Origin of the sequence: Flavobacterium zubiriense, assembly GCF_041729725.1 — a bacterium.
In the GTDB taxonomy this organism is placed as follows: domain Bacteria; phylum Bacteroidota; class Bacteroidia; order Flavobacteriales; family Flavobacteriaceae; genus Flavobacterium; species Flavobacterium zubiriense.
Genome location: NZ_JBCFQL010000008.1, coordinates 57672 through 115342, shown reverse-complemented (window position 1 = coordinate 115342; position 57671 = coordinate 57672). Strand labels below are relative to the sequence as shown.

The 57671-nt window shown below is 32.2% G+C and carries 53 protein-coding genes (1 of these 53 only partly in view); 21 read left to right on the top strand and 32 right to left on the bottom strand.

Annotated elements, in window-relative coordinates; all coding sequences use genetic code 11:
- The 3 genes from AAGV28_RS08855 to uvrA form a co-directional block, all read left to right on the top strand.
- Positions 1-655, top strand: partial view of a chloride channel protein gene (locus AAGV28_RS08855; RefSeq protein WP_373406459.1) — the final stretch only. 1130 nt of this gene lie to the left of the window's left edge; the window shows 655 of its 1785 coding nt (coding positions 1131-1785); its start codon lies off the left edge, out of view; the stop codon is at positions 653-655.
- A gap of 67 nt (positions 656-722) precedes the next feature.
- Positions 723-1676: a Fic family protein gene (locus tag AAGV28_RS08850; RefSeq protein WP_373406458.1), complete on the top strand. Its 954-nt coding sequence runs from the start codon at positions 723-725 to the stop codon at positions 1674-1676.
- Between the two features lie 101 nt (positions 1677-1777).
- A complete protein-coding gene (uvrA, locus tag AAGV28_RS08845; RefSeq protein ID WP_373406457.1) occupies positions 1778-4609 on the top strand; it encodes an excinuclease ABC subunit UvrA in 2832 nt (943 codons plus the stop codon).
- Between the two features lie 248 nt (positions 4610-4857).
- Here uvrA and AAGV28_RS08840 read toward each other — a convergent pair whose 3' ends face one another.
- Positions 4858-6078 (bottom strand): IS4 family transposase, encoded by a 1221-nt coding sequence (locus AAGV28_RS08840; RefSeq protein WP_373406456.1) that lies wholly within the window; start codon positions 6076-6078, stop codon positions 4858-4860.
- A gap of 109 nt (positions 6079-6187) precedes the next feature.
- Between AAGV28_RS08840 and AAGV28_RS08835 the strand changes: the two genes are divergently transcribed.
- From AAGV28_RS08835 to AAGV28_RS08815, 5 genes are all read left to right on the top strand, one after another.
- Entirely contained in the window at positions 6188-6610 is a 423-nt protein-coding gene (locus AAGV28_RS08835) for an endonuclease domain-containing protein (protein ID WP_373406455.1), read from the top strand.
- Between the two features lie 95 nt (positions 6611-6705).
- Positions 6706-7200 (top strand): MepB family protein, encoded by a 495-nt coding sequence (locus AAGV28_RS08830; protein ID WP_373406454.1) that lies wholly within the window; start codon positions 6706-6708, stop codon positions 7198-7200.
- A 154-nt stretch (positions 7201-7354) separates the two neighbouring features.
- On the top strand, positions 7355-8083 hold the full coding sequence (locus AAGV28_RS08825; RefSeq protein ID WP_373406453.1) for an LOG family protein: 729 nt from the start codon (positions 7355-7357) through the stop codon (positions 8081-8083).
- Between the two features lie 87 nt (positions 8084-8170).
- The gene (locus AAGV28_RS08820; RefSeq protein WP_373406452.1) at positions 8171-10999 is read left to right on the top strand and encodes a gluzincin family metallopeptidase; all 2829 of its coding nucleotides are present in this window, start codon (positions 8171-8173) and stop codon (positions 10997-10999) included.
- A gap of 184 nt (positions 11000-11183) precedes the next feature.
- On the top strand, positions 11184-13592 hold the full coding sequence (locus AAGV28_RS08815) for an alpha-ketoacid dehydrogenase subunit alpha/beta (RefSeq protein ID WP_373406451.1): 2409 nt from the start codon (positions 11184-11186) through the stop codon (positions 13590-13592).
- A gap of 89 nt (positions 13593-13681) precedes the next feature.
- Here AAGV28_RS08815 and AAGV28_RS08810 read toward each other — a convergent pair whose 3' ends face one another.
- The 17 genes from AAGV28_RS08810 to rpsF all read right to left on the bottom strand — a co-directional run bounded on the left by AAGV28_RS08810 (position 13682) and on the right by rpsF (position 29635).
- The gene (locus AAGV28_RS08810; protein WP_373406450.1) at positions 13682-14386 is read right to left on the bottom strand and encodes a response regulator transcription factor; all 705 of its coding nucleotides are present in this window, start codon (positions 14384-14386) and stop codon (positions 13682-13684) included.
- Positions 14387-14389: 3 nt separating this feature from the next.
- Positions 14390-15976, bottom strand: coding sequence for a sensor histidine kinase (locus AAGV28_RS08805; RefSeq protein WP_373406449.1), 1587 nt, complete (start codon positions 15974-15976; stop codon positions 14390-14392).
- A gap of 68 nt (positions 15977-16044) precedes the next feature.
- Positions 16045-16632 (bottom strand): dephospho-CoA kinase, encoded by a 588-nt coding sequence (gene coaE / locus AAGV28_RS08800; protein WP_373406448.1) that lies wholly within the window; start codon positions 16630-16632, stop codon positions 16045-16047.
- Between the two features lie 2 nt (positions 16633-16634).
- Complete coding sequence (locus AAGV28_RS08795) at positions 16635-17633, bottom strand: glycosyltransferase family 2 protein (RefSeq protein ID WP_373406447.1); 999 nt, start codon at positions 17631-17633, stop codon at positions 16635-16637.
- 153 nt (positions 17634-17786) lie between these two features.
- The gene (fabV, locus tag AAGV28_RS08790) at positions 17787-18977 is read right to left on the bottom strand and encodes an enoyl-ACP reductase FabV (protein ID WP_373406446.1); all 1191 of its coding nucleotides are present in this window, start codon (positions 18975-18977) and stop codon (positions 17787-17789) included.
- A 98-nt stretch (positions 18978-19075) separates the two neighbouring features.
- The gene (gene recN, locus AAGV28_RS08785) at positions 19076-20728 is read right to left on the bottom strand and encodes a DNA repair protein RecN (RefSeq protein ID WP_373406445.1); all 1653 of its coding nucleotides are present in this window, start codon (positions 20726-20728) and stop codon (positions 19076-19078) included.
- A 53-nt stretch (positions 20729-20781) separates the two neighbouring features.
- Entirely contained in the window at positions 20782-21666 is an 885-nt protein-coding gene (gene porD, locus AAGV28_RS08780) for a type IX secretion system protein PorD (protein ID WP_373406444.1), read from the bottom strand.
- On the bottom strand, positions 21659-22870 hold the full coding sequence (gene coaBC / locus AAGV28_RS08775; protein ID WP_373406443.1) for a bifunctional phosphopantothenoylcysteine decarboxylase/phosphopantothenate--cysteine ligase CoaBC: 1212 nt from the start codon (positions 22868-22870) through the stop codon (positions 21659-21661). Before coaBC ends, porD begins: the two co-directional genes overlap by 8 nt.
- A 6-nt stretch (positions 22871-22876) precedes the next feature.
- A complete protein-coding gene (locus AAGV28_RS08770) occupies positions 22877-23194 on the bottom strand; it encodes a DNA-directed RNA polymerase subunit omega (protein ID WP_373391503.1) in 318 nt (105 codons plus the stop codon).
- Positions 23195-23203: 9 nt separating this feature from the next.
- Positions 23204-23998, bottom strand: coding sequence for an outer membrane protein assembly factor BamD (locus AAGV28_RS08765; protein ID WP_373406442.1), 795 nt, complete (start codon positions 23996-23998; stop codon positions 23204-23206).
- 135 nt (positions 23999-24133) lie between these two features.
- Entirely contained in the window at positions 24134-25015 is an 882-nt protein-coding gene (dapA, locus tag AAGV28_RS08760; RefSeq protein ID WP_373406441.1) for a 4-hydroxy-tetrahydrodipicolinate synthase, read from the bottom strand.
- A 9-nt stretch (positions 25016-25024) separates the two neighbouring features.
- Complete coding sequence (locus tag AAGV28_RS08755) at positions 25025-25543, bottom strand: DUF6913 domain-containing protein (protein WP_373406440.1); 519 nt, start codon at positions 25541-25543, stop codon at positions 25025-25027.
- A gap of 148 nt (positions 25544-25691) precedes the next feature.
- A complete protein-coding gene (ligA, locus tag AAGV28_RS08750; protein WP_373406536.1) occupies positions 25692-27698 on the bottom strand; it encodes an NAD-dependent DNA ligase LigA in 2007 nt (668 codons plus the stop codon).
- A gap of 156 nt (positions 27699-27854) precedes the next feature.
- The gene (locus tag AAGV28_RS08745; protein ID WP_373406439.1) at positions 27855-28328 is read right to left on the bottom strand and encodes a DUF6495 family protein; all 474 of its coding nucleotides are present in this window, start codon (positions 28326-28328) and stop codon (positions 27855-27857) included.
- A gap of 158 nt (positions 28329-28486) precedes the next feature.
- Complete coding sequence (gene rplI / locus AAGV28_RS08740; RefSeq protein WP_373406438.1) at positions 28487-28930, bottom strand: 50S ribosomal protein L9; 444 nt, start codon at positions 28928-28930, stop codon at positions 28487-28489.
- A gap of 61 nt (positions 28931-28991) precedes the next feature.
- The gene (gene rpsR, locus AAGV28_RS08735; RefSeq protein WP_066077030.1) at positions 28992-29288 is read right to left on the bottom strand and encodes a 30S ribosomal protein S18; all 297 of its coding nucleotides are present in this window, start codon (positions 29286-29288) and stop codon (positions 28992-28994) included.
- Positions 29289-29293: 5 nt separating this feature from the next.
- Positions 29294-29635 carry a 30S ribosomal protein S6 gene (gene rpsF / locus AAGV28_RS08730; RefSeq protein ID WP_072944700.1) on the bottom strand — a complete coding sequence of 114 codons (342 nt, stop codon included), beginning with the start codon at positions 29633-29635 and terminating at the stop codon, positions 29294-29296.
- A gap of 166 nt (positions 29636-29801) precedes the next feature.
- Between rpsF and AAGV28_RS08725 the strand changes: the two genes are divergently transcribed.
- Positions 29802-30497: a LytR/AlgR family response regulator transcription factor gene (locus AAGV28_RS08725; RefSeq protein ID WP_373406437.1), complete on the top strand. Its 696-nt coding sequence runs from the start codon at positions 29802-29804 to the stop codon at positions 30495-30497.
- A 3-nt stretch (positions 30498-30500) separates the two neighbouring features.
- Here AAGV28_RS08725 and priA read toward each other — a convergent pair whose 3' ends face one another.
- The 4 genes from priA to nadC all read right to left on the bottom strand — a co-directional run bounded on the left by priA (position 30501) and on the right by nadC (position 35338).
- Positions 30501-32954 carry a replication restart helicase PriA gene (gene priA, locus AAGV28_RS08720; RefSeq protein WP_373406436.1) on the bottom strand — a complete coding sequence of 818 codons (2454 nt, stop codon included), beginning with the start codon at positions 32952-32954 and terminating at the stop codon, positions 30501-30503.
- Between the two features lie 47 nt (positions 32955-33001).
- Positions 33002-33433, bottom strand: coding sequence for a DUF2147 domain-containing protein (locus tag AAGV28_RS08715; protein WP_373406435.1), 432 nt, complete (start codon positions 33431-33433; stop codon positions 33002-33004).
- An 88-nt stretch (positions 33434-33521) separates the two neighbouring features.
- Positions 33522-34454, bottom strand: a complete 933-nt coding sequence (locus tag AAGV28_RS08710; RefSeq protein ID WP_373406434.1) for a YihY/virulence factor BrkB family protein — start codon at positions 34452-34454, stop codon at positions 33522-33524.
- A 23-nt stretch (positions 34455-34477) separates the two neighbouring features.
- A complete protein-coding gene (gene nadC, locus AAGV28_RS08705; protein WP_373406433.1) occupies positions 34478-35338 on the bottom strand; it encodes a carboxylating nicotinate-nucleotide diphosphorylase in 861 nt (286 codons plus the stop codon).
- A gap of 158 nt (positions 35339-35496) precedes the next feature.
- Between nadC and AAGV28_RS08700 the strand changes: the two genes are divergently transcribed.
- On the top strand, positions 35497-35952 hold the full coding sequence (locus AAGV28_RS08700) for a hypothetical protein (RefSeq protein ID WP_373406432.1): 456 nt from the start codon (positions 35497-35499) through the stop codon (positions 35950-35952).
- Positions 35953-36300: 348 nt separating this feature from the next.
- Here the strand turns inward: AAGV28_RS08700 and AAGV28_RS08695 are convergent, their stop codons facing one another.
- A complete protein-coding gene (locus AAGV28_RS08695; RefSeq protein ID WP_373406431.1) occupies positions 36301-37299 on the bottom strand; it encodes a metal-dependent hydrolase in 999 nt (332 codons plus the stop codon).
- Between the two features lie 104 nt (positions 37300-37403).
- Between AAGV28_RS08695 and rlmH the strand changes: the two genes are divergently transcribed.
- A complete protein-coding gene (gene rlmH, locus AAGV28_RS08690) occupies positions 37404-37877 on the top strand; it encodes a 23S rRNA (pseudouridine(1915)-N(3))-methyltransferase RlmH (protein ID WP_373406430.1) in 474 nt (157 codons plus the stop codon).
- A gap of 25 nt (positions 37878-37902) precedes the next feature.
- Here the strand turns inward: rlmH and AAGV28_RS08685 are convergent, their stop codons facing one another.
- Positions 37903-38538, bottom strand: coding sequence for a hypothetical protein (locus AAGV28_RS08685; RefSeq protein WP_373406429.1), 636 nt, complete (start codon positions 38536-38538; stop codon positions 37903-37905).
- A 2-nt stretch (positions 38539-38540) separates the two neighbouring features.
- Positions 38541-39365: a dihydropteroate synthase gene (gene folP, locus AAGV28_RS08680; protein WP_373406428.1), complete on the bottom strand. Its 825-nt coding sequence runs from the start codon at positions 39363-39365 to the stop codon at positions 38541-38543.
- An 82-nt stretch (positions 39366-39447) separates the two neighbouring features.
- Here folP and AAGV28_RS08675 point away from each other — a divergent pair, with 82 nt between their 5' ends.
- The 6 genes from AAGV28_RS08675 to AAGV28_RS08650 all read left to right on the top strand — a co-directional run bounded on the left by AAGV28_RS08675 (position 39448) and on the right by AAGV28_RS08650 (position 43940).
- Positions 39448-39996: a DUF1599 domain-containing protein gene (locus tag AAGV28_RS08675; protein WP_373406427.1), complete on the top strand. Its 549-nt coding sequence runs from the start codon at positions 39448-39450 to the stop codon at positions 39994-39996.
- Between the two features lie 5 nt (positions 39997-40001).
- A complete protein-coding gene (locus AAGV28_RS08670) occupies positions 40002-41105 on the top strand; it encodes a BT_3928 family protein (RefSeq protein WP_373406426.1) in 1104 nt (367 codons plus the stop codon).
- Between the two features lie 260 nt (positions 41106-41365).
- Positions 41366-41881, top strand: a complete 516-nt coding sequence (locus tag AAGV28_RS08665; protein WP_373406425.1) for a TlpA family protein disulfide reductase — start codon at positions 41366-41368, stop codon at positions 41879-41881.
- 44 nt (positions 41882-41925) lie between these two features.
- Positions 41926-42678 carry a triose-phosphate isomerase gene (gene tpiA, locus AAGV28_RS08660; RefSeq protein WP_373406424.1) on the top strand — a complete coding sequence of 251 codons (753 nt, stop codon included), beginning with the start codon at positions 41926-41928 and terminating at the stop codon, positions 42676-42678.
- Positions 42679-42786: 108 nt separating this feature from the next.
- Positions 42787-43620, top strand: a complete 834-nt coding sequence (gene prmA / locus AAGV28_RS08655) for a 50S ribosomal protein L11 methyltransferase (RefSeq protein WP_373406423.1) — start codon at positions 42787-42789, stop codon at positions 43618-43620.
- 44 nt (positions 43621-43664) lie between these two features.
- Positions 43665-43940, top strand: a complete 276-nt coding sequence (locus AAGV28_RS08650) for an ATP-dependent Clp protease adaptor ClpS (RefSeq protein ID WP_373391525.1) — start codon at positions 43665-43667, stop codon at positions 43938-43940.
- Between the two features lie 140 nt (positions 43941-44080).
- Here AAGV28_RS08650 and AAGV28_RS08645 read toward each other — a convergent pair whose 3' ends face one another.
- Together AAGV28_RS08645 and AAGV28_RS08640 are read right to left on the bottom strand one after the other, a co-directional pair.
- Complete coding sequence (locus AAGV28_RS08645; RefSeq protein ID WP_373406422.1) at positions 44081-44494, bottom strand: DUF6691 family protein; 414 nt, start codon at positions 44492-44494, stop codon at positions 44081-44083.
- Positions 44495-44704: 210 nt separating this feature from the next.
- Positions 44705-45262, bottom strand: coding sequence for a YeeE/YedE family protein (locus AAGV28_RS08640; protein WP_373406421.1), 558 nt, complete (start codon positions 45260-45262; stop codon positions 44705-44707).
- A 285-nt stretch (positions 45263-45547) separates the two neighbouring features.
- On the opposite strand from AAGV28_RS08640, the gene AAGV28_RS08635 reads away from it, so the two are divergent.
- From AAGV28_RS08635 to AAGV28_RS08625, 3 genes are all read left to right on the top strand, one after another.
- The gene (locus tag AAGV28_RS08635) at positions 45548-45967 is read left to right on the top strand and encodes a 2-dehydro-3-deoxyphosphooctonate aldolase (protein ID WP_373406420.1); all 420 of its coding nucleotides are present in this window, start codon (positions 45548-45550) and stop codon (positions 45965-45967) included.
- A gap of 124 nt (positions 45968-46091) precedes the next feature.
- Entirely contained in the window at positions 46092-46910 is an 819-nt protein-coding gene (kdsA, locus tag AAGV28_RS08630; RefSeq protein WP_373406419.1) for a 3-deoxy-8-phosphooctulonate synthase, read from the top strand.
- Positions 46911-47251: 341 nt separating this feature from the next.
- Positions 47252-48352: a PAS domain-containing sensor histidine kinase gene (locus AAGV28_RS08625; protein ID WP_373406418.1), complete on the top strand. Its 1101-nt coding sequence runs from the start codon at positions 47252-47254 to the stop codon at positions 48350-48352.
- A 70-nt stretch (positions 48353-48422) separates the two neighbouring features.
- On the opposite strand, the gene AAGV28_RS08620 is transcribed toward AAGV28_RS08625, so the two are convergent.
- From AAGV28_RS08620 to AAGV28_RS08600, 5 genes are all read right to left on the bottom strand, one after another.
- Positions 48423-49607 (bottom strand): acetate/propionate family kinase, encoded by a 1185-nt coding sequence (locus AAGV28_RS08620; RefSeq protein ID WP_373406417.1) that lies wholly within the window; start codon positions 49605-49607, stop codon positions 48423-48425.
- A gap of 85 nt (positions 49608-49692) precedes the next feature.
- On the bottom strand, positions 49693-51786 hold the full coding sequence (gene pta / locus AAGV28_RS08615) for a phosphate acetyltransferase (protein WP_373406416.1): 2094 nt from the start codon (positions 51784-51786) through the stop codon (positions 49693-49695).
- Positions 51787-51997: 211 nt separating this feature from the next.
- A complete protein-coding gene (gene corA, locus AAGV28_RS08610) occupies positions 51998-53068 on the bottom strand; it encodes a magnesium/cobalt transporter CorA (protein WP_373406415.1) in 1071 nt (356 codons plus the stop codon).
- Between the two features lie 216 nt (positions 53069-53284).
- A complete protein-coding gene (locus AAGV28_RS08605) occupies positions 53285-54904 on the bottom strand; it encodes an ABC-F family ATP-binding cassette domain-containing protein (RefSeq protein WP_373406414.1) in 1620 nt (539 codons plus the stop codon).
- 317 nt (positions 54905-55221) lie between these two features.
- On the bottom strand, positions 55222-55647 hold the full coding sequence (locus AAGV28_RS08600) for a lipocalin-like domain-containing protein (protein ID WP_373406413.1): 426 nt from the start codon (positions 55645-55647) through the stop codon (positions 55222-55224).
- Between the two features lie 519 nt (positions 55648-56166).
- Between AAGV28_RS08600 and AAGV28_RS08595 the strand changes: the two genes are divergently transcribed.
- Positions 56167-57636: an MFS transporter gene (locus AAGV28_RS08595; RefSeq protein WP_373406412.1), complete on the top strand. Its 1470-nt coding sequence runs from the start codon at positions 56167-56169 to the stop codon at positions 57634-57636.
- Positions 57637-57671 lie beyond the last annotated feature (35 nt).

The following is a 57671-nucleotide window of genomic DNA, read 5'->3' as shown; positions in this document are numbered from 1 at the left end:
ATCCCATTTACCTGTGAGTAATTTTACGATGATTGGTATGGCAGGAATCTTAAGCGGATTATTTCATGCGCCGTTAACCGCTATTTTCCTTATTGCCGAAATTACAGGCGGTTACAGCCTGATGGTTCCGTTAATGATTGTGGCTTCTATTAGTTTCGCAATTTCAAAACAATTTGAAAAACATTCCATGGACGTAAAAAATCTGGCTCAAAAAGGACACGTTTTTACAAATAATAAAGATACCAATGTGCTTTCGACCTTAAATACCAACACGATTATTCATACCGATTTTTTAACACTTTCACCCAACGAAAATCTTGAAAAATTGGTCGATTTAATTTCGCATTCCAATCAATCTGTTTTTGCGGTGGTTGACAAAGAACAACATTTATTAGGTGTAGTTCATTTTAATGATATACGTGAAATCATTTTTAATAAATATCGTGTAAAATATACTTTGGTTAAAGATATTATGACACCACCAGCCGATGTTATTTATCCATTTCATAGCATGGAAGTGGTTATGAATAAATTTGAAAAAACAAAACGAACCTTCCTACCCGTTATCAAGGACGAAAAGTATTTTGGTTTTATCTCTAAATCAGAAGCATTAGAAGCTTATCGTGCCAAATTGAAATCGATGACTATCGAATAAAACAATTCTTAATATCGGATAGAGTAAAAATAGAATATATCCGATATTTATTTATATCTTTGTGGTTATGTGGAACATAGATGTAACATACAGAGACGAATTACAAACAACCTTTGAGAGATTGTATGAAAAAAAGCAAGTTTTGCAAACCAGCAGACCTTTGCCAAACATCGCTTTGAATAAAATCAAAGAAAGTCTTTCTATCGAATGGACTTATAATTCTAATAGTATCGAAGGAAACACTTTGAGTTTACGAGAAACCCAAATGGTACTTCAAGAAGGAATTACCGTAAAAGGAAAATCGTTGCGGGAACATTTTGAAACACATAATCACGATAAGGCCATCGATTATTTGTTTTCGATCGTAAATGATGATTATGTTTTGCGAAGTATTGATATTCTTTCCATACACGGACTGGTTTTACGCTCTATCGAAGATGATTTTGCAGGTCGTTTACGTAATGGAGGTGTTCGCATTACAGGTGCTAATTTTGTTCCACCTAATGCTAATAAAGTTTCAGATTTACTGGATGAGTTAATTGAGTTTATCAATACAAATCCATTAGGATTAAATGATATAGAACTGGCGTCTGTTTTTCATCATAAACTAGTTTGGATTCATCCTTTTTTTGATGGAAATGGTCGTACGGTTCGATTAGCCATGAATTTATTATTGATGCGTTGTGGTTTTCCGCCAGCTATCATCCTAAAAAATGACCGCAAGAAATACTACGATGCACTTAATCAGGCTAATGCAGGAAACTATCAAAAACTCACGCTGTTGATGTGTCAGGCTTTAGAGCGCACTCTTAATATTTACATCAATGCCCTTCCTGGAAATGATTCTGAATATATTGAAATTTCTAATTTAGTTCAGGAACCTAACATGCCTTATGGTCAGGAATACATCAGTCTTCTAGCCAGACAGGGTAAAATTGATGCTTACAAAGAAGGTCGCAATTGGCTCACCACTCGTGAAGCCGTCGAAAATTATATGGCAACCAGAAAACGAAAACGCTAACGAAATGGTTAGCGTTTTTTATTTTCTTTTTAACACAATCTTCTAAACTGTTGTATCGAAAGAACAAACCAAAATGGTAACTTTGCTTTTTTGCTAAAATTATGTTAGAAAAAGACAATACTATTGAAGTTCTTGGTGCACGCGTTCACAATCTAAAAAATATAGACATTTCGATTCCGAGGGAAAAACTAGTGGTTATTACTGGTCTTTCTGGCTCCGGAAAATCCTCTTTGGCATTCGACACTATTTATGCCGAAGGGCAACGTCGATATGTGGAAACTTTTTCGGCTTATGCCCGTCAATTTCTAGGAGGTTTAGAGCGTCCTGATGTGGATAAAATTGATGGACTTTCGCCTGTTATCGCCATTGAACAGAAAACAACCAGCAAAAGTCCGCGTTCTACCGTGGGAACGATAACCGAAATTTACGATTTCTTGCGATTGCTTTATGCCCGTGGCGCCGATGCCTACAGCTACAATACGGGAGAAAAAATGGTTTCGTATTCGGATGAACAAATCAAAGATTTGATTATTCAGGATTTCACCAATAAACGCATCAATATTCTCGCTCCGGTAATTAAAGCCAGAAAAGGTCATTATGGCGAATTATTTCAGCAAATTACTAAACAAGGTTTCCTGAAAGTACGTGTCAATGGAGCTATTCTGGACATTACACCTGGAATGAAATTAGACCGTTATAAAACCCATGATATTGAAATTGTGGTAGATCGAATGCAGATTGAAGATACTGCAGACAATCAAAAACGATTATCCGAAAGCATTAATACGGCTATGCATCATGGCGAAAACGTATTGATGATTTTAGATCAGGATACAAAAGAAGTACGCTATTTCAGTAGAAATTTAATGTGTCCTTCTACTGGAATATCCTACCAAAACCCAGAACCAAATTTATTCTCGTTCAACTCGCCAAAAGGTGCTTGCGAACATTGTAACGGATTGGGAACGGTGAACGAAATCAATGTCAAGAAAATTATTCCGAATCCTAAATTATCCATCAAAGCGGGTGGTTTTGCACCATTAGGCGAATATAAATCGTCCTGGATTTTCAAGCAATTGGAAATCATTGGAGAAAAATATGGTTTTAAAATTACTGATGCCATAGAGAAAATTCCAGCCGAAGCGATGGAAATGATTTTAAATGGTGGTAAAGAAAAGTTCACCATCAACTCCAAAGATTTGGGCGTTGCCCGGGATTACAAAATCGATTTTGAAGGGATTTCGCATTTCATCAAAAACCAACACGACGAAAGTGGCTCCACCACTATCAAGCGTTGGGCAAAGGAATTCATGGACGAAATAAAGTGTCCAGTTTGTGAAGGTTCCCGATTGAAGAAAGAAGCCCTTTTCTTTAAAATCAATGAGAAAAACATTAGCGAACTTTGCAATTTAGATATTTCGGATTTAACGGCTTGGTTTCAAGATCTGGACAGTCATTTATCTGATAAACAACGGCGCATCGCTACCGAAGTGATCAAAGAAATCAAAGATCGATTGAACTTTTTGATGAATGTTGGTTTGGATTATTTGGCTTTAAGCCGAAGCTCAAAATCACTCTCTGGTGGTGAAGCACAACGTATAAGGTTGGCGACACAAATTGGTTCTCAGCTTGTTGGTGTACTTTATATTTTGGACGAACCAAGTATTGGTTTACACCAAAGAGATAACGAAAAACTAATTCATTCCTTGGAGCAATTACGTGATATTGGTAACTCGGTAATTGTGGTAGAACACGACAAGGACATGATTGAACAAGCCGATTATGTAATTGATATTGGGCCAAAAGCAGGGAAATATGGCGGAGAAATAATCAGTAAAGGAACACCTGCTGAAACCCTGAAATCCAATACTATTACAGCGCAGTACCTCAATGGAAAGATGAAGTTCGAAATTCCGAAAAAACGTCGTGAAGGCAATGGAAAATCCTTAAAATTAAGTGGAGCTACAGGAAATAATCTAAAGAATGTTTCGATAGAAATTCCGCTTGGAAAAATGATTTGTGTTACTGGAGTTTCAGGAAGTGGAAAATCGACTTTAATCAACGAAACGTTGTACCCAATTTTAAATGCCTACTATTTCAACGGCGTAAAAAAACCACAGCCCTACAAAAAAATTGAAGGTTTAGAACATATCGATAAAGTAATTGATATTGACCAAAGCCCTATTGGAAGAACGCCTCGTTCGAATCCAGCGACTTATACCGAAGTATTTACCGAAATCAGAAATCTTTTTACCATGACTTCCGAGAGTATGATTCGTGGTTACAAAGCCGGTCGTTTTAGTTTTAATGTAAAAGGCGGTCGTTGCGAAACTTGTCAGGGTTCTGGAGTGCGAACGATAGAAATGAACTTTTTACCCGATGTTTATGTCGAATGCGAAAGCTGTCAGGGCAAGCGTTTTAATCGCGAAACCCTTGAAATTCGATACAAAGGAAAATCCATTTCGGATGTATTAGACATGACGATTGACGAAGCCGTTCCGTTTTTTGAAAATATTCCAAAAATTTATAGAAAAGTAAAAACCCTGCAAGATGTTGGTTTGGGTTATATCACATTAGGGCAACAAAGCACAACCCTTTCTGGTGGTGAGGCGCAACGCATCAAATTGGCGGGTGAATTATCTAAAAAAGATACCGGAAATACTTTTTATATTCTCGACGAACCTACTACAGGATTGCATTTTGAAGACATCAGAGTATTTATGGAAGTGATTAATAAACTGGTTGACAAAGGAAATACTATATTAATTATCGAACACAATATGGATGTTATTAAACTTGCAGATTACATTATCGACATAGGTCCGGAAGGCGGAAAAGGCGGTGGAACTGTAGTTGCTAAAGGAACTCCCGAAGAAATCATGAACAACAAAAAAAGTTATACGGCTAAGTTTTTGAAGAAAGAATTGGTTTAATTCCCCTCCTTTGGAGGGGTGTCCGCTTAGCGGACGGGGTGGTTTTTCGTTACAATTAAAATTTTCTTTAAATTCAACAAAAAAATCACTCCAAAACATTGTTGTCCGATAAATAATTTCAGACTGTTAGATTTTGTATATTTTTAGGTGCTTAACGAGATTCTATCTTGCTTTAGCTTGTTTTTTAGTATTGTCATTAGAATTCAATAAATGAAAAAATATAATTTTCAATTTAATTTATCAAATTTTCATCCTGTGGCTAAATAGTCATCGAATAGTCCTAATTGCCCATTGATTTTTGGATCTAATTCCCAATCTTTTTCTGGACTTTCTAAAAATTTAGTTAGATGAATATAGTTGAATAAATGAATTCTACAAAAACTGACTAAATTAGAGAAAGACCATTGTCTTTTCAAACTTTTCTTTATCACTCCCATCAGAAGATTTACTATCAAGACACAATAAATTTGGATTTTGATAGCGTTCTCGTTGTCTCCTAAAAAATATTTTAGTGGAAAATTTTGTTTAATCTGTTTAAACAACAATTCTATCTGCCATCGGATTTTATAAAGCGCAGCTATTGTGTCTGCTCTAAATTCAAATAAATTGCTAATAAACTCGAAAGTTCTTTTATGTTCCCTGTCATAATATTTTATTTTTCTTAATTTCAATTTGCCTTTTGTACTTTCTTTATCAATTTCAACTTCAATAATTTCGTCCGACAATACACCACTATGAATCTTTTCTAGAATGGTGTTTTTTTGAGTTACTTCATATTTTGCATTCTCTTTTATTCGAGTTACAAAGCCTGTTTTTTGCTGGGTAAAATACTCAAAAGCCTTATAATCATTATATCCTTTATCAAAAATATAGACGGTATCTTCATCACATTTTAGTTTTTCTAAAAACTGATGGTCGTGAGTTGTAGCAGCTGTAAACCATACTAAATTAGGAACTTTTTCATCTGCATTTATCACACTGTGTGATTTAATTCCACCCTTACTTTTCCCGTTACTTGGCTTCCTTCCAACGCATTTTAAAATGTCTTTAAACAAGCTAATGGTTGTACTGTCAACAATTTTTACTTGCTTCCCTAATGCTATTTCAACTCGACTGTCCGATAAAACAAAGCTATATTTCTCCAATAGCTTGTTGTAGATTTCTTCGAAAAACTCCACTTTCCTAGTCTTGTTTGCATCGGATAAAGTGCTTTTTTTAGGAAGATGATTTATTCTCACCGTCTCTTCTTTTCCTGATAATCCTAGCATTCCAGAAGTAACTTCACGCAAAGAATTACACTTTTCCAAACAACAAAAAACCATACTAAATAAATGATCTTGACTTTTAAAGTGTTTTACATACCTGTCAGAATTATGTTTATCAACGGCTTTTGAAATCATAGAATCATCTAGTAAAGAAATCAACTGTCCGAAAACAGATTTAGTCGAAAAATACTTATTTTTACCCATCGTTATTTGAATTTTGCAACTCTAAATTACGATGTTTTTTAAGAAGCCATTAATTTGGCTTCTTTTTTATCGGACAACAATGACTCCAAAAGATAAAAAATCAATTTGCATGGAAAATGATAGAGAAATAACAGCTTATATCAATGGTCATCCCATATATAGAAACTTTATTGAAAGCTTACCATACAATATAAAACTAAAATGCCGAGCCCGAGCATTACGCAAAGCAGGTGTATTATCTGAAGTTATTTTTTGGTTACAAGTTCACAAAGGAGCCTTTTGGAAAATTGATTTTGACAGACAAAGAATCATCGGTAATTATATTGTTGATTTTTATGTAAAAACTTTGGGATTAATAATTGAAATTGATGGTTCAAGCCATAACGATAAAGAAGCATACGACCAAAAAAGAGAAGATTATCTCATTTCATTAGGATTAAGGGTATATAAAATTTCTGATTCAAGAATAAAACATGATTTGAATAATGTAATGATGGAATTAGAGAAATATATTATTGAAGAATTTGGATGAAATACAATTTCATTAACTAATAGACCACCCCACCCTTCGGGCACCCCTCCAACGGAGGGGAAGAACAAAAAACAATTGTCATTAAAAACTACTTTATGATTGCTATTCCTGATTTTCTACACAAAACCAACACGCTTGTTTTTAACAAATTAAGTCTAGAAACTAAAAGTATTTATTTAGAAAAAGAAAGTGCCGATTATAATGCTTGCCAACTAGTGCTTAATGACAAAAAAATTCTTTTTAGAACAGCTAAAACCACACCAACAAAAATAGGTCAATTTGTTACTTTATGGAAAAGAACAGCAAACGGTCCTATTGCTCCTTTTGCAATTGAAGATGGTTTTGACTTGGTAATTATCAATACTGAAACTGAAAATTATTTTGGACAATTTGTATTTCCAACTGCTATACTTCTCGAAAAAGCTGTTTTTTCAACTGTTTTAAAAGAAGGCAAACGTGCTATTCGTGTTTATCCGCCTTGGGTTAAGACAACCAGTAAACAAGCTCAAAAAACACAACAATGGCAATTGGAGTATTTTATCGAAATTCCTTTCGAAAAAGATAAAATTCAAAAATTATATCAGTTATAAAGCCATAAACAGTTATCAAAAAAAGCATAAATTTTAAGACTTCTCTCTTTTTAATCGTATAAAAAAAGTTATATTAGCTATTAGCATTTTTTTTAAATTACTAAAAAGCAACAGTAATTATCAGGTTACTGATTATCAATTAACTACTTTAAATATGAGATTAGAAGATTTTGACAATGACGAAGAAAAAATAATCCAAGACCGCTTAAAACAAAAAACATGGAATGAAATAAGAACCAATGATAGTTGGGCGATTTTCAAAATCATGTCGGAATTTGTGAATGGGTATGAAAATATGGGGCGTATTGGGCCTTGTGTTTCTATCTTTGGATCTGCTAGAACAAAACCTGAGGACAGATACTATCAATTAGCAGAAAAAATTGCTTTTAAAATAAGTAAAGCAGGTTACGGCGTTATTACCGGCGGTGGACCTGGAATTATGGAAGCAGGAAATAAAGGAGCGCATTTAGGCGGAGGAACTTCTGTAGGATTAAACATCGAGCTGCCTTTTGAACAACATTTCAATCCCTATATTGACCACGACAAAAACTTAAATTTCGACTATTTCTTTGTTAGAAAAGTTATGTTTGTAAAATACTCGCAGGGTTTTGTGGTTATGCCTGGAGGTTTTGGAACACTGGACGAAATGTTTGAAGCAATCACATTAATTCAAACCAAAAAAATTGCTCGTTTTCCTATTATTTTAGTGGGAAGCAGTTACTGGTCAGGATTATTAGACTGGATAAAAACCGTTTTAGTTGAACAAGAAAAAACGATAAGTCCTGATGATTTAAAATTAATTAAGATTGTAGACAACGAAGATGAGGTTGTAGATGTTTTAGACAATTTCTACAAGAAATATACTTTAAAACCCAATTTTTAAGGAGCGGTTTACAATTTTTTTAATTTTTAATGTCTGCTTTAAAATAAAAAAATGTAAATTGAAATACTTTAAAAACCAAAACAAACATTGAATACTATCATTAAAATTTCTGTTTTTTATGTTGTGCTTTTGGCTTCAATAAATAGTAGTATTGCACAACATCGCAATCAACTTTTTGTGGAAGTTGATACAAAAACCCATGTATTAACAATCAAACAGGAAATTGATTTTTTAAACAATTCAACTGATAGTATTTCGGAAATTGTTTTAAATGACTGGAACAATGCCTATTCTGATGTAAAAACGCCCTTAGCTCTTCGGTTTTCAGACGAATTTTATCGTGGATTTCATTTAGCAAAAGAAGAAGAAAGAGGGAAAACTTCGAATATTACAATTTTTAATAATGAGCAGTTCGTTCATTCTTGGAAAAGAGTTGAGAAACAGCAAGATCTTATTATTGTAAAATTGAATAAAAAATTAGCTCCAAATGAAAAAATTCATTTAAAATTAGCTTATAATGTAAAAATTCCGAGTAGTAAATTTACTAAAATTGGCTATGATGACTTGGGAAATATCAATTTGGAAGATTGGTTTTTATGCCCCGCACGCTATGAAAATCATACTTTTGTTAAACACAGTAATGAAAATTTAAATGATATTGCTAATGCTATTTCTGATTTTAATATTGAACTTAAATTAACCAACGGTTTTGTTCTTACTACTGATTTAAACACAATCGAACAAAGCAGTAATAAAGATTACACTTTCTATAAATTAGACGGAAAAAACAGAGTTAATTTTAGTCTTTTTATAGAACCAAAATCTAGTTTTACAAGTTTTAAAAATGATAGTTTTGAAGTAATAACTAATTTAGATGGCGACAAAGTAGCTCCTGAGGATCAAGCTAAAGCAATTGACGCTGTGGTTCGTTTTGTAAAAAAATTAGTTGGTGATTATCCATTTAAAAAAATAGTAATTTCACAAACCGATTATGAAAAAAATCCTTTTTACGGACTAAACCAGTTGCCTTCTATAATTAGACCTTTTTCAAACGAATTTACTTTTGAAATAAAATTCTTAAAAACTTACCTTACTGTTTTTCTCAACAACAGTCTTTTTATCAATAATAGAAATGAAAGCTGGATTCATAACGGAATCCAAGTCTATACCATGATGAAATATATTGAAGAAAATCACCCTGGAACTAAAATGTTAGGTAATGCAGCTTCTTTTAAACTGTTAAAAAGCTTTCATCTGACCAACTTAGATTTTAATGAACAATACAGCTATTTTTATATGTTGATGGCTAGAAAAAATCTGGATCAGCCATTAGGAGCACCAAAGAATACACTCATTAAATTCAATGAACAAATTGCTAGTAAATATCGTGCTGGTTTAAGTTTACGTTTTTTAAATAGTTACTTAGAAAACCATGCCGTTACAAAAGGTATTAACGAATTTTACACTAAAAATCAAGGAAAACATATAACAGCACTAGATTTTGAAAACGAATTAAAACAACAAACGCCTAAAAATATTGAATGGTTTTTCAACTCTACAATCAATTCTAGAGATTTAATAGATTATAAATTTAATAAGGTTACAAAAACCAATGATAGTATTCAATTTTCAGTAAAACGCAAAACAGATGTTAACGTTCCAGTACCTGTTTACGGAATTAACAAAGGAAAAATTGTTTATAAAAAGTGGATTGAACCAACTCAAGATAGCGTTTTTAGTATTCCAAGGAACAATGCTAGTAAAATTGTATTGAATTACGAAAATGAAGTTCCTGAGTACAATTTAAGAAACAACTGGAAATCATTAAAACCTTTTTTTCCTAACAACAGACCTATAAAATTTGCTTTTATGAAGGATTTAGAAGATCCATATTACAACCAACTTTTGTATGTTCCTACACTAGAATACAACTTATACGATGGTTTAATTCCTGGAATGCGCCTTCATAATAAAACGATTTTAGACAAACCGTTTGTTTTCGACGTCACTCCTGCCTATTCTACCAATGCAAAAACTTTTTCGGGATCTGGGAGTTTTTCCATCAATCATAATTATCGAAATAGTAGACTATACAACGTAAGATATTCATTATCTGCATCCTATTTTCATTATGCACCCGATGCGTCTTATACAAAACTGACACCAAACATACAATTACGAATTAGAGACAATGACTTTAGAGATAATAGAAAACAAGTTTTTTACTTGCGTCAAGTACTTGTTAATCGTGAAAAAAGTGCCCTAATTACTGATGATTCAACCGAAAATTCTTCGGTTTTCAACATCAAATATTTCAATACAAAAACTGAAGTTACAAATCATTTTAATTTGATGGGTGATATTCAATTTGCCAATAAATTTGGAAAAATTGCAGGCCAAATTGAATATAGAAAACTCTTTGAAAACAACCGCCAAATTAATTTACGATTCTATGCAGGAAGTTTTCTTTACAATAATAGCAATACAGAATTTTATAGTTTCGCTTTAGACCGTCCTACCGATTATCTATTTGATTATGGTTACTATGGTCGATCAGAAAGCACTGGTTTTTATAGCCAACAATTGATTATAGCCGAAGGTGGATTTAAATCTAAATTAAAAACACCTTTTGCAAATCAATGGATTAGCACGATAAATGCAGGATACACCATTTGGAATTGGATTGAAATGTATGGAGATGTAGGAATCTTAAAAAACAAATATCAAAACCCTACTTTTGCCTTTGATAGCGGCATACGTCTAAACTTAGTGACTGATTATTTTGAAGTGTATTTTCCTGTATATTCCTCTAATGGATGGGAAATAAGCCAAAATAATTACAATGAAAAAATACGATTCATCATTACATTTTCACCTAAAATACTATTCAATTTATTCAATCGAAAATGGTTCTAAACAAATAACTTACTATTAATCATTACAGAATAATCAATTATTTAATAAAAAAATTGTTTTTTAATAAAAAAACGACATTATTACTGAATAAAAACATCACTTTATAAGACATTTTTCTTTTAATCAACTATGATAATAGCCAGTTTTTAAGTAAATTTGCGCCATGAATTATAATCTTTCAATTATGATAAAAGAACAAAACAATACGACATTGACATTTGAGGATTTTAAGACTGAAGTATTGAATGATTATAAGATAGCCGCAACAAGCCGAGAATGCAGTCTTGTAGGACGCAGAGAGGTTTTGACTGGCAAAGCAAAATTTGGGATTTTTGGAGATGGAAAAGAAGTGCCTCAAATTGCAATGGCTAAGTTTTTCAAAAATGGAGATTTTCGTTCAGGATATTATAGAGATCAAACTTTCATGATGGCCATTGGCGAATTAACACTCGCTAATTTTTTTGCTGGATTATATGGAAACACTGACATCAAACAAGAACCTATGTCGGCTGGAAGACAAATGGGCGGGCATTTTGTTACCCATAGTTTAAACGACGATGGAAGTTGGAAAAATCTTGCCAAACAAAAAAATTCTAGCGCAGATATATCGCCTACAGCTGCCCAAATGCCTCGTCTTTTAGGATTAGCGCAAGCTTCTAAAATTTATCGCAAAATCAATACTATTCCCAACCAAAAAAACTTTTCTAATGATGGAAATGAAATTGCTTGGGGAACTATAGGAAATGCCAGTACTTCTGAAGGAGTATTTTTTGAAACCATTAATGCGGCTGGAGTATTACAAGTTCCAATGCTGATTAGTGTTTGGGATGATGAATATGGAATTTCAGTTCATGCAAAACACCAAACTACTAAAGAAAGTATCTCTGAAATTTTATCTGGTTTTCAACGTGATAAAAACAAGGATGGAATCGAAATTATAACCGTTAAAGGTTGGGATTATTCGGATTTGATTACTACTTACGAAAAAGCATCCCGAATTGCTCGTGAAAAACACATTCCCGTTTTAGTACACGTTACTGAATTGACACAGCCTCAAGGTCATTCCAGTTCTGGCTCACATGAAAGATACAAAAGCACTGAACGCCTTAACTGGGAAAAAGAGTTTGACTGCCTCAGACAGATGCGTTTATGGATGATTGCCATCAATATTGCCTCCGTTGAAGAACTGAATGAAATTGATAACGCCATTAAAAAAGAGGTTTTAGAAGCTAAAAAAGCAGCTTGGAATTCATTTATTTCTCCAATAGTTAGTGAGAAAAATGAACTCGTTAATTTATTAGAACAAATTGCCCCTTCAAGTAAAAATAAGGATCAAATTCTAAGACTTTCCAATTCGCTTAAAGCCGTTAAAGATCCATTTAAAAAAGAAATTCTAGTTACAGCTAGAAAAACACTACGATTAGTTGTCAACGAAGCTGTAGCAAATGAATTATCACTTTGGATACAAAAATATACACAAAGAAATCAGCTTACATTTAGCAATAATCTGTATTCTGAATCAAATAAAAATGTATTTTCTGTCAAAGAAGTGCTTCCTACTTATGCCACCGACGCTAGAAAAGATACCGATGGAAGAATGATTATTCGGGACAATTTTGACGCCTTATTTACAAAATATCCAGACGTATTAATTTTTGGAGAGGATTCGGGGAACATTGGTGATGTAAACCAAGGTTTAGAAGGTATGCAACAAAAATATGGAGAAACTCGAGTGGCTGATGTGGGTATTCGTGAAGCAACTATAATAGGACAAGGAATTGGACTTGCTTTAAGAGGATTAAGACCTATTGCCGAGATTCAATACCTTGATTATTTACTTTATGCTATTCAAATTCTTAGTGACGATTTAGCCTCATTACAATACAGAACAGTAGGGAAACAAAAAGCACCATTAATTATTAGAACCCGAGGACACCGTTTAGAAGGCATCTGGCATTCAGGATCGCCTATGGGAATGATAATTAATGCCATAAGAGGAATTCGTGTTTTAGTACCAAGAAACATGACAAAAGCTGCTGGTTTCTACAATACATTATTAGAATGTGACGAACCTGCTTTAGTTATAGAATGTTTAAATGGCTACCGTTTGAAAGAAAAAATGCCACTGAATTTTGGAGAATTCAAAACGCCAATTGGTATAGTGGAAACTATTAAAACAGGAGCTGATATCACCTTAGTTTCGTATGGTTCTACATTGCGTTTAGTGGAGCAGGCTGCAAAAGAATTATTAGAAATTGGTATTGATTGCGAAATCATCGACATTCAATCTTTACTTCCGTTTGATATCAATCATGACATTGCCAGAAGCATTCAAAAAACCAATCGTCTTTTAGTTATTGACGAAGATTTGCCTGGTGGAGCTTCAGCTTATATTTTGCAACAAATTATTGAGCAACAAGATGCTTTTAAATATTTAGACAGCAAGCCACAAACCTTAACTGCTAAAGAACACCGACCTTCTTATGGAACTGATGGTGATTATTTTTCTAAACCTTCTGTAGAAGACATATATGAAAAAATTTATAGTATACTTTCAGAAACAAATCCTGTAAAATACCCGAAATTATATTAAATAAAATAAATCCCATCTCATTTTAAAAACAAGATGGGATTATTACTAAATTAAAAAGCTCCGATTTTCATCGAAGCTTTTTTTATGCTTTATTTTTTTACTACTAATCGGAAACCTTCTCCGTGAATATTTAAAATTTCAACATCTTCGTCTAGTTTTAGATATTTTCTCAATTTAGCAATGTAAACATCCATACTTCTAGAGGTAAAATAGTTATCATCTCTCCAAATTTTAGTCAAAGCCAATTCTCTTGGCATCAAATCATTTTCGTGAAGAATCAACATTTTTAATAATTCATTCTCTTTAGGAGATAGTTTTACTGGTTCTTGACCTGCAAAACTCAAGAAACGCAATTTAGAATTCAAATGGAACTTACCAATTATAAATTCAAAAGGAACTTGTTCTGCTTTTACATCCGAAGCTTTTCTTTGAATAATAGCTTTGATTTTCATCAACAAAACTTCTGAATCAAATGGCTTATTCAAGTAATCATCTGCTCCTGCTTTGTATCCTTTTAAAACATCTTCTTTCATTGATTTTGCAGTAAGAAAGATAATTGGCACTTCGGCACTTTTCTCTCTTATTTCTTTTGCCAATGTATACCCATCCTTATAAGGCATCATTACATCCAGAATACATAAATCATAAGAATCTTTTTTAAATTTTTCAAAACCTTCCATTCCATTTTTGGCTAAGGTAACATCAAAGTCATTTAGCATCAAATAATCTTTAAGGACAGCCCCAAAATTTAAGTCATCTTCTACTAAGAGAATTTTTTTATTTATATTTTCCATATACTAATTTATTAGAGGTAATTTTATAATGAAGGTACTTCCTTTTCCCTTTTCGCTTTCTACATATACTTGACCGTTATGATCCTCAACAATTCTTTTCACATAAGCCAGACCCAAACCATGGCCTTTAACATTATGTAAGTCTCCAGTATGCTCGCGGTAAAACTTCTCAAAAACTCTTTTTTGAGCTACTTTACTCATTCCTAAACCTTGATCTTTTACTTTAATCAGAATCATATCTTTAATATTTTCTGTGTAGATATCAATCTTAGGCGCTTCTGGCGAATATTTTATCGCATTTTCTAAAATATTAACAATAACATTTGTAAAATGTACTTCGTTGATTAAAACAGTGGTCCTTGATGCTTCAAAATGATTGCTGATTTGTCCTTCCCTATCTTGCAAAATTAAATTTACATGTTCGATAGCGTCATAAATCACTTCTTCAACATTGCTTGAACCTTTTTCTATATCCAGTTCTCTTTTTTCTAATTTCGAAATTCGCAATACATTTTCTACTTGGGCATGCATTCGCTTATTTTCATCCCTGATCATTTGCAAATACCTGAAAACCTTTTCTTTGTCTTCAATTATTTTAGGATTTTTAATGGCATCTAAAGCTAAATTTATAGTAGCAATAGGAGTTTTAAACTCATGTGTCATATTGTTTATAAAATCCGTTTTTATCTCTGAAATTTGACGTTGACGAATTAATTGACTTAATGCGCTGGTATATGCTATTAAAATAATTAATGTAAATACTATTGATAAAATAGTAATACTTATTAATTCTGACAGAATAAACTTTTTCTTATTTGGAAAAGTAACTGATAATCGATACTTTTCAACTCCTTCATTATCAGCAAGTATCGGAACAGTATAAGTTGCTTCTTTATCAACTTGAAAATTATCCGATTTTATTTTTGTCTGTGTCCCATTACTTTGAATTGCAAATTCAAATTTTGTATCAACTCCATGTTCAACCAGTTCTTTCTTCAAAAGAGTGGTTAACTTTTCTTTTGAAATTCTTTCTTCAATAGATAATGTTGATGCGTAATCCTTGTATGAAATTTGTAACTGAGCCTTATTTAATACATCTAAATTCCCATCTTTTTCAGTCTTTAAATCTGGTATTAGACTCTTGTTTAAACCTGAATTATCAACAACATTGTTACTATTATATACCTCAGTTAACCTTTTTGAGCTAAAACTTTTAAAACCATCTCCATTAAATTTTTTATTAAATAACGATCCATTGTAATCGTATTTTTCAGATGAGATACTATTTTTATAAATTATCGTTTTATTGGTTTTTGTATTTCTTTGAACAAATAAAATCTCTAATAAATCACTTTTTTCTGGAATTTTACCCGTACTATCTTTAATTTGATTGATTTTATTATAAAAACTAAATTCTTCCTGTTTCTCCAGTTTATCAGCAACATTATCAATCACCTGAGTAACATGATACGTAAATTGTTCATCATTATTTTTAAATGAAGTATTAAACCAATATACCTGAACGAGTATAATCCCTATTAGAGACAAACTCATTAATAAAACAAGAAATTTAAAAAACAATTTATTCATCAAAACAAAATTAACATTTTAACAGTATAGTTGATAATGTATTAACCAAACATTAACACCTAGTTATCTTATTGATTAATCGATAAAATTTTAAGAAATTCTTCGATTTTTACTTTAGCCAAATTAATATCCACATTTTCAACTACCAAATCACTTTTTGCAATCCGTTGCTCATCCGTCCATTGTGCATGGATTCGCTTCATCACTTGTTCTCTATTACTATCATCTCTTTTTAAAACTCTTGAAATTCTAGTTTCTACGGGAGCAGTTACCGTTATAATCGAATCAAAATCAGTATAACTCCCACTTTCGAATAAAATTGCCGATTCATACACTACAAAAGGGGAATCTTGATGTTGTTTTAGCCAATTTTTAAAATCTTCTTTAACCGCAGGATGAATAATAGCATTGAGCGTTTTCAGCTGGTCTGGATTATTAAATACAATTTCAGCTAATTTTGCTCGATTCAATTGATGCTCTACTACAATATTCGTTCCAAACTTTTCTTGTATTGCTTCTATTATTTCTAACTGTTGCATTACTTTTTTACCAGCATCGTCCGCAATATAAACAGGAACAGCAAGCGAAGCTAAATAATTAGCAATAGTCGTTTTACCACTTCCTATTCCACCTGTTAATCCTATAATTTTGGTCATAATTATTTTTTAAAAAATAAATAAGGAAAAGCTTCTTCTGGCTTTTGCTTCAAAATAATAATTTTAATATACGATTCTAAAAACCCTAAACCATAACCTAAAAACTGTTTCCAAACTGCTGTTACCGAAAGATAACCTATCTTAATACTTTTATTTTGGTAACTTGAAACCAAAAAGATTACAAAAAAGTAAACACAATACAATTTAGCTAAAAAATCATACGTAAAAATTAATAAAGCAATTGAGAGTGCTAACCCAATAACAAATGCCGATGGAAAAAAGAATGTTAATTTATTGTGTTTTGGATACCAACTATTTAAAATCGGACGTGCTTTTCCAAACTTATTTACCTGAACAGAAAACTTATCCCAATCAATTCTTCTTTTATGATATACGTAAGCTTTCGAAAAAAGTTTTGTTTCAAAACCTAAATTCCATAATCGAATGGATAAATCAGGATCTTCACCCGGATGTATATTTCCAAATCCATTAGAAGCTTCAAAAGCTTTTCGGGAAATTCCCATATTAAAGCTTCGGGGCTGGAACTTATCTATTTTTTCCGAACCACCTCTAATTCCGCCAGTTGTTAGGAAAGAAGTCAATGCAAAATTAATCGCCTTTTGAATATTCGAAAAACTGTCTAATGCTCTGTCAGGACCGCCAAAACAATCCACATAATTCGCTTTTAAAGCCTTGTTCACTTCTGTTAAATATTCGACAGGAATGATACAATCCGAATCAAAAATGATAAAATAATCACCCTTGGCCATTTTCATTCCATAATTTCTAGAATCTCCTGGACCGGAATTTTCTTTGTAGTAATAAGAAATAGTCAATTTACTTTTATACTGATTGACAACATCTTCACAGCGAATTGTAGAACCATCCTCTACAATTACAATTTCAAAATCTTCTTTATAATCTAATTTTGACAAACTTTCTAAAAGCTCATCAACTTCGTCTGGACGATTATATACGGGAATAACCAAAGAAAAATACATATTCTTAAAAGCGGTATTAATTATACAATATAAATGTAATATTTTAACAAAGATAGACTTTAAACAATAATGCGCCTTACTTTTAAATGCTTTTATACACTTAAAATAAGACGCAGTACCAATAAATTATACTTTATTTTTTTCGAAATAAAATTAGGCGATACTTTCCACCTGAACCATTTCGTCAGCTTCTGCTTTATAATCTACACCAGCCAAATCAAAACCAAATAGATTATAGAAATCTTTTCTGTATCCTTCTAAATCTCCTATTTCAGCTAAATTTTCAGTAGTTGCTTGTTCCCATAATTGAGCCACTTGAGCCTGAACATCTTTACGCATTTCCCAGTCATCAATACGGATTCTGCCTTTTTCATCTACAGGAACTTCTCCTCCTGTGTACAATCTTTGTTGGTACAAACGCTGAATTTGCTCGATACAACCTTCGTGAATTCCTTCTGCTTTCATTATTTTATACAATAAAGAAATATACAACGGAATTACTGGAATTGCCGAACTCGCCTGAGTTACCAATGCTTTATTAACCGAAACATAAGCCTTTCCGTTGATATCAGCTAAACTATCTGAAATTTCGAAAGCAGTAGCCTCCAAATGGTCTTTTGCGCGACCAATTGTTCCTTTTCTATAAACCGCCTCAGTAACTGATGGCCCGATATAAGAATAAGCAACAGTTGTAGCTCCGGGCGCTAATAAATTTTCTGCTTTTAAAGCATCCATCCACATAGCCCAGTCTTCACCTCCCATTACTGCAATTGTATTTTCGATATCATCACCACTGCATGGCTCGATAGTAACTTCAGAAACTTTTCCAGTGTGAAAATCTACTGTTTTATTTGTAAAAGTACTCCCAATTGGTTTTAAAACCGAACGGTGCATAATTCCTGTATTTGGATTGGTACGAACTGGAGAAGCTAGACTGTAAATAACTAAATCCACCTGACCCAAATCCGCTTTAATCAAGTCTAAAGTTTCTCTTTTTACTTCATTCGAAAAAGCATCTCCATTGATACTTTTTGCATACAAACCTGCTTTTTGCGCTTCTTTCTCAAAAGCTGCAGAATTGTACCAACCTGGTGAAGCTGTTTTTCCAGCTACTGGTGGTTTTTCAAAAAACACTCCAATAGTTGCTGCATCAGAACCAAAAGCACTTGAAATTCTTGAAGCCAAACCAAAACCTGTAGAAGCACCGATTACCAATACCTTTTTAGCACCATCAATAGCGCCTTTTGATTTAACATACTCAATTTGATTTTTAACACTTTGCTCACATCCAGCAGGGTGTGCGGTCAAGCAAATAAATCCTCTCATTCTAGGTTCTATGATCATAACGTATCAATATTATATTTTTATTTATTTTTAGCGAATAACAATGACTTTATCAAGAAAAAGCTATCGTTTTTGGATGGCAAATATAGGGCATTTTTTTAGTTCAACAAGGCTTTTGCATGATTTAGAGCCGAATCAGAAACAATAGTTCCTGATAACATTTGAGCAATTTCTACAACGCGTTCTTCATCAGTCAATAACTTTAATTCTGATTGAGTATCATCCGCAACTGTTGACTTAAAGACTTTAAAATGAACATCTCCTTTTGCGGCAATTTGTGGTAAATGAGTAATGGCAAAAATTTGCATTTCCTTACTCATTTCCTTCATAATCTCTCCCATTTTGATAGCAATTTCTCCAGAAACTCCAGTATCAATTTCATCAAAAATCAAGGTTGGTAATTTTGAATATTGGGCTAAAATAGCTTTTACAGCCAGCATAATTCTAGACATCTCTCCTCCCGAAGCTACTTTTTTAAGTAATCCAAAATCAGTTCCTTTATTAGCCGAAAATAGAAATTGCAATTCGTCTTTTCCATTAGCAAAATAACTTTCTCCTTGCGTAACTTCAATATTAAAACGAACGTTTGGCATTCCTAAAGTAGCCAAAATAGCTATCATTTTTTCAGACAATACAGGAATAGCCTCAATTCTATTATCATGAATAGTGGTTGCCAGAGTATCTAATCTTTCTGATTTTTCTTGAATTGTAGCATTCAGAAGCACAATTTCTTCTTCAATATTTCCTAATTCAACCACTTCATTTTCTAATTTGGTTTGAATTAGCAACAACTCCTCTACAGTAAGCACCTGATGCTTTTTTTGCAAATTATAAATCAACTGTAATTTCTGATTGGTTTGTTCCAATTGTTCTGGATCGAAAACTATTTTTTCAGAATGACGATTTATTTCATCTGAAATATCGTCAAATTCGATGGCTAAACTTGTAATTCGTTCCAATAATTCTTGGTATTCCGAAGAAAAAGAAGCTATTTTTTGAATCGCCGCTTTAATTTCCTTTAGATTACTTAAAACACCAAATTGCTCTTCATTGGCAATAGCCAAAGATTTATCGATTGACTCTTTGATGATTTCAACATTGTTGAGTTTTTCAAAGACACTTTCCAGTTCTTCTTGTTCCCCTGATTTTAATTGGGCAGCAAGCAATTCGTTCAATAAAAAAGTATGGTATTCTTGTTCTTTATTGGATTCACTTTGTCTTTTAATAAGCGAATTTAATTGTGTTTTATCTGATTTATAGCTTTTAAGAAGTGATTGGTAATCCGAAATAATACCCTGATTTGCAGCAATGGCATCAATAATATCAAACTGAACATTCTCGTCTGTCAATTCCCGAGTTTGTTGTTGCGAATGAATATCCAATAAAAACACACCTAAATCCTGCAATTCTTGTAGGTTTACAGGACTATCATTAACAAAAGCACGCGATTTTCCCGAAGGAAGAATTTCTCTTCTTATGATCGTTTCATTTTCAAAATCCAAATCATTCGCCTCAAAAAAAGCTGCTAAATTGTATTTTGAAATATCAAATTGTGCTTCAATAATACATTTTTCTTCTTTGTTTTTTAACGAAGTCAAATCGGCGCGTTTTCCTAAAACCAATCCCAGAGCACCTAAAATAATGGATTTTCCCGCACCTGTTTCTCCTGTAATAATCGAAAATCCTTTAGAAAAATCAATAGTTAATTTCTCTATTAAAGCATAATTTTTTATAGATAGCGCAGTAATCATTAATTGTTTTTATTTATGTAGTTGTGTAAAGTAAATTTAAGAAATCAAAAAAACTAATATTTCAGCATAGCCCATTTTGATGAATTCATAGGCGAAATTTTATTTAAATTTTCTACTAAATCAGTAATGGTAATGTTTGGTCCTCCTGAGAAAATAGATGCAACTTCATCTGATTTTGCATCAAAAAAAACACGCGTTAGATAAGCATTAGGCTTTGAATTATACAATTTATTTAGAGACAACAAAGCCGATTTAATTTTTTCCTTTGCCAATTTTGAATTTTCAGTCATCAAATCCAAACCTTGGTGGTAATCGAATACTGTTTTTCTTATTTCATTATAAGTAGGCGATAGCAAATCATTAATCAAAAAATAGCGGTTTTGGTTTCCGTCAAGCTGACTCCATCCCTTATTATTACTTTGTTGAGCAACGGTAGCAATGGTTTGTGCCGTTTGAAAATAAGGATCTCCAGATTTGAATTCGAATGTTTCCCGATCCATTCCAACAATCATATAAGTATAAAAAGAAATAACCGAAACCAAATTAGACTGAAACGAATTAACATTAAAAATTAAATTTTCAAATTCTGTGTAAGTAAAACCAAAATCCTTATCATTGATATTCAGCACTGGAGTTTCATAAGACGAATTAAAAACAGGACGCGAGGATTGTACCTGAATAGTTGCCGTAAACTGATCTGAATTATGAGAAAGTAAAGTAATATACATTGAACAATTAATCTTTTCTTGCTGTTTGTAACTTTGCTCCGTCCAATCGGTTTTATTTACAAACTCATTTAAAGAAGTTTCTAGAGTTTTATATACTTGCAGGTTGGGATTACCCATATTTTGAGCATTCACGGTAACTGAACAATTCAGTTGTTGTGCATGAACATAACCAAAGCTTAAAAACAAAAAGAAGAAAACTATCTTATTCATAAAAATGCATTATTACTTTATTTAGAATATCATCAGCAACCGCTTCTTTGGATTTTAATTCCATCGGCTCTATTTTAAAATTTTTATCGATAAAAGTAACTTTATTGGTTGTTTTTTGAAAACCAGCTCCTTCATCCTGCAAAGAATTTAAAACAATCAAATCTAAGTTTTTTTTCTGAATTTTAGCCTTAGCATTCTCAATTTCATTCTCGGTTTCTAAAGCAAAACCAATTAAAAATTGCTGTTTTTTAGCAATTCCTAATGATAATAAGATGTCTTTTGTTTTTTCGAATTCAATAACAAAATGATCCGCAGCTTTTTTTATTTTTTGCTCCGCTACATTCTTGGGTTTATAATCAGCAACCGCTGCTGCTGCAATAGCTACATCTACATCGGTATAAAAGTGATGACAGGCATCATACATTTCTTGTGCCGAAATTACTTTAATTACCTTTATCAAAGAATGATTTGCAATACAATGTGTTGGACCAGTAACTAAAATTACCGAAGCTCCTAAATTAGCCGCACTTTTTGCAATATCAAACCCCATTTTTCCAGAAGAATGATTACCCACAAAACGTACTGGATCGATAGCTTCGTAAGTGGGACCAGCAGTGATTAATATTTTTTTACCTTTTAAAGGCAACTTGCTTTCTAAATCGGCTTCAAGGAAAGCCATGATGTTTTCAGGCTCTGCCATTCTTCCTTCACCAGATAAACCGCTAGCTAATTCTCCGCTTTCGGCTGGAATTATGGTATTTCCAAATTGTTCTAAAGCTGTAAAACTAGCGAATGTAGAAGGATGTTTGTACATATCTAAATCCATTGCAGGAGCAAAATAAACAGGACATTTTGCCGATAAATAAGTAGCAATAAGTAGATTATCGCAGGTACCATTAGCCATTTTAGACAGGGTATTTGCTGTTGCAGGTGCAATTAACATTAAATCTGCCCAAAGCCCTAATTCTACGTGATTATTCCATTTTTCATTTTCTTCATCTTGATTAAAAAATGAGGAATAAACTGGATTTTTAGATAAAGTGGATAAGGTAAGTGGGGTTACAAAATCCTTAGAAGCAGGTGTCATTATCACTTGGACATGTGCACCTGCTTTTATAAAAAGTCGTACTAAAGACGCTGTTTTATAGGCGGCAATTCCGCCAGAAACTCCTAGCAAAATCTTTTTACCGCTTAAAACTGACATAGTATTTTATTTATTTGATTCTCTGTGATAAATTTTACCATCTAACCATTCTTGTACTGCTAAAGCATGTGGTTTAGGTAATTTTTCATAGAATTTAGAAACCTCAATTTGTTCTTTATTTTCAAAAACTTCTTCAAGACTGTCATTATAGGTAGCAAATTCCTCTAATTTCTCTGTCAATTCTTTTTTAATTTCAGAATTGATTTGGTTTGCTCTTTTAGCCATAATGGTAATTGCTTCATACACATTTCCAGTAGGTTGCTCAATATGCGTTTTGTTATACGTAATTGTATTTACTGGAGCATTCGTCTTTTTTAAATCCATGACTTTTATTTATTTAGTATATTTTTGTAATTCTTGTTCAACACGAGCATACATCTCGTCTGCTTTTTCTTTATATTTTGTATCCACATTAAATTTTATCAAATTTTGATACGATAATTTTGCTACATTCAATCGCTCTTCCATTTTTTCAGGTACACTATTAATACCTAATTGGTAAGCTGAATCTAATTTATAATACAATGCATCTTCTTTGAATTTAGTTCCAGGATAATCTATAATAAAATTATCAAAAGCAACTATTGCTGATTTAAAATCGGAAATTGTATTGTAACTTTTAGCATTTTCGTATACTTTCAATTCGATTTTTTCAGATAACAACTTTGTTAAACCATTTGCCTCTGCTAAATATTCTGAATTTGGGAAACGATCAATAAAAGCTTGTAGTTTTTCAATAGCTTTAAAAGTATCTACTTGATCTAAGCTGTATACAGGCGATAAAATAGCGTAACTTTTAGCACCTAAAAAAGAAGCTTCTTGAATTTTTTCGCTTTTAGGATAACCAGATGCAAAACTCTCAAATTGATAAGCGGCTAGTGTATATTGTCTGGTTTTATAATACGATTGAGCGTACATATAAAACAGTTTCTCTGCCTGTGGCTTACCTCTAAATTCTGGAGCTATTTGTTCAAAAAGGCGAAGTGCTTTTGAGTACTTAGCCTGTGCATATAAGGTATCTGCCATAGCAAATTTTACCGCAACATTTTCACTTTTTAAGGCTTTTTGGTATTCATTACATGAACTAAAAAGAACTACAAGAAGCAATAAGGATACAATTTTTTTCATTATTTTGTTTATTTTTCTAATACAAGCTAACTACAGCCTATAAAAAATCATACCGAAGTTTCGGTGGCAAATTTAGTTATTAATTTAGCGACTACAAAATATTTCTTAGCTTAAAAAAATACTTGCAAAAAACCTTTATTTATCTATTTTTTGAACAAATTCGTTTATTCTGTTTTGCAAATCTTCATCTACGCTTACTAATGGCAAACGGACTGTATTATCAGCAATTCCTAAAGCTTGAAATACTTGTTTGATTCCCGCTGGATTCCCTTGTTCGAAAATCATATCTATACAATCTGATAATAAATACTGAGATCTAAAAGCTTCATCCACTTTACGATTCAAACCTAAACGAATCATCTCTGAAAATTCTTTTGGAAAACCTTGAGCTATAACCGAAATCACTCCAGAACCTCCTGCTAAAATCGTTGCCAGCGCCGTCATATCATCACCAGAAATTACATGAAAATCCTTTGGTTTATCTTTCAATAATTGCATGGCCTGAACAATATCACCAGCTGCTTCTTTAATAGCAACTATGTTTTTAAAATCATTTGCTAGACGCAAAACGGTTTTTGGCAACATATTGCTCGAAGTTCTACCTGGTACATTATATACAATTACAGGAATTGGAGAAGCCTCAGCAATAGCTTTAAAATGCTGATAAATCCCTTCCTGTGATGGTTTATTATAATAAGGAGAAACGGAAAGAATGGCTATATAAGGAGACATATCTCTTGTTTTTAACTCCTCAATAATTTTCATAGTATTATTACCTCCAACTCCTAAAACTAATGGCAAACGACCATTATTAGCCTCAATAACGGTCTGAATAACCAATTCTTTTTCGTCATTGTTAAGTGTTGCATTCTCTGCAGTAGTTCCTAAAATAACCAGATATTCCACTCCACCATCTACAGAAAAATTTACGATTCTTTTTAATGCTTCGGTATCAATTGAAAAATCTTCTTTGAAAGGAGTCACTAGAGCAACACCAGTTCCTATTAATGATTGCATGTTTTTAGATTATATTTTGTTTAATATTTTTAAATACCTAAATAATTCTTGGACAAAAACTTTATAATTTTCCAGATTAGTAATAATCATTAAATTATTCAAGCGTTTGTCTATTGTTGAAAAACCAACTTTAAATTTAGCTTTCGATTCGTGAGTAACCACAAGCAAAATGGCTTTTTGAAAATCATAATAACTCACTAACAAATCAAAATCCTTAACGATAAAATCATTAACCGCTTCATTTTTAATTTGAGCATTCCAATTTAAATGGTTGAATTCTAATTTTGTTACAGTAGTTGTAAAATTTACATTTGATTTACTTTTATAAACCAATAATTCAATGTTTTCTTTTGCAATTCCATTTGCTACAAACTCTTCAATTAACAATTGAGTATTAGCAAAATGACTTTCATCTACAACCAATCCTATTGTTTTTACACTACCAGAAAACGAGCTACTCTTTACATTAAGTAAGCTGTTTTTTACTATTTTCTTTACTGAAAATCCTTTTAAGTAATTTAAAAACATAACTTATCCTTGTTAGTAAACAAAATTAATTAATTAAGTTACACTATAGCCGGCAAATCTAAAAAAGTATAACGATGATTTGAAACTTTTTGTTAAATTCTTAACACTTATTTTCGAATACAAATAACCGAATTAATTACAGTGGACATTAACTGGAAAGTATCATATCCATAAACTCCGTTTCTGAAATAATAGGAATATTTAATTTATTGGCTTTATCGAGTTTAGCAGGCCCCATATTATCACCAGCCACAACATAATCGGTTTTAGAAGAAATAGAACTTCCCACCTTTCCGCCATTGTCTTCTATGGCTTTTTTCAATTCATCTCTCGAAAATTGAGCAAAAACTCCTGAAACCACAAAAGTTTTACCTTCTAATTTATTAGTAGCATTTGGATTTATTTTTTCAACAATTTCAAATTGAACACCATAACTTTTTAAACGTTCAATGATGATTTTATTTTCTTCATTTTCAAAAAAGTCAACAACACTCTGCGCAATTCGTTCTCCAATTTCATCTACCAAAACTAAATCCATCAAAGTAGCTTTGCTCAAAGCATCAATATTTTTATAATGCTTCGCCAATTTTTTAGCCACTGTTTCCCCTACATAACGAATTCCTAACGCATAAAGTACACTTTCAAACGGAATGCTAGTCGATTTTTTAACGCCGTTTACCAAATTCTCCGCCGATTTTTGTGCCATTCGCTCTAGAGGCAAAATATCCTCCACTTTCAATTCGTATAAATCAGCATAATTTTGAACTAATTTATTATTAAAAAGTAAAGCCACCGTTTCTCCTCCAAGCCCTTCAATATCCATTGCTTTTCGTGAAATATAATGCTGGATTCTTCCAATAATTTGCGGTGGACATCCATAAAAATTTGGACAATAATGATTCGCTTCGCCTTCATTTCGAACTAATTCCGTTTGACATTCAGGACAATGTGTAATGTATTCCGTTGGCACAGAATATTCAGGACGTTTAGTCAAATCAACCGCTATAATTTTAGGAATAATCTCTCCTCCTTTTTCAACAAAAACAGTATCATCAATGCGAATATCTAATTTTTTAATTTGATCGGCATTATGCAACGAAGCTCTTTTTACGATAGTTCCAGCAAGCTGAACCGCCTTTAAATTAGCCACAGGAGTAATCGAACCCGTTCTTCCTACCTGATACGAAATCGATTTTAACTCCGTCGAAACTTGCTCTGATTTGAACTTATACGCCATTGCCCATCGCGGTGATTTTGCCGTATAACCTAATTCTTCCTGGTAATGTAAATTATTCACCTTCACGACAACACCATCAGTTTCATAAGGCAATTGATGACGATGCGTGTCCCAATGATCTATAAAATCAAAAACCTCTTGTAAATTATTAGCAACTTTAGCTTCGTTTGGCACTTTGAAACCCCAATTTCGCGCAGCAATCAAACCGTCAAATTGAGAAGAAAAAGGAAGTTTTTCACCCGTAACAAAATACAACAAACATTCCAAAGGTCGTTTAGCAACTTCAGTACTGTCTTGTAATTTCAAACTACCCGAAGCGGTATTTCTAGGATTCGAATAAGGTGTTTCACCAATTTCAATCAACTCCTGATTCATTTTTTCAAAACCAGCAAAAGGCAAGATGATTTCTCCGCGAATATCAAATTTTTCAGGATAATTATTTCCTTTCAAAGTTAACGGAATCGAACGAATGGTTTTAATATTATTCGTCACATCATCTCCCTGAAAACCATCACCACGAGTTACGGCACGAACTAATTTTCCGTTTTCATAAGTAATACTAATCGATGCACCATCGTATTTTAATTCGCAAGTATATTGCAAATCAACATTACCCAACACTTTTTGAATTCGAACTTCCCAATCCAGTAAATCTTCTTTAGAATAGGAATTATCCAAAGAATACATGCGCTGTCTATGCGCTACCGTTTGAAAATTTTTAGTGATTGTTCCTCCCACTCTTTGTGTGGGAGAATTGGCATCAAAATATTCAGAATGTGCATTTTCTAAATCTTGAAGCTGTTTTAATTTTATATCAAACTCATAATCAGTTATTGTTGCATTATCTAACACATAATAATTGTAATTATGAAGATTGAGTTCTTCTCTTAAATTTTGAATTGTATTTAGCACATCCATATAAAAAAAATTGATCATTTTAGTTGCTGTAAACAGCGTACTAAAATAACCAATTTAAAAGAAACCCACATCAAAAAAACACTTTTTCCTAATTAAATATAGTGGGTTCCTGACAACCAAAATTTAAATATTATTCAGGAAGAAATAATACTCAAATTACGACTCAATTATCGAATTTATTTGTTGAAATAATTGTCCATCACTTAAAAAAGCACCTTGTTGAATCAATGAAAAAATAGAAGTATTTCGCTCTTCGGTAAATACTTTTTTCCCCACTTTCATTTCAATAGTCTCAGTAAACATATTATCACTCAACCATTGCAATCCTTCCTTAGTCAAAAAATCAACTTCAGATACTAAGGATTTCAAAACAATTGATTTTACTTCGGTTTCAAAACATTGGAAAAGAAAAATATGGTTTTTAGAAAAATGCTCTAAATATTCTGCCTTAGCCAAAACGCCTTCCCATATCAAATCAGAAAAAACATCTAGTTCCTGTTCTGCTACTTCTGGCTTTTCAACTTTTATTTTATCCCACTCTACTTTATCAATAGATTGAGTTGCTAAAAAGTTAGTGAATTCCGGATGCAATTCTTCAAATTGCTCTTTTGTAAGTCTTGTGTATTTCATTTATGCTGAATTTATTTCAGCATCTTTATCAAGATGCGTATTCTGTTATAAAAAAGATCTGAAACAAACTGAACTAAATTCAGTTCAAGAATTCAGATTAAAAAAAATCCCGATTTCGTTGTAGAACGAATCGGGATTTTAATATAATCATTTAGAAATTATGCTTTTTCAGCAACAATTTCATAAGGTAAATCAACGATAACATCTCTGTGTAATCTTACAGTAGCTGAATATTTACCAGTACGTTTAACGATTCCAGAAGTTACAAATTTTCTATCGATTGTTTGTCCTGCTTTTTCTAAAGCTGCAACGATGTCAATATTTGTGATTGAACCAAATAATTTTTCACCACCTGCTTTAGCAGAAATTTTAATCTCAAGTGCTTTTAAAGTATCAGCTAATGCTCTAGCGTCAGCAACAATTTTAGCTTCTTTGTGCGCTCTTTGTTTTAGGTTTTCAGCCAATACTTTCTTTGCAGAAGAAGTAGCTAATTGAGCAAATCCTTGTGGGATTAAGTAATTACGACCGTATCCGTTTTTTACAGTTACTACATCGTCTTTAAAACCTAAATTTTGAACGTCTTGTTTTAAAATCAATTCCATGTTGTTGTCCTTTGTTATAGAAGTTAGCCCGCCGTGGCGTGGCAACAACTTTATATTTATATTATTTTAATAAATCGGCCACGTATGGCATTAAAGCTAAGTGACGTGCTCTTTTAACAGCTACTGAAACTTTTCTTTGGTATTTTAATGAAGTACCTGTTAAACGACGAGGAAGAATTTTTCCTTGCTCATTAACAAATTTCAATAAGAAATCAGCATCTTTATAATCGATGTATTTGATTCCTGATTTTTTGAAACGACAATATTTTTTTTGTTTGTTAGTTTCTATATTTAAAGGAGTAAGATATCTGATATCTCCGTCTTTTTTTCCTGAAGCAGATTGTTGTAATGTTGCCATGATAATTAAGCTTTTTGAGATTTAAGTTTTGCTCTTCTTCTTTCAGCCCAAGAGATAGCATGTTTGTCAAGACTTACAGTTAAGAAACGCATAACTCTTTCGTCACGTCTAAATTCAGTTTCAAAAGCAATAAGAACTTCTCCTGATACTTTGAATTCGAACAAATGGTAAAAACCAGATTTTTTGTTTTGGATTTCGTAAGCCATCTTTTTAAGACCCCAGTCTTCTTTAGATACCATTTCTGCTCCTCTACTAGTAAGAAAATCTTCAAATTTGCTTACTGTTTCCTTTACCTGAACATCAGATAAAACGGGATTTAAAATGAAAACAGTTTCATAATGATTCATAAAAAATAATTTATTTGTTAAATTGGCTGCAAAAGTAATCTTTTAATTCTAATAAAAAAACAAAAACAAACTTTATTCGTTGTAATACAAAAAAAACCGATAAAGATTAGTTTTTATAAACAAAATATAATACTTTTACTCATCCAAATCTTAAAATATAAAAATTATGAAACTTAATTGTGTCGTAGTTGATGATAGTTCAATACAACGAATGATCATCGCAAAGTTAGTCAATAATCACCCTAATCTACATTTAATAGGTGATTTTTCCAATGCAATTGAAGCAAAAAGTTGCATATCAATACATACCGTTGATTTGATATTTCTCGATATAGAAATGCCTGTAATTAGTGGGTTTGACTTTTTAGACGGACTAAAAACAAAGCCTCAAATTATATTCATCACTTCTAAAGCTGAATATGCGCTTAAAGCATTTGATTATGACGCCACAGATTATCTACAAAAACCTATAGCTGTAGATCGTTTTAGTGCGTCAGTAAAAAGAGCGATCGATTTACATTCACTTAAACAAGATATTAAGGAAGAAGAAGGTGAACACATTTTTATCAAAAGTAATTTAAAAAAATTAAAAGTGTACACTTCAAAAATCAAATGGATTGAAGCTTTTGGAGATTACGTAAGAGTAGTTACTGAAGACGATAGTAACTTGGTTCTTTCTACGATGAAATCTTTTGAAAATGATTTATCAAAAAAGAAATTTGTACGAGTTCATAAATCCTACATTATTAATATAGATAAGGTAGAACGTTTCAATAGCAAATTTGCTGAAATTGGCACAACTAAAATTCCTTTAAGCAGAAACAAAAAAGAAGATTTAATAAAAGCTTTATCTTTTGCTTAAAAGTTAATAAAAATCGACATTTAGAGCTACTTTAATAGCTCTATACTGCACCACATTATCAAAACTATTCAATATTTTTTGGATAGTTTTTTTTGTTCCTAAAACCGAGACATTATGAGGAATTTTAATCATTATAGTTCTAATATACTCATTTCTAATTCTATTAATCCCAGGCTCTTCAGGACCTAAAACCGGAATTCCCAAATGCTGACTCAAAACCTGATACAACCACATAGAGCCTTCTTTTAATTTTTCAAAATCACGATGTTTCAATGTTAGTTTTATAATTCTAAAATAAGGCGGATATTTATAGATTTGGCGGTCATACAATTGCTCCTTATACATTCCTTCATAATCATTATTGGTCACTTGTTGAATTGTATTATGCTCTGGATTATAGGTTTGAATAATTACTTTTCCTTGTTTTTCTGATCGACCAGAACGTCCCGCTACTTGAGTCATAGTTTGGAAACTTCTCTCAAAAGCTCTAAAATCAGGATGATATAGCATATTATCAGCATTCATGATTCCCACCAAACTCACATTGTCAAAATCCAATCCTTTGGCAAGCATTTGCGTTCCTACCATAATATCAATTTCACGGTTTTTAAAACTATCGATAATTTTTTCGAAACCAAATTTCCCCCGAGTTGTATCCTGATCCATTCGACCAATTTTTCGCTCTGGAAACAATTGGGTTAATTCTTGCTGAATTTGTTCGGTTCCAAAACCTTTAGTCGTTAAATCAACACTGGAACAACTATGGCAATTAGTAGGTTTAGCAATCGAATAACCGCAATAATGACATCGCAACTGATTTTTATGTTTGTGATACGTCAAACTCACATCACATTGTTGACATTGCGGCACGTGTCCGCAAGTCATACATTCTAATAACGGCGAATACCCTCTCCTATTTTGAAATAAAATTACTTGTTCACCTAAAGACAAAGCCGTAGTAATTCCGTCAATCAAAACATCACTAAAATGTCCCGTCATTCTTTTACGGAAATACTTGTCTTTTAAATCCACCAATTCAATTTCGGGCATCATTACATTTCCGTAACGCGCTTTAATTTCGACCAAACCATATTTATCTACAGTTGTATTATAATAGGATTCCAAACTTGGCGTAGCCGAACCCAGTAAAACCTTAGCCTTAAAAAAACTGGATAAAACTATCGAAGCATCCCGAGCGTGATACCTTGGTGCAGGATCTACTTGTTTAAAAGTTTGTTCGTGCTCTTCATCAACAATTATAAAACCTAAATTTGAAAACGGTAAAAACAAAGCTGACCTTGCTCCTATTACAATTTGCGCTTTCTCCGAATTTTGTAATACCTGATTCCAAACTTCTACACGCTCATTATTACTGTATTTCGAATGATAAACAGCTACTTTATTCCCAAAATACGCTTGGAGTCTGGTTACTAATTGAGTGGTTAGTGCAATTTCGGGCAACAAATACAAAACCTGTTTTGCTGTTGCCAGATATTCTTCAATCAGTTTGATATAAATTTCGGTTTTCCCACTCGAAGTCACTCCATGCAAAAGACAAACTTCTTTTTCCTGAAAACTAATATTGATTTCTTCAAAAGCTTTTTGTTGCGCTTCACTTAATTGTAATTGACTCGAATTAGATTCTCCTGTAAAATTAACGCGATCTTGCTGCAACAAATAATCTTCGAAAATTTCTTTATCAATTAAAGCTTTCACCACCGCTGAAGTAGCATTCGAAGCTTCGACTAATTTCTTAACCGAAATTGGTTTTTTCTTTTCAGTTGCACTTAATTGAAAATAAGTCAAAACTATTTCTTTTTGCTTGTTAGCATTTTTTAAAACTTCCAATAAATTATTCAATCCTTGACTGGATTCGTATTTAGAATGCAAGCGGATGTATCTTACTAATTTAGGCTTGTAGTTTTCCTGCATTTCATCTTGCAAAACCAAAACATTTTTGTCTATCAGTTTTTGAATAATAGGAAAAATATTTTTCTTATTCAAAATACCAATAATGTCTTGCACTTTTAAAGACGATTGTTGTTGCAGCGCCTGATAAATCAAAAACTCATCATCTGTAAGCTGACTTTCGTCTACAAAACCACCTATTTTTTGAGTAATTAAAGTTTCATTTTCCAATAGCAAAGCACTTGGCAAAGCACCGCGATAAACATCGCCAATGGCGCACATGTAATAATCCGCAATCCACTGCCAATGTTTAATTTGGTTTTCGGTAACTATTGGTTTTTCATCTAATATTTGATGAATCTCTTTTGCTTCGTATAAAGCAGGTTTGTCTTGATGTAAATTGATTGCTAAAGCGGTGTAAATTTTGCTTTTACCAAATGGAACCGCCACTCGCATTCCTTTTTGAATATAATTATATTCCGTTTCAGAAACACTATAAGTAAAGGTTTTAGCAAGAGCAAGCGGTAAAATTACTTCAACAAAATACATGATTGACAGACAATAGGATTAAGCGGCAAATATGAGGAAATTAAAAATCATTTTTTAACTCTTTGCCAATATTGTGTTCGCCCTAATAATGAAATCCCAATATAACCGCGAACTTTTAATTTATCATTACCCTCGAGAGTGATAAAACACTGGTATAATTTTCCGTTTTTAGGATCCAATATCTTACCCGAATTATATTCTTTACCATCTTGAGTCAAGCCTTTTATTACAATCAATCCAAGGATAGGTTTACTAGCATCCTCACCAGAACATGCTGTACAAAAATCATTTTTATGTACCATATCCAGAATTTCTATTACTTTACCATAGATTTTCCCTGATTTTTCATAGATCTCCACTATTGATTTCGGTTCCCCTGTTTCATCATCAATAGTTTTCCATTTTCCTAAAACTCCTTTGTTTTGGGAATAAAAAACACAACTAACAAACAATACAACTATAGTTAGAATCTTTTTCATAATTTATTTTTTAAGTACAAAAAAGGGAATTGCATCAAAACAACTTTTAATCTCCATCAAATTAATTAAAAAATGACCGACACTACTTTTAAATTATGATGGTTGTTTCTCGCTTTTTTATTTTATTAATAACCTCGTTGAGTTCAAAACCCAACAATAAAATCATACAGTTAATCCATATATAAAACATCACAATCAACAAAGTACCTATGGAGCCATACAGTTCATTGTATTTTGAAAATTGAATAACCCAAACTCCAAAAAAATAAGAACTAATAATAGTTAAAATTGTAGTAAACACTGAACCAATAGAAATAAAAGATCGGGTTTCTTGGTTTTTAGTGCCAAATTTAAACAGCACTGATGTGGTGGTTAAAATCATTAATATCAAAAATACATAACGCGCCAGAACCATGAACGGTATCTTATCGTTGAAAAAATCACGAGCATTTAACTTTTGAATAAAAACTTCAAAAACAACAATGATTGCCACAGTAAGAATTAACAAAAATGCCATAAACAATGACAAGCCTACAGCAATAAAATATTGGTTAAAAAAACCTCTTTTTACTAAAACGTGTTTGGAATTTTCAAAACCGCCCAAAATAGCATTTAATCCATTTGCCATCAAAAAAACCGATAATAAAAAACCTGATGATAACAAACCCGAATGACTATTGTGTAGAATATCGTTGATGATGTTTTTTACAGCATCAAAAGTATTCGGAGGAACACCATCAGCCACAAATTTAAGAAAATCATCCTGAAAACCTTCGATTGGAATAAACGGAATAAGGTTTAATACAAATAGCGCAAAAGGAAACAAAGCCATAAAAAAACTAAACGCAATAGCCCCTGCACGATTAGAAAGAGCACCTTCGGCAATACCAATAACGTATAATTCTATTAAATCATACAAAGGCAATCCACTAAGCCATCTCAGTTTTATGCTTTTGGACCATCTAACAAAATTTCGCAATAAAGGAATCTTATTAAGTTTTTGTTCAATTTCTACTGACATTCATTTTCTTTTTAATAGAACAATTAGTCTATTGCTTTTAAACTTAAATCCATATTATAAATTGAATGCGTCAAGGCTCCCGAAGAGATATAATTTACACCACATTCAGCATATTGACGAATAGTATCTTCATTGATATTTCCTGATGATTCCGTTAAACTCGCATCACCAATAAAAGTGACTGCTTCTCTAGTCATTTCATAATCAAAATTATCTAACAAAATTCTATATACTCCACCTGCAGCCACGATTTCTTTTACTTCATCCAAATCTCTTGCTTCAACAATAATCTTTAAATCGCGATTGGTTTCTTTTAAATATTCTTTGGTTTTGGCTATCGCCAATGCAATTCCGCCAGCAAAATCAATATGATTGTCTTTCAACATCACCATATCATACAATGCAAAACGATGATTCTCTCCACCTCCTATTTTTACAGCCCATTTTTCGGCAACACGAAAACCTGGAGTCGTTTTACGAGTATCTAAAATTTTAGTATTCGTTCCTTCCAACAATTGCACATAACTATTGGTTTTAGTCGCAATGGCCGACATGCGTTGCATCGAATTCAAAACCATACGTTCTGCCTTTAAAATAGACTGAGAACTTCCCGAAACATGAAAAACTACATCTCCAAATTGTACCGGAGTTCCATCTTCTATAAAAGTTTCTATTTTCAAATTAGAATCCACATAATTGAAAATCATTTTTGCAAATGCAACACCTGCAATTATTCCATTATCTTTCACTAGAAGCTTTGCCTTTCCTTGAGCAGTTGCTGGAATACAAGCCAGTGAACTGTGATCTCCGTCTCCTACATCTTCCCTAATGGCATTTGCAATTAATAGTTCTAACTCGTTTTGAAATTGTACTTCGCTAATCATTTTTACCAGAAATTTATATGTTGCTAAAGTAGGACATATTTTGTGGAATAGAAAATTTGTTTCCACATCGCTTAAAATTATTCTGAAGTAATTCTGCCAAAGATTTATGTTTTACATTTGAAAAAAATAATCCAATTTTGTCAATAAATACAATTATAATGTCTGAAACAACATCTGAAAACGATAAAATAATCGAATTGGTCTCTCAATATATCGATTTGAGTGTAACGCCTTTCAATAAACCAGAAAGAACTGTTGTAAAAGTAGATAAGCGCAATCCAATGTACGGAGGAAACGGAATTGTTTACTTGCTACAAATGTTTGATGAAGGCGAATTAACAAACAACCGCATTGGTGCTTATATGGTTTTCTTCAACAAAGGCGATGAAGCTGGTTTTCATACTCATGGAACCCGAAATGAAGAAGAACTTTATATCGTAATGCACGGTGAAGGCGAATATTCTGAAATGACAAAAAAAGAGGGTATCATTCGAAAAAAAATAATCAAAAAGGGAAGCATTACTGCTATGAGTGGCGAAGGTTTTCATTCGCTAATCAACACTACAGACGAAGTTTTAATTGTTTTTGTAATTACCACAAATAATCCTAAATAGTTAATCATTACTTTCTAACACCAGGGCAAACGCACCAGTTTCCAGAAATAAAAAAAAGTAGCCACGAATTACACGAAATAACACTAATTTGGATGTTATAATATTCCACAAACCTGCCAAAGGCAGATAAAAATTTGTGCAATTTATTTTAGAATCAATACTATTTGTGCTAATTCGTTTAATTCGTGGTAAAAATAAAACTGGTGCGTTTGCCCTGTTTCTAACACATAATTTGAAGACGTTATACCTAAATGTTTTTTATAGCTTCTTATCCAATATTAAAGATAGAAAACTCAATATCAATACATTAAAACAAATTAAACTCAGGAAATCACTGAGTTTAATTTGTTAATTTCCTTTTAGTCGCATGAAAACATTTTTCATTAAAGCCATTCCATCTCTCTTTCTTTTAGGAACTTCTTGGGCTTTTAAAACTCCGTTTTCCTCTTTAAAAACATAACTAAAAGCAAATTGAGTTTTCTCTGAATCAGAAGTTAACAAACCAAATCGCAAATCATTAAAATAAAATTGATTCTCGTTTTTTGTAATAATAAACCAACCTTCACTTATCAGCCTTAATTTTTTAAAATCACTGTTGCCTTCGAGTTGTCGAGTCAAATTATTGTTTTTTGGATACTTCTTAAAAGAAATGGGTTGTGTATCCAATAAAGAATAATCACCCAGAAAATAGGCGTCTTTAGTAGCTACATTCGCATTCCACAAAATACAATTGAAAGCTGTTGGCTTGACAATTAAATCATCATACGCTATATTTTGTACTTTAAGTGCTTTGTCAAATTGTTGTAAAGCATACAATTTTAAACTACATGTGATTAATAAATAAAATGAACTCAAATAAATACTAGTAAGCACACATTTCTTTCGAGAAAAGAAATCATCTTTTTTTCTCCAGGCTAAAATCAGACAAATCAGTAACGGAATGGTATATAAAGGATCAATTACAAAAATAGTTTTTAAGGCAATCCGATCAGGAAACGGCCAAAATACTTGTGTTCCCCACGATGTGAAAATATCCAAAAGAACATGGGTGAGTAAGCACCAAAAAACCATTTTAGTTGCTGAACCAAAATTAATTTTATCCCGTTCTATTTTAGTAATTAACCAACCTAAACATGGAGAGAGTAATAAAAAAAACAATACAGAATGACTCATTCCCCGATGAATAGCTAGTCCGTCAACAGGATTCAGAAACTGACCAATCACAACATCCAAGTCGGGTACTGTTCCTAGAATGGCTCCATACAAAAAAGTTTTACGTTGCAGCTTTTTACCAGCACATAATTCGGCTGTAGCAATCCCTAAAAGAACCTGAGTAAATGAATCCATTAAAAATATTTTTTACAAAAGTACATTTATACCCGCAAATTGAGGTAATCCTAAAAATCTAAAACTAGTTTAATATCTTTGCCGCTTCGAAAATCATCCTTAAAATGAATATAAAACTCATCGCCATAGGCAAAACGGATAATAAAGCGCTTCAAACCTTAATTGACGATTATACCAAACGTTTGTCTTTTTATATCAAATTTGATTTGGAAATTATTCCTGATATCAAGAATGTAAAAAACTTATCTGAAAGCCAACAAAAAGAAAAAGAAGGCGAATTGATTTTGTCGAAAATAACTCCAACAGACCAATTAATTTTATTAGACGAAAACGGAAAAAACTTTTCCAGTGTAGGATTTTCGGAAGAATTGCAAAAGAAAATGAACTCAGGAATCAAAACACTAGTTTTTGTAATTGGTGGACCTTATGGTTTTTCGGATACGGTTTACGCTAAAGCACATGGGAAAATCTCGCTTTCACTAATGACTTTTTCACACCAAATGGTACGATTATTTTTTATCGAACAATTGTATCGTGGTTTTACCATTTTAAGAAACGAACCGTATCATCATCAGTAAAATTGCTGATTTTAGAATGCTGATCTTAGTAAATAAATTCTATTGGAGCAATTGGATTTACACTATATAAATCAAATTTTCGAATTAGAATCTTATTTTGAATGTAGTCTCCATAAGACATATCCCTGTCAAATTGTATTACAATCCTTGGTTTGTTTATAAATCGGATACTAAAAATTTCTTGTAATAAATCGGATTTTTTTACCGCTCTTCCGTTTAACCAAACCAAATCGTTTGCTTTTTTAAAAGATATAACAAAGTCATTATTTTTAGGTTTTCCAATGGTATAATGCACTTTTGTAAAAGGAATAAAAGCCATGTTTTTCCCAATCGAATCGGCATAAGAATAATAATTCTCGGCTTTTTCGTTTTGATGTGCTTTTTCTTTGCGTTTTTTATCCTGCAATTTCATCACTTCGGGAATGACTAATTTCAAAGGCAAGCGTTTATCGATATTCAGAATCCAATTAGTCGTAATAATACTGTTTTTCCGATTGACTTCTGCCAAAGTATCTTTCTCTTTTATTCGAAAAAAAATATAAATAGGCGAATGATCTTGCACATCGCTAATAACTGTTGTACCTGATTTTGGAAGTAAAATATCTTCTTTATTTCCGCAAGAAATTAGAAACAAAATTACAATCAGACTAAAATATTTCATGTTTAAAAATTTATTTTTTCGTATAATTTTACACATTCAACTGCTTCTTTTACATCGTGTACTCTCAAAATCTGGGCTCCTTTTGTTAAAGCAATCGTATTTAAAACAGTTGTACCGTTTAGTGCTTCATCGGCAGTAATTCTCAGTGTTTTATGAATCATCGATTTTCTGGAAACACCTATCAAAATGGGCAATTCTAAACCTTGAAACAACTCTAATTTTTGTATTATTTCATAATTTTGTGCTATGGTTTTTGCAAATCCAAAACCCGGATCTACAATCAAATCGTTGATTCCTAAACTTCTGGCTTGACTTATTTTTTCTGAAAAATAAAATAAAACATCCTTTACAATATCTTCATATACGGTCAAAGATTGCATGGTTTCAGGCGTACCACGCATGTGCATCATGATGTAAGGGACATTATATTTGGCAATAACTTCGAGCATTTTATCATCGAGATTTCCTGCCGAAATATCATTAATCATAGCGGCTCCATTTTCGATACAAACTTTTGCTACTTTACTTCTAAAAGTATCAATTGAAATTAAAATTTCTGGAAATTTTTTAACTAATAATTGAACAACAGGAACAATACGATTCAACTCTTCCTCTTCCGAAACAAATTCGGCGCTGGGTTTACTCGAATAGGCTCCAATATCAATAAAAGTAGCTCCTTCAACTAGCATTTTTTCGACCTTAGCTAAAATTTCCTTTTCGCTTGAATACCTTCCGCCATCAAAAAAAGAATTGGGCGTTATATTCAAAATCCCCATTACTTTAGGTTGAGATAAATCAATCAGCTGTCCTTTGCAGTTAATAGTCATTTTTTAATCTTTATTTTAAAGTTGAATCTTTTTAAAATTTATCCCTATTTTTGAGAAAATTTTAGACAAATATACATCAATAATGAAGAATACTTCTCAAGAATATGATAAGGTAATTGCAATTTGCCGTTCTTTATTTGCTAATAAAATGCAAGATTACGGCAGCGCATGGCGCATTTTAAGATTACCTTCTTTAACCGATCAAATTTTCATCAAAGCACAAAGAATTCGAAGTTTACAAGAAAATGAAGTTCGAAAAGTAGACGAAGACGAATCGGGCGAATTTATCGGAATAATCAATTATTCAATTATGGCTTTGATTCAGCTGGAATTAGGTGTTGTTGACCAACCCGATTTAGATTCCGCCAAAGCAATTCAATTGTATGATGCAAAAGTAAAATTGACTAAAGAATTAATGGAAGCTAAAAATCACGATTACGGCGAAGCTTGGCGTGATATGCGTGTAAGTTCATTGACCGATTTGATTTTGCAAAAACTACTTCGCGTAAAGCAAATTGAAGATAACAAAGGTAAAACAATCGTTTCGGAAGGAATTGATGCTAATTACCAAGACATGATTAATTACTCTATTTTCGCCTTAATTTTAATGGGTTTTGCCACTAACAAATAAGATTTATGAAGCAATTTATCACTCAATTTTCAAGACTGTTTGTTGGTGTTTTATTCATTATTTCAGGTTTAATCAAACTAAATGATCCTGTAGGTTTCTCCTATAAACTGGCGGAATATTTTAGCGAGCCTGTATTTAACATGCCTTTTTTAATTCCTTTTAGCTTGCCATTAGCCTTATTTTTAGTTATTGTAGAAGTACTTTTAGGAATCATGTTAATTATTGGCTATAAATCAAAATTCACAATTTGGAGCTTGTTACTCATGATTGTGTTTTTTACCTTCCTGACTTTTTATTCTGCTTATTATGATGTGGTAAAAGATTGTGGTTGCTTTGGAGACGCTTTACACCTTACACCTTGGCAATCATTTATAAAAGATATTGTTCTACTATTATTCATCCTTATTTTATATGTAAACAAAAAACTAGTAAAACCCTTATTTTTCAATAAAATTTTTCAAAATAGCATTGTTTTTCTAGGATTAGCAGCCTGTATTTTTATGGCCTATTCTGTTTTGAATCACTTACCAATAATTGATTTTCGACCGTACAAAGTGGGAACAAATATCCAAAAAGGAATGGAAATTCCCGAAGGAGCTCCTATGCCAGTTGTTGAAATGATTTTTATTTATAAAGTGAATGGAGTTAATCAGGAATTTACCGAAAAAGACTTAATGAATATCCCCGAAGGAGCTGAATTTGTTGACAGAAAAGACAAGATAATTAGCGAAGGCTACATTCCTCCTATTCATGATTTTACGATGACAAAAGACGGTTCAGATTATAAAGACGAATTGCTGCAAGAACCAAAATTGGTAATGATAGTAACTTATGATTTGACTTTATCAGATGTGGATGGAATGCAAAAACTTGCAAAGTTAAACCAAGATGCCACTGCAAAAGGATACAAAGTAATTGGAATGACCAATTCGTCTCAGGAAGAAATTGAAAAAGCACAAAAAAAACACAACCTAAAATTTGACTTTTATACCTGCGATGCTATTACCTTAAAAACAATAGAAAGAGCCAATCCAAGTATTGTAATTTTAGACAAAGGAACTGTGAAACAAAAAGTGCATTATAACGATATTCAAGATTTAAAACTCTAAAAAAATAGGCTCATAAAGACTAAATTTAGCATTTATGAGCTTTTTTTATGCTCTAAAAAAGCTAAAAAGACACCAAAAAAGCTTTTTTAGAGACTTATTTTAGATAGTATTTTTCGAATCGGAAAAATATAATATTAACTATTACGTTTTCATTTGTATTTTTACAACTTTTAAAGCTGTTTTTGTTATTTTATTAGTGATATTGTAAAAAATAGCTATCCAGAAACAGCAATCAAATTGTTTATTTTAACTTTGTTACAATGAAAAAAACAGAAAAATTTATCGCTTTTTTATTTCTCTTAGTTTGCGTTTCTTGTGCTAAATCGAATGCTCAAAAAACAGCATTTTCTAAGGAAGCTTTATCGGAAACTTTGATGGATACTCAGGACAATCAAGTAGCTTTCGAAACTATTTTATCTGAAAATAAAGGAAAAAATACGGTAATCGAAATTTGGGCTTCCTGGTGTGGCGATTGTGTAAAAGCAATGCCAAAAATAAAAGAATTACAAGCAGCACATCCTGAAACTAATTATGTGTTTATCTCAATGGATAAAACCGCTGATAAATGGAAAGCAGGAATAGAAAAACACCAGTTAAAAGGAGCACATTACATGGCTAATGACCAAATGGGTGGCGTTTTTGCAAAAGCAATGGATGTCAACTGGATTCCGAGATACATCATTATTGATAAAACAGGGAAAATTGCTTTGTATCGCGCCATAGAAACTGATTTTGAAAAAATCAATGCGACTTTAGATCAATTAGAAAAACAATAAATTAAGACTAACAAAAAATAAAATTCAAATATAACACTACTAAAATGAGAAAAAAGATTGTAGCAGGAAACTGGAAAATGCACAAAAATGCGGCACAAACTAGCGAATTATTAAGTGACTTACTTGCAAAAGTACCTGCAAATACTACAGCACAAGTAATTGTTGCGCCTACATTTGTAAACTTGGCTGCAGCAGTAAATCAATTAAAAGGATCTAACATTAATGTTGCTGCACAAAACGTTCACCAAACTGAAAGTGGTGCATTTACAGGAGAAATCTCTGCTGATATGTTAACTGGAGTTGGAGTAAACACTGTAATTTTAGGACACTCTGAGCGTAGAGCTATTTTTAACGAAACTGACGCTATCATTGCTGATAAAGTAAATACAGCTTTAAAACATGATATGACTGTGATTTTTTGCTTTGGTGAAGAATTAAAAGACCGTCAGTCTGACAATCATTTCAATATTGTTGAAAACCAATTGAAAGATGGTTTGTTCCAAATTGATGCTAAATCTTGGGATAAAGTGGTTTTAGCTTACGAACCAGTTTGGGCTATTGGAACAGGTGAAACTGCTTCGCCAGAACAAGCACAAGAAATGCACGAATTTATCAGAGAAACAGTTCTTAAAGCTTTTGGAAAAGAAATTGCTGAAAACGTAAGTATTCTTTACGGAGGTTCTGTAAAACCAGATAATGCTAAAGAAATTTTCGGAAAACCAGATGTAGACGGAGGTCTTATTGGTGGAGCTGCTCTAAAAGCAGATGATTTTGTTGCCATTGTAACTGCTATCTAAAAAAACATTTTTTATACTCTAAAAAGCGATAATTCATTTTATCGCTTTTTATATTTTTACAAGTTTCATAAAAGAGAAATACTACCTTTGCAAAAAATTAAATCAATTATGTCAAATATTTATATCGCCTACCATTTTAGCATTGAACCAAAAGAATTAGGTTCTGAAATTTTAATTGCCGAATTAGGCGAACTTGCTTTTGAAAGTTTTACGGAGACGGAAAAAGGAATTTCAGCTTTTGTACAAAAAGATTTATGGGACGAAATGATTCTTGAAAATGTAAATATTTTGCACTCAGAAGAATTTGAAATTGATTACAACTACGAAGAAATCGATCAGGTAAACTGGAATGAAGAATGGGAAAAGAATTTTGAGCCCATTGATGTAGATGGAAGATGTCATGTAAGAGCACCTTTTCACCCGAAAACAAGTGCTGAATTTGATATTTTGATTGAACCAAAAATGAGTTTTGGAACAGGACATCATGAAACTACTCACATGATGATTCAACATTTGTTAGAAATTGATGTTACAGGATTAAAAACCTTAGATATGGGTTGCGGAACTGCAATTTTGGCTATTCTTGCCGAAATGAAAGGCGCTCAACCTATTGATGCCATTGATATTGACAACTGGTGTTATTTGAATTCTATTGAAAATGCCGAACGCAACAATTGCAATAATATTAGCGTTCACGAAGGCGATGCTTCTTTATTAAAAGGCAAAAAATACGATTTGATTATTGCTAATATCAATCGAAACATTTTGTTGAATGATATGCAAACCTATGTAGATTGTTTAAATCCAAAAGGAACTTTATTGTTAAGTGGTTTTTACACTGAAGACATTCCGTTTATAGATGCTTCTTGCTCCGAAAAAGGCTTAACTTATGTTAAAAAATTCGAAAGAAACAACTGGGTTTCACTAAAATATGTAAATTAGTGCATTGTTTATTATCCAATAATTAAAGTACAAAAAACAATACAATGAGTACTAAAGAAAAAATTAGAGAAAGAGTAAGTGTACAAGAAGTCACAGCTAAAAACAACGAAATTATTGTCTACAATGATGATGTTAATACTTTTGACCATGTAATTGAAACCCTAATGCGTGTTTGCGAACATACTCCAGAACAAGCCGAACAATGTTCGTTAATTGTTCATTATAATGGAAAATGTACCGTTAAAACAGGACCAATTACAAAATTAAAACCGCAATGCACACAGCTTTTAGAAGCAGGTTTAAGTGCCGAAATTATTTAATACAACTACATACCCATAATACAAAAAGCATTCGCCTCGACGAATGCTTTTTTTTATGATTTTTTTAAAACCATTAAGAGATTTAAAAAAATTTAAATGTTCTTAAGTTTTTTTTAAAATAAATAGCAATAAAACTTTTCTTAATGAGGTAATTTATTTTTTAAAACTCCATATAAAAAGGTTCCAACCAAAGCTCCTACAAACACTAAAATTACACTGCTAAAACCAGCTCCTAGCAATATAAATATAGGTCCTGGACAAGAACCGACTAAAGCCCATCCTAATCCAAAAATCAATCCGCCTAAAAGATAACGAGCAGTTGAAGGTTCTTTTTCAGGAATACAAATAGGAATCCCTGAATTGTCTTTTAGTTTGTATCTCTTTATAATTTGGATTCCAATTATTCCTGTCAATACCGCAACCATAATAATTCCGTACATGTGGAAAGATTGGAATTGAAACATCTCATAAATACGATACCAGGAAACTGCTTCAGATTTGGTCAATACAATTCCGAAAACAAATCCAACCAAAATAAATTTTATTAATTTCATATTTTAATATTTATTGTTTTTAATAGGTAATATGTAATTCGCATAATACCTCTAGCTTTTTATAATTAATTTTAGTTTACGCTCATTTCATAAATTAAGTGGTAAAACTATATAATGTAGCATTTTGAAACGATATCATGTTGTTTAAAATAGTAACTTGTAGTAGTTTGAGCAATAAAGCCACTTTAGACTTTAAAACTTTCGACTAACTTATACAATTAAAGGTAAAATAAAATGAGCCATAATTAATCCGCCAATAAAAAAACCGATTACGGCTATTAATGATGGAAGTTGTAAATTACTCAATCCCGAAATAGCGTGTCCCGAAGTACATCCACCAGCATAACGTGATCCAAAACCAATTAATATTCCACCAATTATCAAAATCAAAATGGCCTTTGGAGATTCAAAAACCTGATTCGAAAACAAAGCCTCTGGCATTAATTTACCATCAGGAGCATCAATATTCATCTGCTCTAGCTGGAAAAGAGTCTGTGCATTTAAGCTTACATTAGTGGGATGGCTCAAATAATTTACTGCCACAAAACCGCCTAGCATTGCACCAGCAACTACAGCAAGATTCCATCGTTGTGATTTCCAATCAAAATCAAAAAAAGTGACTTTTTTCCCAGCACCAACCCAGCTGCACATAGTCCTCAAATTAGAAGACATTCCAAAAGATTTTCCAAAATAAATTAAAATCAGCATTATCAAGCCAATTATAAAACCCGAAATATACCAAGACCAAGTATGATAAATCAATTCCATATCTATTATTTTTTTTTTACAAAGTTAAATACTAAGTCTACAACTCAATGTGAGAAATGTTACATAAGGCAAAAAAAATATTCCCTTTAAATAAATACAAAAAAAACTAGCTTAAACTTTGAAGTTCTCAATATCTTTGTAAGACAATTAAGTGAACCAAACATTTCAAATTAATTCAATTTTATGAAATCGCAATTAATAACCAATTTACGTAAGCAAATACAAGAAAATAAAAAGCTAATACTCTTTATAATCTCCAAAAAAATAATTGTTACAATAATCTTAATGTTCTTAAGCAGCTCTTGTATTAGTACAAAATCAAGCTTGAAAAACGTAGATGATAACGCTCCAATACCTAAAATTTCTAAAGACAATACGTTTATCATTACTGAATACAGTAAGGACAAAAAATACGGTTATAATCAAGATTATCCCATCAATATTTTTTATTATAACACTAATAATGAACAGTTAAACGAAGAACGCTTTCTAAATGCTTTGGCTGGGCCTAAAGGAGAAAAAATTAGTTATACAAAATTAGAAACCTGCTGCCCGTTCCCATCTAAGAGAACAGCTATGGGAGCTGGATTTCTTAACGTTTATGAAATTCGTTGGGATGGTCAAAAAAAACCAATTCTTTTATATCTGAATATCTACGAAAAAGGATATTTAAAATGTCCTGTAGGGCTTTCGATAAAAAAGTAACAAATAACATACAATAGAATATCGGTATATTAGGTATTTTTTCTCTTCAATACCAAAAAAAACAGAAAATCAAAACTCTAAATAGCAAATCATAACTACATTTGCATTTACTAAAAAAACACCTATGAACATACAAAATATTCCTCAAATTAAGCATATCGAAAGTGGCAATTTCTTTTTACTTTCAGGTCCATGCGCCATAGAAGGAGAAGAAATGGCCATGCGCATTGCCGAAAAATTAGTTGGTATTACTGATAAATTACAAATCCCTTACGTTTTTAAAGGTTCGTTCAAAAAAGCAAATCGCTCTCGAATTGATAGTTTTTCAGGAATTGGCGATGAAAAAGCATTGAAAATTTTAAGAAAAGTATCCGAAACCTTTCATATTCCTACTGTAACTGACATTCATACAAATGAAGATGCGGATATGGCAGCTCAATATGTAGATGTTTTACAAATTCCTGCTTTCTTAGTGCGTCAAACTGATTTAGTTGTGGCTGCTGCCAATACAGGAAAAACAGTCAACTTGAAAAAAGGACAATTTATGAGTCCGGAAAGCATGAAACATGCCGTTCAAAAAGTATTGGATTGCAACAATCAAAACGTTATGGTTACGGATCGCGGAACAATGTTTGGTTACCAAGACATGATTGTTGATTTTAGAGGAATTCCTACTATGCAACAATATGCTTCAACGGTGCTGGATGTTACACATTCATTACAACAACCCAATCAAACAGCTGGAGTAACTGGTGGGCGTCCTGATAGGATTGAAACCATTGCCAAAGCTGGAATTGCAGTAGGTGTTGACGGAATTTTTATTGAAACCCATTTTGATCCTTCAAATGCCAAAAGTGATGGAGCTAATATGCTGCACTTGGACTATTTTGAAGATTTAATGACCAAATTAGTAGCTATTAGAAAAACCATCAATACATTCTAGTTTTAAACTTATAAAAACCTTCTTAAAAAGTTTATTCACTGCTTCTTGTGTAGCAGATGACAAAGCATCACAAGGTTTTTTCTTTTTCCAAAGAATTATTGCATTTGGAAGAATTTTTAAAAGATAAATAGAGTAAATCTTTATTTTTTTTATAAAGAGGTTTGTTTTATTACGAACCTCTTCCTTTTTCTTAACACCTCAATTAATTATTATATAAAATAAAAATGTATTTAGTGATTTAATTGCTAAAATAATTTATTTTTGTAAAAAAAAACTCTCCCAAGTCTTTTTTTAACCTATTTGCTTGTCCTAATACTATTTTAACCTTTTAGTGATTAATTATGACCAAGAATAGCGAGATTGACGTAACGTACGATTATGATGTGTTCAATAACTTTGAACAATTTTTTGATATATCGCACGACTTATTTTGTATAATTGGATACGATGGTTACTTTAAAAAAATTAACCCTGCTGTTTCCAAACTTCTAGAATACACTACAGAAGAGTTGTTAGCAAAGCCTATCAATTATTTTGTTTATAGCCAAGATAAAGAGAAGACCAGTTTAGCGAGAAACGAATTAAAGAGTCAAATTCCTCTATTTGATTTTGAAAACAGATACTTAACTAAAAGCGGACAAGTTGTATGGCTTTTATGGACCTCTACTCCTGTTGATAATGAAAAACTGATTTATGCTGTCGCTAAAAACATTACCTATAAAAAAGAACTAGAAGAAGAACGAAAATTACATATAAAAAAGCTAACTGAAATTAATAATGAATTCAAACAGCTAAGCTATTCCACAGCGCATGATTTAAGATCTCCAGTAAATAACATGCTTGCTGTTTTTGATTTAATGGAAACTGCCGATATTGAAAACAAAGAAACCTTAGAGTTCATCAAAATACTCAAAAGCACAACAGACACCTTAAAGGAAAATTTAAACGAATACATTAAACTTTTAAATTCTAAAAATGAAAGTAATTCGCAATTAGAAGAAATTGATTTAAATAGCTGCCTAAACGAGGTTTTAATTTCTATTAATTCATTAATAGAAAACTCAAAAGCTACAATTAACACTGATTTTTCTGAAGTTGAAAAAATTAATTTTAACAAATCTTATTTAAAGAGTATTTTTTTAAACTTAATTACAAACGCTATAAAATATGTCAAACCAAATACCTTAGCTAACATATCCATACATACTGTAAGAAAAAACAATTCTGTCCAATTGATTATTTCGGATAACGGAATAGGATTTGACATGGAAAAAGTAAAAGGAAAAATATTTGGTTTACATCAAACCTTCAATAACCATATTGATAGTAATGGAATTGGATTGTATTTAGTTCACAATCACATAACTAATCTTGGAGGTCATATTTCCCTTGAAAGTGAAATTAATAAAGGATCCAGATTTGTAATAACTTTCAATAATTAAGTGCGTCCTCCTTTATTTTTTTGGCTGTGATTATTTTTTTACAATCACAGCCAAAGGATTGTATTGTAGTCTAGTTTAAAATCAAATCGTACACCTGATTGGCTATTTCTAATTCTTCATTTGTGGGAACTACTAAAATTTTAGCCTTAGAATGAGTTGTATTTATTTCTCGAATGGCATTCGAACGAACTTCATTTTTTGTTTCATCTAATTCCAATCCAAAAAACTCCATGTCAGCACAAACAGCTTTTCTAATATAAGCAGAGTTTTCTCCAATTCCTGCAGTGAAAACAATGGCATCAATTCCGTTCAAAACTGCCGCATAAGACCCAATATATTTTTTAATGCGATACACATTCATATCCAAAGCCAACCTACAATTAGTATCTCCATTTTCGGCATTCGCCTGAATATCTCTTAAATCACTGTGACCGGTAAGCCCGAGCATTCCGCTTTGTTTTTGTAATACGGTGTTAACTTCGCTTAATTGATAACCTAAAGTATTGACCATATAAAAAATAACCGATTGATCGATGTCTCCGCTTCGTGTTCCCATAATTAATCCATTCATGGGACCAAATCCCATACTATGATCGATACTTTTTCCGTCTTTTACCGCAGTAATGCTACAACCATTTCCTAAGTGAATCGTAATTATTTTGCTGCTTTTCTCTAAAAAATCAATTGCTTTTTCCGAAACATATTTATGAGACGTTCCATGAAAACCGTAGGCTCTGATTTTATTTTCGGTCAATAAGTAATTTGGAATCGCATAACGATACGCCACTTCGGGCATGGTTTGATGAAAAGCAGTATCAAAAACCGCTACTTGTTTAGCCGAAGAAAAAACCTCCTCGGCAACAATAATCCCTTCTAAATTAGCCGGATTATGCAAAGGTGCAAGTTCAAAAAGTTGTTTTATCTTTTCTTTTATTTCATCAGTAATTAAAACGGTATTCGAAAAACTAGCACCTCCATGAACTACTCTATGACCAACAGCATCAATTTCTTGCGTGCTTTTAATTACACCAATACTTTCATCCAATAATAATTTCGAAATTTTCTCTAATCCTATTTTATGATTTGGAATAGGCAAGATTTCTTCCAATGAATCTTTATTGGTTTTATACGTTAAATTTGAAGTTTCTAATCCTATTCGATCAATCATTCCGCTACAAATTATTTCTTTTGTAGGCATGTCAATTAATTGGTATTTTATTGAAGAACTTCCTGAATTTATAATAACTATTTTCATTTACATTTCATTAAAAGATTAAAAAATTGAAATATTTAAAGATTCATTTTTAAATCATTTAATATTTCAATCTTTAAATTAAAAATTACAATCCCTGCGCCTGAATCGCTGTAATTACCACTGTGTTAATAATATCATCTACGGTACAACCACGGCTTAAATCGTTTACAGGCTTGTTTAAACCTTGCAACATCGGTCCAATGGCTAATGCTCCCGTTTCACGCTGAACGGCCTTGTACGTATTGTTTCCTGTGTTTAAATCGGGAAAAATAAGCACACTCGCCTGTCCTGCTACTTCGGAGTTAGGCATTTTACTTTTTCCAACTTCCATATCAACGGCAGCATCGTACTGAATAGGCCCTTCTATTTTTAAATCGGGACGTTTTTTCTTTACAATTTCAGTTGCTGTTCGCACTTTTTCTACTTCATCTCCTTTTCCAGATGAACCGGATGAGTAAGACAACATCGCTACTTTAGGCTCTATTCCAAAAGCCAGGCTTGAATCGGCAGAAGAAATGGCAATTTCGGCTAATTGTTCCGCAGTAGGATTCGGATTAATGGCACAATCTCCAAAAATAGAAACCCTGTCTTCCAGACACATGAAAAAGATAGAAGAAACTACACTAGAATTCGGTTTAGTTTTAATGAATTGCAAAGCGGGTAAAATAGTATGTTGTGTGGTATGCGCCGCTCCTGAAACCATTCCGTCCGCGTGACCTTTATACACCATCATTGTACCAAAATAAGACACATCTTCCATTAAATCTTTGGCCATAGCCATAGAAACATTCTTGTTTTTTCGAAGTTCATAATAGGTATTTACATAATCTTCATAATATTCAGATTCAATAGGACTAATAATATTCACTTTCGAAAAATCGAATGCAATTCCTAATTCGGCAACTTTATTCTCTATTTGTTTTTTATTTCCAATAATCGAAATATCAACTACATTCATCGCTAGTAATCGCGAGGTTGCAATAATAATCCTGTCGTCATTTCCTTCTGGTAAGACAATATGTTTTCGATGCTGTTTGGCTCTTTTTACTAAATTGTACTGAAACATTTTTGGTGTCATTCCTTCAGCTTCAAAAGCACTCAATTTGTTTGACAAATCATCTAAATCGACATACTTTTCAAACGTACTTATCGATGTTTCGATCTTGTGTTTATTCTCAGCGTAAATTTTAGATTTTATAGCACCTATCTTATTGGTTATTCGATATGTACCTCCATCTACTGAAATAATTGGTACAACACTATTTAAACCTTCAATAAGTTTTAAAATGCTATCTTCCGGCAGAATATTTCCCGTTAAAACGATACCAGAAACTGTTGGGTAATTAACGGATTCATTGGCTTGTAAAGCTCCCAAAATAATATCGGCTCTATCTCCCGGAGTAATCACCAACGCATTTTCTTTTAAGTGCAATAAATAATTTCGCAATTGCATAGCACCTACACTAAAACTTCCTACTTCATTGTTGATAAAATCTTTACCAAAGAGAATCTTAGCATCCAGTTCCTCCACTATTTCTTTAACGGTAGGATTATCTAAACTCGAAATCACAGGAATAGCGCTTACCAAAACTTCTTTGGGTAAAACACTTCGCAAACCATCTTCTGCCAATTTTAAGTTTTCTGGCTGAATTTTATTGGCTATAAAAGCCAAGACTTCTACTTCTTTATTTTTAAAAGAATCATACGCTAGGTATCCACTATCCAAAAATTCTTCCAGTGTTTTCCCAACTCCCGAACCTACAATTATTGCCGGAATTCCTAAGTTTTTAGCAATAAGAACATTCATATCTAATTCGATAGCTGTTCCTTCTCCACTAAAACTGGTTCCTTCTACCAGAACAAAATCAAAACGCTCTTCTAAATATTTGAATTTTTCAATAATTAAATCTAAAACATCGCCTATTTTTCCTTTATTCTTCTTCTTGATTAACTGGCTCTTGGTGATGGCAAAAGCATCTTCAAACCGAATATCCAAACCAAAATAAGAAATTACGGTTTCGATATGGTTATCTAATTTTCCGTCTTCAAAATCTTCAACAATAGGTCTAAAATAACCCACTTTAGCTGTTTTACCAATAAGCATACTCATTAATCCCAGAGTAATAATCGATTTTCCGCTATTACTTTCAGAAGTAGCAATATAAATAGCTTTGTTCATTTTATTGTTTTTTACACATTATATATTCGTTATAATTCAACTTTAATTATCATTTTCAATACTTAGAGCCTGTTTAAATTTATTTTTTTTTAAATAATTTTCTTTTTCCCCGTCCCGCCGCGGCGGGTGGAAAATTTCTTAAAAATTCATCAAAATTACATCCGCCACGGCGGAATAGGGAAATTAATTTTGATGATTTTTAAACAAGCTCTTAGAACCATTTAATTTTTTTAAAATAAGCTACCATTCCCATCACAATTAAAAACATCACACCAATAACAATATAATAACCATTTTTATATTGCAGTTCTGGCATGTACTCAAAATTCATCCCATAAACACCTACAATAAACGTAAGCGGAATAAATATGGACGAAATTATAGTTAGCGTTTTCATGATCTGATTCATTTTATGTCCTTGAGACGAGAAAAAGAAATTTGACGCACTCTCTACTATTTCCATATCCGACTCGATTTGCTCTAAAAGTTCCAAACTTTTTTGATGCAAACGAGAAAAATAGACATAGGAATCTATTTCAATTACATTACAAATAACATCTTCTTTCAAACTCTTAATTCCTGTCAAAGAATCACGAAGCGGAATAATAGCGCGCTTTAAAAAATTAAAATTATCCCGGTGTTTTTCAATTCTAATTAAAATCTTAGGATCAGCACTTACTTTAGAAAGCGTTAGTAATTCTTCCACCTTATCTTCTTCATTCTCAATTGTAATATAAAAATTTTCAATCACCGCATCCAAAAGCAAGTACAATAAATAATCAGCTCTTTTAGTGTGAACAATACCTGTTTTTGTGCGAATACGTTCCCTGATGTGTGTGAAAAAATCGCTTCTTTTTTCTTGAAAAGAAATCAAAACACCTTCTTTCAATAAAAAACTAATTTGTTCTACACTAATATTGTCGGAATTCTCAGCTGGTAAAATTGATTTTATGTTAAAAAACAAACTAGAGCTAGATTCTTCCAGTTTGGTTCTTCGAGTAGTATTTAAAATATCCGAAAGCCAAAAACTATCAATTTGAAAAAAAGCACCAATACCTTCTACAATTTCAATATCATTCAAACCATGCAAGTTCAACCAATTGTTTTTGCTTAAATCAATACATTGCTTTAAATCAGAAAGGGTTATATTATGATTTTCGACTAAAGAGGATTCATCATAAACAAACAGCTGCATTTCCGATTCGTACCGCTTATGTTTCCCCGTATATTCAAGTGGATTGGGCTGTACTTTTCGTGCTTTCTTATATTTAATTTTCCGCATACAAAAATCATTTGACAGTAATATTACAAAAAAAACTTGGCAAAGCAGAACAACTTAACATTAAAAAAACACGAATTAAATGAGAGTACTATTTCATTTTTTAAAAGGAAAAAGGGTTCAACTTTAAATTAAAGTCAAACCCTTTTTAGTTGCTAAATAAAATACTTTTATACAGTACTTTTTTTTAATATCTGTATCGAATAATTGTGAATTAAATTACAAATTATACATTTTCTTTCTTAATTCTTGAACGCCTTCGTTTTCTAAATATTCATCAAAAGTCATGTAGCGATCTATAGCACCATTTGGCGTTAGCTCTACTACTCTATTTCCCACTGTTTGAGCAAATTCATGGTCATGAGTGGTGAAAATAATTGAACCTTTATAGTTTTTTAAAGAGTTATTAAAAGCAGTAATCGACTCCAAATCCAGGTGATTTGTTGGTTCGTCCAACATCAAAACATTAGCCCTTTCCATCATCATTCGAGATAACATGCAACGCACTTTTTCTCCTCCTGACAACACACGACATGTTTTTAACGCTTCTTCACCAGAGAAAATCATTTTCCCTAAGAAACTACGAATATTAACTTCGTCACGTTCTTCCTCTGTTTTTACCCATTGACGCAACCAATCTACTAAGGAATAATCACTTTCAAAAAAAGAATGGTTATCTCCTGGTAAATAAGCCTGATTAGTCGTAACTCCCCAATCAAAAGTTCCTGAATCTGCTTTTTGATTTCCATTTAAAATTTCGTAGAAAGCAGTTGTAGCACGAGAATCTTTAGAAAACAACACAATTTTGTCTCCTTTTGCCATATTCAAATCTACTCCTTTAAACAAGGTATCTCCGTCCACAGAAGCACTTAAACCTTCTACATTCAGGATTTGATCTCCTGCTTCACGTTCCTGATCAAAAATAATGGCAGGATAACGACGGCTTGAAGGTCTGATTTCAGAAATATTCAATTTAGAAATCATTTTTTTACGAGAAGTCGCTTGTTTCGACTTCGCCACATTCGCAGAAAAACGACGAATAAACTCTTCCAATTCCTGTTTCTTTTCTTCGGCTTTCTTATTTTGTTGTGCTCTTTGTTTCGCAGCTAATTGACTTGACTCGTACCAAAAAGTATAGTTTCCTGAATAATGGTTTATTTTATTATAATCAATATCCGAAATATGAGTACAAACCGCATCCAGGAAGTGACGGTCGTGAGATACTACAATTACTGTATTTTCGTAATTTGCTAAGAAATTTTCTAACCAGGCGATGGTTTCAAAATCCAAATCATTGGTAGGTTCATCCATAATAAGTAAATCTGGATTTCCAAAAAGGGCTTGTGCCAAAAGGACACGCACTTTAATTTTTCCTTCCAAATCCCCCATTAAAGTATAATGATGCTCTTCGTTGATTCCTAAATTTGACAACATTGATGCAGCGTCTGAATCGGCATTCCATCCGTTCATTTCTTCAAATTGAACCTGAAGCTCTCCAATTCTATCAGCATTAGCATCATTATAGTCCAAATACAAAGCATCCATTTCGGTTTTTACTTTATATAAAATTTTATTTCCCATCAAAACAGTTTCCAAAACAGTATGCTCATCAAACATGTTGTGATTTTGGTTTAAAACCGACATACGTTTTCCTGGCTCTAAATGAATATGTCCAGAAGTAGGATCCATTTCGCCAGAAATTATTTTAAGAAAAGTTGATTTTCCAGCACCGTTAGCACCAATGACACCATAGATGTTACCGTGAGTAAAAGTGGTATTTACTTCGTCGAATAAAATTCGCTTACCAAACTGAACTGATAAATTATTTACTGTTAACATGAATATTTTTTATAAAATTTGCTGCAAAAGTACAAAAAAATACCTATTTATAAGAATGCTTTCTAAAGTTAGGATTTATCTTTATTTGTAGGAATAATTTAATATATTTGGGATTATAAAACCCGATAGCGCGGAAATTTTTTCCGTGCCCACAATGACGAACGACTTTGCCGAGTTACTTGATGAGATTCCTCCTTCGTCGGAATGACAAACTGTGTGTTTCTCTGCAAGGAAATTACTTGCTCCAATAAAGAAAAAAACTACAAAAAAAGCTTCATTTTTCAATGAAGCTTTTAAAATTGTCTGAACAATACAGCTTACCTTGTATAAACTGTGATGTTTCCTGCACTGTCTCTTAATTTAAGTTCGTTAAGAGATAAATTAACAATATCCTGGGTCTTTGCTGTCCCTCCGATTGTTGTTGTTAAATTATTATGCGACCTTACATACGTACCTTCTGTAGTTGCTAATTCACATTCACTACTAAGTATAGGTGTAGTGTAATCTCCAAAAACGACAACATTACTTACTCTTAAGTCCATATAATCTTTTTCGCAACCATTTTCATTTTCTGGCGCCACTGTTAATTGTTCGCTACCATCAACCACAGTTCCTACCATTGAAAGCTTCCATTTTCCCTTAAGTGGTGCTAAAGTTTCCCCGTCATTGTCATCACCATCACATGATATTGCAAAAATCCCGATGAATGCAATAAGTACTAGCATTAAGCTTCTCTTTTTCATTTTTTTATTTTTATAATTAATAATGGCAAAACTAACTTGAAACCGAGCCTTAAACATTACATAATTACTGCGATTTGTTACATAAATCAAAGGCATGGAATAATCAGAGCGTATTTATATAGCATGAATGTCCGCTTGTCGTACTAAGTAAAAAAATAGCCAACAGATGATACTGATGGGACAGATAAAAAACGAATTTTTATAGTTTTTTAAAGATCACAATCTTTGAAAATCCTTCACAAACCGTTTCTTCTATTTGCACTATTTCTCTGCTAGTACGATTAGCATAAAAACCCAAACACCATTTTAATATTTAAAATAAGAAAAAAACTATATTATGAAAGCTTATTACAGGTGAAATTTAGTCAAAACATGCACTTTTTAAACGTTTCGTCGAAAAAACAACATTTCGAAACAAAAAAGCAGGTAAACTTTTTGAACTAAAAAAAAATCAAAATACATTTACGCAAAACTTCACTAATAAAAAAAAGAATAAACTAAAATTACATCTAAAAAATTATGAATTCTGAAAATTTACAAACCAAATGGGGACAATTTATTTCTCTGGTAACCGTATTCTTCTTCTGGGGATTTGTTGGCTCAGCCAATGATATTTTAATTCCTGTATTTAAAAAGGTTTTTACCTTATCACAAGTACAATCTCAATTAGTAGCTTGGGCTTTTTATGCCGCTTATTTTGTAGGTTCTATTATCTTTTTTCTTGTTTCATTAAAATCAGATGTGTTACAAAAATTTGGATATAAAAAAACATTGGCAGCTGGTTTAATGGTTTCGGCATTGGGTTCGTTTTTATTTGTACCAGCTGCAACAATGGAAAGCTTTCCTTTTTTCCTAACAGCATTATTTACCGTAGGCTTGGGATTTTCTATCCAACAAATTGTAGCCAATCCGTTAGCCATTAAAATGGGAAGTCCTGCAACCGGAGCACATCGTTTGACTTTGGCGGGAGGAGTTAATTCATTTGGAACCACTATAGGTGCTATCTTATTAGGAATTGCATTATTCGGGATGGGAAATAGCGAAAAAACCACACTTTCACTAGAAGACATCAAACTTCCATTTATCATTTTAGGAGTTGCTTTTATTCTAGTGGCACTTTTTATGCTTATGTCTAAAATTGAAGATCCTGCAAAAGAAGAAGAAATAAAAATTGAAACGAGTAATAAAAAATTTGCCATTAAAGATTATCCACAATTGTATTTGGGAATGATTGCTATATTTATTTATGTAGGAACTGAAGTAACAATAATTAGTAATCTTCCTGCTTTGCTACAAACTGCCGAATTTGGAAATATCTTAGAAGAAGCCATTCCTCCATTTATTGCTTTGTATTGGGGAAGTTTAATGATAGGTCGCTGGAACGGTGGTGTCAATGTTTTCAATACTTCGAAAATGACAAATATGTTACTTAAGTTTATTGTTCCTGCATTGGCTTTTGGTGTAATTATCGTCACTAATGTTTTTGCAGAGCACAATGTTGATGCTTTTTATATTTATCCTATCTGGATATTAATCTTTATTCTAATCAGTTTTATTGGCGGCAAAAACGCGGGGAAAACATTAATGCTATTTGGTGTTTCTGGATTAGTCATGATGCTAATTGGTTTAGTTTATCCTGATCGAGAAATTGCAAAATTCTTTTTCATCTCAGGAGGTTTGTTCCTATCTATTATGTGGCCTTCTATTTTTGACTTAGCTATTGCTGGTTTAGGAAAAAATACAGGGAAAGCTTCGTCATTCCTAATTATGATGATTTTAGGTGGCGGTGTAATTCCGTTAATTCAAGGAAGTATATGTGATTTTGATTTAAGTAATCCAGAAGGGATAATGGGGATTTCATGGACTCATTTCTCTTATACTATACCTCTTTTAGGATTTGGTTATTTAGCATTTTACGGTTTTTATTGCCCTAAAATCCTGAAAAAACAAGGCGTTTTACACGTTGAATCTGAAGGAGGAGGACATTAAAAATACCCTGTTTTAAAAAAACTAAGCCATCTTTT

What these genes read in the sequence shown, in the direction of transcription:
- AAGV28_RS08625 (WP_373406418.1), top strand. Translation starts at nt 47,252, where the DNA reads ATGACCAAGAATAGCGAGATTGACGTAACGTACGATTATGATGTGTTC.
- priA (WP_373406436.1), bottom strand. Translation starts at nt 32,954, where the DNA reads ATGTATTTTGTTGAAGTAATTTTACCGCTTGCTCTTGCTAAAACCTTT.
- AAGV28_RS08670 (WP_373406426.1), top strand. Translation starts at nt 40,002, where the DNA reads ATGAAGCAATTTATCACTCAATTTTCAAGACTGTTTGTTGGTGTTTTA.
- fabV (WP_373406446.1), bottom strand. Translation starts at nt 18,977, where the DNA reads ATGATCATAGAACCTAGAATGAGAGGATTTATTTGCTTGACCGCACAC.
- tpiA (WP_373406424.1), top strand. Translation starts at nt 41,926, where the DNA reads ATGAGAAAAAAGATTGTAGCAGGAAACTGGAAAATGCACAAAAATGCG.
- AAGV28_RS08715 (WP_373406435.1), bottom strand. Translation starts at nt 33,433, where the DNA reads ATGAAAAAGATTCTAACTATAGTTGTATTGTTTGTTAGTTGTGTTTTT.
- AAGV28_RS08725 (WP_373406437.1), top strand. Translation starts at nt 29,802, where the DNA reads ATGAAACTTAATTGTGTCGTAGTTGATGATAGTTCAATACAACGAATG.
- AAGV28_RS08600 (WP_373406413.1), bottom strand. Translation starts at nt 55,647, where the DNA reads ATGAAAAAGAGAAGCTTAATGCTAGTACTTATTGCATTCATCGGGATT.
- AAGV28_RS08815 (WP_373406451.1), top strand. Translation starts at nt 11,184, where the DNA reads ATGATAAAAGAACAAAACAATACGACATTGACATTTGAGGATTTTAAG.
- AAGV28_RS08830 (WP_373406454.1), top strand. Translation starts at nt 6,706, where the DNA reads ATGATTGCTATTCCTGATTTTCTACACAAAACCAACACGCTTGTTTTT.
- dapA (WP_373406441.1), bottom strand. Translation starts at nt 25,015, where the DNA reads ATGCAATCATTAATAGGAACTGGTGTTGCTCTAGTGACTCCTTTCAAA.
- rplI (WP_373406438.1), bottom strand. Translation starts at nt 28,930, where the DNA reads ATGGAATTGATTTTAAAACAAGACGTTCAAAATTTAGGTTTTAAAGAC.
- AAGV28_RS08605 (WP_373406414.1), bottom strand. Translation starts at nt 54,904, where the DNA reads ATGTTAACAGTAAATAATTTATCAGTTCAGTTTGGTAAGCGAATTTTA.
- kdsA (WP_373406419.1), top strand. Translation starts at nt 46,092, where the DNA reads ATGAACATACAAAATATTCCTCAAATTAAGCATATCGAAAGTGGCAAT.
- uvrA (WP_373406457.1), top strand. Translation starts at nt 1,778, where the DNA reads ATGTTAGAAAAAGACAATACTATTGAAGTTCTTGGTGCACGCGTTCAC.
- AAGV28_RS08755 (WP_373406440.1), bottom strand. Translation starts at nt 25,543, where the DNA reads ATGTTTTTAAATTACTTAAAAGGATTTTCAGTAAAGAAAATAGTAAAA.
- rlmH (WP_373406430.1), top strand. Translation starts at nt 37,404, where the DNA reads ATGAATATAAAACTCATCGCCATAGGCAAAACGGATAATAAAGCGCTT.
- AAGV28_RS08695 (WP_373406431.1), bottom strand. Translation starts at nt 37,299, where the DNA reads ATGGATTCATTTACTCAGGTTCTTTTAGGGATTGCTACAGCCGAATTA.
- AAGV28_RS08835 (WP_373406455.1), top strand. Translation starts at nt 6,188, where the DNA reads ATGGAAAATGATAGAGAAATAACAGCTTATATCAATGGTCATCCCATA.
- ligA (WP_373406536.1), bottom strand. Translation starts at nt 27,698, where the DNA reads ATGGATGTGCTAAATACAATTCAAAATTTAAGAGAAGAACTCAATCTT.
- rpsR (WP_066077030.1), bottom strand. Translation starts at nt 29,288, where the DNA reads ATGGCAACATTACAACAATCTGCTTCAGGAAAAAAAGACGGAGATATC.
- AAGV28_RS08770 (WP_373391503.1), bottom strand. Translation starts at nt 23,194, where the DNA reads ATGGATTTAAAAAAGACGAATGCTCCAGTAAATACAATTACGTATAAC.
- AAGV28_RS08620 (WP_373406417.1), bottom strand. Translation starts at nt 49,607, where the DNA reads ATGAAAATAGTTATTATAAATTCAGGAAGTTCTTCAATAAAATACCAA.
- AAGV28_RS08635 (WP_373406420.1), top strand. Translation starts at nt 45,548, where the DNA reads ATGTTCTTAAGCAGCTCTTGTATTAGTACAAAATCAAGCTTGAAAAAC.
- AAGV28_RS08710 (WP_373406434.1), bottom strand. Translation starts at nt 34,454, where the DNA reads ATGTCAGTAGAAATTGAACAAAAACTTAATAAGATTCCTTTATTGCGA.
- AAGV28_RS08675 (WP_373406427.1), top strand. Translation starts at nt 39,448, where the DNA reads ATGAAGAATACTTCTCAAGAATATGATAAGGTAATTGCAATTTGCCGT.
- AAGV28_RS08685 (WP_373406429.1), bottom strand. Translation starts at nt 38,538, where the DNA reads ATGAAATATTTTAGTCTGATTGTAATTTTGTTTCTAATTTCTTGCGGA.
- AAGV28_RS08700 (WP_373406432.1), top strand. Translation starts at nt 35,497, where the DNA reads ATGTCTGAAACAACATCTGAAAACGATAAAATAATCGAATTGGTCTCT.
- AAGV28_RS08810 (WP_373406450.1), bottom strand. Translation starts at nt 14,386, where the DNA reads ATGGAAAATATAAATAAAAAAATTCTCTTAGTAGAAGATGACTTAAAT.
- corA (WP_373406415.1), bottom strand. Translation starts at nt 53,068, where the DNA reads ATGCGGAAAATTAAATATAAGAAAGCACGAAAAGTACAGCCCAATCCA.
- porD (WP_373406444.1), bottom strand. Translation starts at nt 21,666, where the DNA reads ATGAATAAGATAGTTTTCTTCTTTTTGTTTTTAAGCTTTGGTTATGTT.
- AAGV28_RS08595 (WP_373406412.1), top strand. Translation starts at nt 56,167, where the DNA reads ATGAATTCTGAAAATTTACAAACCAAATGGGGACAATTTATTTCTCTG.
- AAGV28_RS08645 (WP_373406422.1), bottom strand. Translation starts at nt 44,494, where the DNA reads ATGAAATTAATAAAATTTATTTTGGTTGGATTTGTTTTCGGAATTGTA.
- prmA (WP_373406423.1), top strand. Translation starts at nt 42,787, where the DNA reads ATGTCAAATATTTATATCGCCTACCATTTTAGCATTGAACCAAAAGAA.
- AAGV28_RS08825 (WP_373406453.1), top strand. Translation starts at nt 7,355, where the DNA reads ATGAGATTAGAAGATTTTGACAATGACGAAGAAAAAATAATCCAAGAC.
- AAGV28_RS08665 (WP_373406425.1), top strand. Translation starts at nt 41,366, where the DNA reads ATGAAAAAAACAGAAAAATTTATCGCTTTTTTATTTCTCTTAGTTTGC.
- AAGV28_RS08850 (WP_373406458.1), top strand. Translation starts at nt 723, where the DNA reads ATGTGGAACATAGATGTAACATACAGAGACGAATTACAAACAACCTTT.
- rpsF (WP_072944700.1), bottom strand. Translation starts at nt 29,635, where the DNA reads ATGAATCATTATGAAACTGTTTTCATTTTAAATCCCGTTTTATCTGAT.
- AAGV28_RS08840 (WP_373406456.1), bottom strand. Translation starts at nt 6,078, where the DNA reads ATGGGTAAAAATAAGTATTTTTCGACTAAATCTGTTTTCGGACAGTTG.
- folP (WP_373406428.1), bottom strand. Translation starts at nt 39,365, where the DNA reads ATGACTATTAACTGCAAAGGACAGCTGATTGATTTATCTCAACCTAAA.
- AAGV28_RS08640 (WP_373406421.1), bottom strand. Translation starts at nt 45,262, where the DNA reads ATGGAATTGATTTATCATACTTGGTCTTGGTATATTTCGGGTTTTATA.
- coaE (WP_373406448.1), bottom strand. Translation starts at nt 16,632, where the DNA reads ATGACCAAAATTATAGGATTAACAGGTGGAATAGGAAGTGGTAAAACG.
- AAGV28_RS08805 (WP_373406449.1), bottom strand. Translation starts at nt 15,976, where the DNA reads ATGAATAAATTGTTTTTTAAATTTCTTGTTTTATTAATGAGTTTGTCT.
- recN (WP_373406445.1), bottom strand. Translation starts at nt 20,728, where the DNA reads ATGATTACTGCGCTATCTATAAAAAATTATGCTTTAATAGAGAAATTA.
- pta (WP_373406416.1), bottom strand. Translation starts at nt 51,786, where the DNA reads ATGAACAAAGCTATTTATATTGCTACTTCTGAAAGTAATAGCGGAAAA.
- AAGV28_RS08765 (WP_373406442.1), bottom strand. Translation starts at nt 23,998, where the DNA reads ATGAAAAAAATTGTATCCTTATTGCTTCTTGTAGTTCTTTTTAGTTCA.
- AAGV28_RS08650 (WP_373391525.1), top strand. Translation starts at nt 43,665, where the DNA reads ATGAGTACTAAAGAAAAAATTAGAGAAAGAGTAAGTGTACAAGAAGTC.
- AAGV28_RS08795 (WP_373406447.1), bottom strand. Translation starts at nt 17,633, where the DNA reads ATGTATTTTTCTTTGGTTATTCCCGTATATAATCGTCCAGACGAAGTT.
- AAGV28_RS08745 (WP_373406439.1), bottom strand. Translation starts at nt 28,328, where the DNA reads ATGAAATACACAAGACTTACAAAAGAGCAATTTGAAGAATTGCATCCG.
- coaBC (WP_373406443.1), bottom strand. Translation starts at nt 22,870, where the DNA reads ATGTCAGTTTTAAGCGGTAAAAAGATTTTGCTAGGAGTTTCTGGCGGA.
- nadC (WP_373406433.1), bottom strand. Translation starts at nt 35,338, where the DNA reads ATGATTAGCGAAGTACAATTTCAAAACGAGTTAGAACTATTAATTGCA.